This window comes from Sphingopyxis sp. H115 (assembly GCF_001468465.1).
In the GTDB taxonomy this organism is placed as follows: Bacteria; Pseudomonadota; Alphaproteobacteria; order Sphingomonadales; family Sphingomonadaceae; genus Sphingopyxis.
This window is the reverse complement of sequence record NZ_LNSA01000001.1, coordinates 110,960-168,630: the sequence shown is the minus strand read 5'-3', so window position 1 is coordinate 168,630 and position 57,671 is coordinate 110,960. Positions and strand designations below refer to the sequence as shown.

The 57,671-nt window shown below is 63.5% G+C and carries 47 protein-coding genes and 2 tRNA genes (2 of these 49 running past the window's edge); 27 read left to right on the top strand and 22 right to left on the bottom strand.

All coding sequences use genetic code 11. The features are described 5' to 3' along the window. Window positions 1-2,256: the 5' portion of an amidohydrolase family protein gene (locus ATE71_RS00805; protein WP_058801469.1), read on the bottom strand. Its footprint begins 984 nt before the window's first position; only the first 2,256 of its 3,240 coding nucleotides appear in the window; the start codon lies at window positions 2,254-2,256; the stop codon falls past the left edge of the window. Between the two features lie 141 nt (window positions 2,257-2,397). Here ATE71_RS00805 and ATE71_RS00800 point away from each other — a divergent pair, with 141 nt between their 5' ends. From ATE71_RS00800 to ATE71_RS00780, 5 genes are all read left to right on the top strand, one after another. After that, complete coding sequence (locus tag ATE71_RS00800) at window positions 2,398-3,576, top strand: CaiB/BaiF CoA transferase family protein (protein ID WP_058801468.1); 1,179 nt, start codon at window positions 2,398-2,400, stop codon at window positions 3,574-3,576. A 74-nt stretch (window positions 3,577-3,650) separates the two neighbouring features. Beyond that, window positions 3,651-4,526 carry a glutathione-dependent disulfide-bond oxidoreductase gene (gene yghU / locus ATE71_RS00795; protein WP_058801467.1) on the top strand — a complete coding sequence of 292 codons (876 nt, stop codon included), beginning with the start codon at window positions 3,651-3,653 and terminating at the stop codon, window positions 4,524-4,526. Between the two features lie 170 nt (window positions 4,527-4,696). Further along, entirely contained in the window at window positions 4,697-5,140 is a 444-nt protein-coding gene (locus ATE71_RS00790; RefSeq protein ID WP_058801466.1) for a TadE/TadG family type IV pilus assembly protein, read from the top strand. A 2-nt stretch (window positions 5,141-5,142) separates the two neighbouring features. Beyond that, a complete protein-coding gene (locus tag ATE71_RS00785; protein WP_058801465.1) occupies window positions 5,143-6,771 on the top strand; it encodes a TadG family pilus assembly protein in 1,629 nt (542 codons plus the stop codon). A gap of 120 nt (window positions 6,772-6,891) precedes the next feature. Next, window positions 6,892-7,788: a PAS domain-containing protein gene (locus ATE71_RS00780; protein ID WP_058801464.1), complete on the top strand. Its 897-nt coding sequence runs from the start codon at window positions 6,892-6,894 to the stop codon at window positions 7,786-7,788. A gap of 262 nt (window positions 7,789-8,050) precedes the next feature. Here the strand turns inward: ATE71_RS00780 and ATE71_RS00775 are convergent, their stop codons facing one another. Next, the gene (locus ATE71_RS00775) at window positions 8,051-9,130 is read right to left on the bottom strand and encodes an MBL fold metallo-hydrolase (protein WP_235587848.1); all 1,080 of its coding nucleotides are present in this window, start codon (window positions 9,128-9,130) and stop codon (window positions 8,051-8,053) included. 157 nt (window positions 9,131-9,287) lie between these two features. Between ATE71_RS00775 and ATE71_RS00770 the strand changes: the two genes are divergently transcribed. Beyond that, window positions 9,288-10,481 (top strand): acyl-CoA dehydrogenase family protein, encoded by a 1,194-nt coding sequence (locus ATE71_RS00770; RefSeq protein WP_058801463.1) that lies wholly within the window; start codon window positions 9,288-9,290, stop codon window positions 10,479-10,481. A gap of 112 nt (window positions 10,482-10,593) precedes the next feature. Further along, on the top strand, window positions 10,594-11,733 hold the full coding sequence (locus tag ATE71_RS00765) for an acyl-CoA dehydrogenase family protein (RefSeq protein WP_058801462.1): 1,140 nt from the start codon (window positions 10,594-10,596) through the stop codon (window positions 11,731-11,733). A 449-nt stretch (window positions 11,734-12,182) separates the two neighbouring features. Here ATE71_RS00765 and ATE71_RS00760 read toward each other — a convergent pair whose 3' ends face one another. Then, entirely contained in the window at window positions 12,183-12,821 is a 639-nt protein-coding gene (locus tag ATE71_RS00760) for a hypothetical protein (RefSeq protein ID WP_058801461.1), read from the bottom strand. A 77-nt stretch (window positions 12,822-12,898) separates the two neighbouring features. On the opposite strand from ATE71_RS00760, the gene ATE71_RS00755 reads away from it, so the two are divergent. Further along, window positions 12,899-14,491, top strand: coding sequence for a peptide chain release factor 3 (locus ATE71_RS00755; RefSeq protein ID WP_058801460.1), 1,593 nt, complete (start codon window positions 12,899-12,901; stop codon window positions 14,489-14,491). A gap of 11 nt (window positions 14,492-14,502) precedes the next feature. Further along, window positions 14,503-15,012, top strand: a complete 510-nt coding sequence (locus tag ATE71_RS00750; RefSeq protein WP_152998577.1) for a hypothetical protein — start codon at window positions 14,503-14,505, stop codon at window positions 15,010-15,012. Here the strand turns inward: ATE71_RS00750 and dinB are convergent. Continuing rightward, window positions 14,999-16,129 carry a DNA polymerase IV gene (gene dinB, locus ATE71_RS00745; protein ID WP_058801458.1) on the bottom strand — a complete coding sequence of 377 codons (1,131 nt, stop codon included), beginning with the start codon at window positions 16,127-16,129 and terminating at the stop codon, window positions 14,999-15,001. The genes ATE71_RS00750 and dinB overlap by 14 nt on opposite strands. Window positions 16,130-16,219: 90 nt before the next feature. On the opposite strand from dinB, the gene ATE71_RS00740 reads away from it, so the two are divergent. The 6 genes from ATE71_RS00740 to ATE71_RS00715 all read left to right on the top strand — a co-directional run bounded on the left by ATE71_RS00740 (window position 16,220) and on the right by ATE71_RS00715 (window position 23,142). After that, window positions 16,220-16,293, top strand: a tRNA-Gly gene (locus ATE71_RS00740). A 183-nt stretch (window positions 16,294-16,476) separates the two neighbouring features. Beyond that, entirely contained in the window at window positions 16,477-17,784 is a 1,308-nt protein-coding gene (locus tag ATE71_RS00735) for a tyrosine-type recombinase/integrase (RefSeq protein WP_082665000.1), read from the top strand. A gap of 398 nt (window positions 17,785-18,182) precedes the next feature. Then, window positions 18,183-20,024, top strand: a complete 1,842-nt coding sequence (locus ATE71_RS00730; RefSeq protein ID WP_058801457.1) for a hypothetical protein — start codon at window positions 18,183-18,185, stop codon at window positions 20,022-20,024. After that, on the top strand, window positions 20,021-20,911 hold the full coding sequence (locus tag ATE71_RS00725) for a sensor histidine kinase (RefSeq protein ID WP_058801456.1): 891 nt from the start codon (window positions 20,021-20,023) through the stop codon (window positions 20,909-20,911). The genes ATE71_RS00730 and ATE71_RS00725 overlap by 4 nt, the downstream gene beginning before the upstream one ends. Next, a complete protein-coding gene (locus ATE71_RS00720; RefSeq protein WP_201022897.1) occupies window positions 20,908-22,332 on the top strand; it encodes a phosphotransferase in 1,425 nt (474 codons plus the stop codon). Before ATE71_RS00725 ends, ATE71_RS00720 begins: the two co-directional genes overlap by 4 nt. Before the next feature lie 486 nt (window positions 22,333-22,818). After that, window positions 22,819-23,142 carry a DUF736 domain-containing protein gene (locus tag ATE71_RS00715; protein ID WP_058453987.1) on the top strand — a complete coding sequence of 108 codons (324 nt, stop codon included), beginning with the start codon at window positions 22,819-22,821 and terminating at the stop codon, window positions 23,140-23,142. A gap of 57 nt (window positions 23,143-23,199) precedes the next feature. Here the strand turns inward: ATE71_RS00715 and ATE71_RS00710 are convergent, their stop codons facing one another. Then, window positions 23,200-23,421, bottom strand: coding sequence for a helix-turn-helix transcriptional regulator (locus tag ATE71_RS00710; RefSeq protein ID WP_058801454.1), 222 nt, complete (start codon window positions 23,419-23,421; stop codon window positions 23,200-23,202). Between the two features lie 520 nt (window positions 23,422-23,941). Between ATE71_RS00710 and ATE71_RS00705 the strand changes: the two genes are divergently transcribed. The 4 genes from ATE71_RS00705 to ATE71_RS00690 are packed head-to-tail and all read left to right on the top strand — an operon-like array spanning window position 23,942 to window position 26,893. After that, the gene (locus ATE71_RS00705; protein ID WP_058801453.1) at window positions 23,942-24,835 is read left to right on the top strand and encodes an ArdC family protein; all 894 of its coding nucleotides are present in this window, start codon (window positions 23,942-23,944) and stop codon (window positions 24,833-24,835) included. After that, the gene (locus ATE71_RS00700; protein WP_058801452.1) at window positions 24,832-25,086 is read left to right on the top strand and encodes a sigma-70 family RNA polymerase sigma factor; all 255 of its coding nucleotides are present in this window, start codon (window positions 24,832-24,834) and stop codon (window positions 25,084-25,086) included. The genes ATE71_RS00705 and ATE71_RS00700 overlap by 4 nt, the downstream gene beginning before the upstream one ends. A gap of 56 nt (window positions 25,087-25,142) precedes the next feature. Further along, a complete protein-coding gene (locus ATE71_RS00695) occupies window positions 25,143-26,099 on the top strand; it encodes a nucleotidyltransferase domain-containing protein (RefSeq protein ID WP_152998576.1) in 957 nt (318 codons plus the stop codon). Further along, window positions 26,072-26,893, top strand: coding sequence for an NYN domain-containing protein (locus ATE71_RS00690; RefSeq protein WP_058801451.1), 822 nt, complete (start codon window positions 26,072-26,074; stop codon window positions 26,891-26,893). Before ATE71_RS00695 ends, ATE71_RS00690 begins: the two co-directional genes overlap by 28 nt. Window positions 26,894-26,899: 6 nt before the next feature. On the opposite strand, the gene ATE71_RS00685 is transcribed toward ATE71_RS00690, so the two are convergent. Next, window positions 26,900-27,103 (bottom strand): conjugal transfer protein TraD, encoded by a 204-nt coding sequence (locus ATE71_RS00685; RefSeq protein ID WP_058801450.1) that lies wholly within the window; start codon window positions 27,101-27,103, stop codon window positions 26,900-26,902. A 16-nt stretch (window positions 27,104-27,119) separates the two neighbouring features. Beyond that, the gene (locus ATE71_RS00680; RefSeq protein ID WP_152998575.1) at window positions 27,120-27,443 is read right to left on the bottom strand and encodes a conjugal transfer protein TraD; all 324 of its coding nucleotides are present in this window, start codon (window positions 27,441-27,443) and stop codon (window positions 27,120-27,122) included. A gap of 173 nt (window positions 27,444-27,616) precedes the next feature. Between ATE71_RS00680 and traA the strand changes: the two genes are divergently transcribed. After that, window positions 27,617-30,589: a Ti-type conjugative transfer relaxase TraA gene (gene traA / locus ATE71_RS00675; protein WP_058801449.1), complete on the top strand. Its 2,973-nt coding sequence runs from the start codon at window positions 27,617-27,619 to the stop codon at window positions 30,587-30,589. Between the two features lie 9 nt (window positions 30,590-30,598). After that, entirely contained in the window at window positions 30,599-31,060 is a 462-nt protein-coding gene (locus tag ATE71_RS00670; RefSeq protein WP_058801448.1) for a hypothetical protein, read from the top strand. 583 nt (window positions 31,061-31,643) lie between these two features. Here the strand turns inward: ATE71_RS00670 and ATE71_RS00665 are convergent. From ATE71_RS00665 to ATE71_RS00600, 14 genes are all read right to left on the bottom strand, one after another. Continuing rightward, complete coding sequence (locus ATE71_RS00665) at window positions 31,644-32,099, bottom strand: hypothetical protein (protein ID WP_201022896.1); 456 nt, start codon at window positions 32,097-32,099, stop codon at window positions 31,644-31,646. 74 nt (window positions 32,100-32,173) lie between these two features. Then, complete coding sequence (locus ATE71_RS00660) at window positions 32,174-33,436, bottom strand: hypothetical protein (protein ID WP_058801446.1); 1,263 nt, start codon at window positions 33,434-33,436, stop codon at window positions 32,174-32,176. A 68-nt stretch (window positions 33,437-33,504) separates the two neighbouring features. Next, complete coding sequence (locus ATE71_RS00655) at window positions 33,505-35,013, bottom strand: amidohydrolase family protein (RefSeq protein ID WP_082664999.1); 1,509 nt, start codon at window positions 35,011-35,013, stop codon at window positions 33,505-33,507. Window positions 35,014-35,054: 41 nt separating this feature from the next. Beyond that, window positions 35,055-35,669, bottom strand: a complete 615-nt coding sequence (locus ATE71_RS00650; RefSeq protein WP_058801444.1) for a uracil-DNA glycosylase family protein — start codon at window positions 35,667-35,669, stop codon at window positions 35,055-35,057. Window positions 35,670-35,701: 32 nt separating this feature from the next. After that, window positions 35,702-36,109 (bottom strand): MAPEG family protein, encoded by a 408-nt coding sequence (locus tag ATE71_RS00645; protein ID WP_058801443.1) that lies wholly within the window; start codon window positions 36,107-36,109, stop codon window positions 35,702-35,704. Between the two features lie 12 nt (window positions 36,110-36,121). Continuing rightward, a complete protein-coding gene (locus ATE71_RS23140; RefSeq protein WP_152998574.1) occupies window positions 36,122-36,412 on the bottom strand; it encodes a VOC family protein in 291 nt (96 codons plus the stop codon). A 189-nt stretch (window positions 36,413-36,601) separates the two neighbouring features. Next, window positions 36,602-37,084: a YHS domain-containing (seleno)protein gene (locus ATE71_RS00635; protein WP_058801441.1), complete on the bottom strand. Its 483-nt coding sequence runs from the start codon at window positions 37,082-37,084 to the stop codon at window positions 36,602-36,604. Between the two features lie 43 nt (window positions 37,085-37,127). Next, window positions 37,128-37,670 carry a carboxymuconolactone decarboxylase family protein gene (locus ATE71_RS00630; protein ID WP_058801627.1) on the bottom strand — a complete coding sequence of 181 codons (543 nt, stop codon included), beginning with the start codon at window positions 37,668-37,670 and terminating at the stop codon, window positions 37,128-37,130. A gap of 116 nt (window positions 37,671-37,786) precedes the next feature. Further along, window positions 37,787-38,716, bottom strand: coding sequence for an AraC family transcriptional regulator (locus ATE71_RS00625; RefSeq protein ID WP_058801440.1), 930 nt, complete (start codon window positions 38,714-38,716; stop codon window positions 37,787-37,789). Between the two features lie 682 nt (window positions 38,717-39,398). Then, window positions 39,399-41,960 (bottom strand): TonB-dependent receptor domain-containing protein, encoded by a 2,562-nt coding sequence (locus ATE71_RS00620; protein WP_058801439.1) that lies wholly within the window; start codon window positions 41,958-41,960, stop codon window positions 39,399-39,401. Between the two features lie 2 nt (window positions 41,961-41,962). Beyond that, window positions 41,963-42,904 carry a FecR family protein gene (locus ATE71_RS00615; protein ID WP_058801438.1) on the bottom strand — a complete coding sequence of 314 codons (942 nt, stop codon included), beginning with the start codon at window positions 42,902-42,904 and terminating at the stop codon, window positions 41,963-41,965. Then, the gene (locus tag ATE71_RS00610) at window positions 42,894-43,415 is read right to left on the bottom strand and encodes an RNA polymerase sigma factor (protein WP_058801626.1); all 522 of its coding nucleotides are present in this window, start codon (window positions 43,413-43,415) and stop codon (window positions 42,894-42,896) included. Before ATE71_RS00610 ends, ATE71_RS00615 begins: the two co-directional genes overlap by 11 nt. A gap of 231 nt (window positions 43,416-43,646) precedes the next feature. Further along, window positions 43,647-46,865, bottom strand: coding sequence for an autotransporter domain-containing protein (locus tag ATE71_RS00605; RefSeq protein WP_058801437.1), 3,219 nt, complete (start codon window positions 46,863-46,865; stop codon window positions 43,647-43,649). A 114-nt stretch (window positions 46,866-46,979) separates the two neighbouring features. After that, the gene (locus tag ATE71_RS00600) at window positions 46,980-49,667 is read right to left on the bottom strand and encodes a LuxR C-terminal-related transcriptional regulator (protein ID WP_160327989.1); all 2,688 of its coding nucleotides are present in this window, start codon (window positions 49,665-49,667) and stop codon (window positions 46,980-46,982) included. Between the two features lie 170 nt (window positions 49,668-49,837). Between ATE71_RS00600 and ATE71_RS00595 the strand changes: the two genes are divergently transcribed. The 4 genes from ATE71_RS00595 (at window position 49,838) to ATE71_RS00580 (ending at window position 55,972) form a co-directional block, all read left to right on the top strand. After that, entirely contained in the window at window positions 49,838-52,429 is a 2,592-nt protein-coding gene (locus tag ATE71_RS00595; RefSeq protein WP_235587847.1) for a TonB-dependent receptor, read from the top strand. Window positions 52,430-52,506: 77 nt separating this feature from the next. Next, entirely contained in the window at window positions 52,507-53,277 is a 771-nt protein-coding gene (locus ATE71_RS00590; protein ID WP_058801434.1) for a glucose 1-dehydrogenase, read from the top strand. A gap of 35 nt (window positions 53,278-53,312) precedes the next feature. Continuing rightward, window positions 53,313-54,434, top strand: coding sequence for a DUF5938 domain-containing protein (locus ATE71_RS00585; protein WP_058801433.1), 1,122 nt, complete (start codon window positions 53,313-53,315; stop codon window positions 54,432-54,434). Then, the gene (locus ATE71_RS00580) at window positions 54,434-55,972 is read left to right on the top strand and encodes an AMP-binding protein (protein ID WP_058801432.1); all 1,539 of its coding nucleotides are present in this window, start codon (window positions 54,434-54,436) and stop codon (window positions 55,970-55,972) included. The genes ATE71_RS00585 and ATE71_RS00580 overlap by 1 nt, the downstream gene beginning before the upstream one ends. Window positions 55,973-55,975: 3 nt before the next feature. Here the strand turns inward: ATE71_RS00580 and ATE71_RS00575 are convergent. After that, window positions 55,976-56,065, bottom strand: a tRNA-Ser gene (locus ATE71_RS00575). A gap of 148 nt (window positions 56,066-56,213) precedes the next feature. Here ATE71_RS00575 and ATE71_RS00570 point away from each other — a divergent pair. Next, a complete protein-coding gene (locus tag ATE71_RS00570) occupies window positions 56,214-57,275 on the top strand; it encodes a lytic transglycosylase domain-containing protein (protein ID WP_058801431.1) in 1,062 nt (353 codons plus the stop codon). A 13-nt stretch (window positions 57,276-57,288) separates the two neighbouring features. Further along, window positions 57,289-57,671 carry the 5' portion of a septal ring lytic transglycosylase RlpA family protein gene (locus ATE71_RS00565; protein ID WP_235587846.1) on the top strand. The gene runs 592 nt beyond the window's last position, so only the first 383 of its 975 coding nucleotides appear in the window; it begins with the start codon at window positions 57,289-57,291; the stop codon falls past the right edge of the window.

Here is a 57,671-nt window from a genome sequence, read left to right as displayed (position 1 = left end):
CGCGAGATTGGCGATTTCGGACCAATTCTGCTGCGGCACCAGTTCGTCGTCACCGTGCGGCCCGTGGGCGTGCGCATCGACGAAGCCGGGGACGATCGTCTTGCCCGTCGCATCGACCGTTGTAGCTCCGGCGGGCACTGCGATGGCGCCTGCCGGCCCCACCGCGGTAATGCGATCGCCCTCGATCACGATCGCCCCATTGTCGATGATGCCGCCATCCCTTGTTGCCATGGTGACGATCCTGGCACCGGTCACGACCACCGTGCCCCTGGGCTTGGCCGATGCCTGGGTCATCGCCAGCGACACGCCTTCGGTCGGCGGGGCGAATTTGGGCGTCTCGTCGTCGGCCGGCGCGTTGGCGAAAAAGCTCGCGAGGTCGGCGCTGTAGAGCGTCGAACCGCGGCTCCAATGCAGCTTGCTCCCACCGTTGGACCAATGGACATAATCGGCGCCGCTGCCGCTGACGCGCGTTACCGGGAGAGCCGCGCTCTTGGTACTCAGCGCCACATCCTGTCCCCCCGGCATCAGCGGAGCGACGTAGGCGTCGTAATTCTGGCGGAAAGCGAGGGTGCGGCCATCCGGCGAGATTTCATAATCGCTGACAAGCTCGCCGTTGGCGTGGACGCGCTTGTCCTGCCCGTGCAGATCGGTGCTGACCAGCTGGCTCTTTCCGTCGGCGCTCGCGACCATGAAGATACGTTCGTTGTCGGCGCCGAATTGCGGCTTGGCGCCATTGTCGCTGATGCGCTGCGGGTCGCCGCCCGCCGCGGCGACGCGGTAAATCCCCGGATTCGCGCCCCAGCGTTCGGACCGCAAGCCGCCGCCGCCGCGTTTTTCGAAGGCGATCATCTTGCCATCCGGCGAGAAACGCGGTTCGGCAAAATGGCCGGGCGTCGCCGTCACCTTGCGCGACGCACCGCCGCCGGCGGCGATGACGTGGACCTCGCCTAACCCGGCATCGGTCCAGCGCACGAAGGTGATTTGCCGCCCGTCCCGCGACCAGCTCGGCCATAGTTCAAAGGCGCCGTCCCTGGCGTCGGTCAAGCGCCGCGCCGTACCGCCGGTCGCCGGCTTCACCCACAATTTGCCAAGCGTTTCGAATACGACACTCCGCCCATCGGGCGACACTTCGGCCCAGCGTGGCATCTTGGTCGTAAAGCTGTCGGGCGCGACATCGACGGTGGGGTGCGTCGCGTCGATGATGACCCGGTCGTCGTCGATCGCGAACGGGATCACGCGCGACTCGCCGCCATCGCCGCTGACGCGCCGCAGCTTGCCGCCCGCCCAGAAGACGATATCCTTGCTGTCAGGGGTCCAGCTCATGTTCGGATAGACGCCGGTGACCGCCCATGTTTCCTGCACATCCTGGTCGAGCGCCTCGTAAACCTTGCGCTCGGTGCCCGACGCGAGATCCTTCACATAGAGTTTCGACTGGGTAGATTCGCGGCGGACATAGGCGAGGCGTTTGCCGTCGGGGGAAGGCGACGGCCGGACGGCGCCGCCCGGGCCGCCCGCGACCGTGGTCACTTCGCCATCATTCAGATCGTAGCGTTCGATATGGAACAGGTCGGTGTTGCTGTCCTGCGCATATTCGAAAATCGGGCCCGGCGTCACATTCCGCGTGTAATAGACGCCCTTGCCATCGGGCGCGAAGGTCGGCTCGCCCAGTTCCTTCTGGTGACGCTCGTTCGGTTTCTTGACAAGGGGGACCCCGGCGCCGCCCGAGACGTGATACATCCACACCTCGCCGGTGCCAAGCGAGCGGCCGGTCGTGAAATGCTTTTTCGCCACGATGAACTGGCCGTCCGGGCTCCAACTCGGCTGGTTCAGAAGGCGGAAATCCTCCTTGCTGATCTGGCGCTTGTCGCTGCCGTCGCGGTTCATCAGCCAGATATTATCGCCGCCGCCGGCATCGGAGACGAAGGCGATCCGCTTGCCGTCGGGCGAGAAGCGCGGCTGATGTTCATAGGCGAGCCCCTCCGCTATCCGCGTGGGCGTCCCGCCCGTGATCGGCATGGTATAGATATCGCCCAGAAGATCGAAGGCTATCGTGCGGCCATCAGGCGCCACATCGACGTTCATCCAGCTGCCCTCGTCCACCGCGATTGACACCTTGCGCGTCACCATGCCGGGCGGCGCATTGACGTCCCACTTCTCCGGCGTGGCAGCCCCCGTCGGCTCCAATGGCGCGGTCTGCGCCCAGACGGAGGTCGAACAAGCCAAAGTCGCCGCGAGAGCGAGAGCGAAGCGCGTCATGAAGCATCCCCTGTTTGAAATATTCGTATACCATATGCGTTGACGGCGTACATGCAAGCGACAGGTTTCGACGAAGAACTGGCAGCGTCGACGGGCGACTGCTAGCCCGGTCGAAAGAGCGATACCGGGAAGGGGACAAGCATGCCGTTGAGGGGAATAAAGGTAGTCGACTTTGGTCGCTATATCGCCGGCCCCTATTGCGCCGCGCTGCTCGCCGACTATGGAGCGGACGTGATCCGGATCGAGGCGCCCGGCGGCAATGACGATCGCTTTACCGTGCCGGTTGCCGAGGACGGATCGGGGGCGATGTTCATGCAGATGAACCGCGCCAAGCGCTGCCTGACGCTGAAGCCCGGCAGCCCCGAAGGCCGCGAGATCGTGCGCCGCCTCATCGAAACCGCAGACGTCGTCGTCGCCAACCTGCCGCACGATGCGCTCGTCAAACTCGGGCTCGATTACGACAGTCTTTCCGCGATCAACCCGCGCGTGATCCTCGCAACCGCGTCGGCGTTCGGCAGCGAAGGGCCGCTCGCCGGCCGCGTCGGTTTCGATGCGGTGGGGCAGGCGATGTCGGGCACGGTGCATCTCACCGGAACACCCGATCAGCCTTATCGCGCGCAGGTCAATTATGTCGACTTCGGCACCGCGCTCCATTGCGCATTCGGCGTGATGCTGGCGCTGCGCGAGCGCGAGACGACGGGCAAGGGGCAATGCGTGTCGGGGTCGCTGCTCGGTACCGCGCTTGCGTTGTCGAACGCGCTGACGATCGACCATGCGTTGAACGGCATCGACCGCCAGCCGATCGGCAATCGCAGCTTCAGCTCGGGGCCGACAGATGTGTTCCGTACGCGCGATGGTTGGATACTCACCCAGATTGTCGGCGCGCCCATCTTCGCGCGCTGGTGCAAACTGGTCGGACGGCGCGAGTTGGTGGATGACCCACTATATGCCAGCGACATTTTGCGCGGCGACAATGGCGAAGAGCTGAGCGCCATCATGCAGCGCTGGTGCATCGAGCGCACAAGCGAAGACGCGATCGCCGAGCTCGCGGAGGCGTGCGTTCCCGCCGCGCCGGTGCTGCGCGCGGGCGAGGCACTCGCGCAGCCGCAGGTCGCCGCCATGGGACTGGTGGAACCGGTCGACTATCCGGGCGCCCACGGTGTGGTCCCCGTCATCCGGGCGCCGATCCACCTGTCGGGCAGCCGCAAGGTCGGGCCGGGACGCGCGCCGCAGATCGGCGAGCATAGCGATGCCATCCTCGCCGAGCTCGGTTATAACGCCGAAGCAATCGCAGGTTTGCGCGCCGCTAAGGTAATTTGAGTGACAGAGGGTGGACAAAGGGCCATCGCTCATTAAATTACCGGTCAGTATAAAAATCAGCCGAGGAGCCTCCGATGACCGACAACAGCGAATATGTGCCGCCCAAAATCTGGACGTGGGACAAGGAAAGCGGCGGACGTTTCGCCAACATCAACCGCCCGATCGCCGGGCCGACGCATGACAAGGACCTGCCGGTCGGCAAGCACCCGCTACAGCTCTATTCCCTCGGTACGCCCAATGGCGTGAAGGTCACCGTGATGCTCGAGGAACTGCTCGCGGCGGGGCACAGCGGCGCCGAATATGACGCCTGGCTGATCAATATCGGCGAGGGCGACCAGTTTTCGAGCGGCTTCGTCGGCGCCAACCCGAACAGCAAGATTCCGGCGCTTGTCGATCGGAGCGGTCCTGACCCGATTCGCGTCTTCGAATCGGGTGCGATCCTGATCCATCTTGCCGAAAAATTCGGCGCTTTCCTGCCGACTGAACCCGCGGCGCGCGCCGAAACCTTGTCCTGGCTGATGTGGCAAGTGGGAAGCACGCCCTTCCTTGGCGGCGGTTTCGGCCATTTCTATGCCTATGCGCCCTTTAAGCAGGAATATCCGATCAACCGCTATGCCATGGAAGTGAAACGCCAGCTCGACGTGCTCGACCGCCGCCTTGCGGATAATGACTATATCGCCGGTGCCGATTATTCGATCGCCGACATGGCGATCTGGCCTTGGTATGGCGCGCTGGCCAAAGGGCTGGTCTATGACGCCGGGGAGTTCTTGCAGGTCGATGACTACAAGAATGTCCAACGTTGGACCGATCAGATCGCCGCGCGTCCGGCGGTAAAGCGCGGCCGGATGGTCAATCGCGTTACGGGCGACCCCGCAAGCCAGCTCCATGAACGGCACGATGCGTCGGACTTCGACCTCAAGACGCAGGACAAGTTGCAGGCAGCCGAATGATGCGCATTTTTCGTGCAACGGCCGCGCCGGACAATTAGGCCTCCGTTAAGCCTTGCCATCGATCGGCCGGAATCGGGCCGATCGATGCAGATGATAAACATGTAAAATATAGAAAAGCGGTGCCGGGTCTTCTCGACGCCGCTTTCATTTCATCGCGCCATGCTTGCGGCATGACAGTTTCGATCCGACTTGCGCGGCGCGTCCGCAATCCGGCCTCAAGCGGCCTTACCCTGGCGCGCGAAGAGCGCGGTGCCGCCATCGTCGAAATGGCGCTGGTGCTGCCGCTGCTCCTCGCGTTGCTGATGGGTGTCGTTGTCTACGGCCACTATTTCATGCTCGCGCACAGCGTCCAGCAGGCGGCGAACGACGGCGCACGGGCGTCGATCGTCGGGCTGGATGCCGCGGACCGCGAGGCGGTCGCGACACGGGCGGTCGGGCGGAGTCTTGGGGCTGTGACCGGAACGCACACCGTTGCCGTTTCGGAAACTTCGGAAGCGATCACCGTCGCCGTCACCTTCACCGTTCCCGAAGACAGCTTGCTGCAATCGGCCTTCGTGCCGTCGCCGGGCAACATCATCCGCGCCCGCGCGACTTTCGAACTCTCGGTAGACTGAACATGGCAAAGCCTGTCCTTCTTCGCCGACTGATCGGGGATCTCCATGCGGGTGTCAGCGTCTCGGTCGCGTTCGGCATGACGATGCTGATCGGATCGGCGGCGCTCGCGGTCGATGTCGGTTCGCTCTATCTCGACCGCCGGAAACTACAGGGCATTGCCGATGCTGCGGCCCTGGCGGCAGCCGCGCGGCCCGGCGAGGAGCGCGCCGCTGCCGCGCGCATAATCGCAGCTAATTGCGATTGCGGCATCCAGATCGCCACGCTGGCACCCGGCACCTATGTCGCCGACCCCGGGATCGCGGCCGAACAACGTTTCGCCGAGGGCGGCGCTTCGCCGAACGCCGTGCGGATCGTCGTGATGCGCGACCGCCCGCTCTTCTTCGGCAGCTTCTTGACGGGACGGCGCGACACGGTCATTCGCGCTACCGCGACCGGTGCGCGGCGCGGCTACGCCGCATTTTCCCTCGGTTCGCGGGTCGCCGCGGTCAACGGCGGACTGCCCAACGCGCTGCTGTCGGGGCTGACGGGCAGCCAGCTCAGCCTTTCACTGATGGACTATAATGCACTCGCGAGCACCGACATCGATCTGCTCGCTTTTTCCGATGCACTCCGGGCCGAAATTGGCGCCGACGTGCTGACCTTCGGCCAAACGCTCGATACGCAGGTGACGTTGCCGCAAGTCGTCTCGGCACTCGCGCGCGCCTCGGACGGCCAGACGGCGTCGGCGCTCGAACATATCGCCGACCGCGCGCTGCCGCGTGCTCTGCTGCCCTCTCGGGCGATCGATCTCGGGCCACGATCGTCGAGCGTTCGCGTCGACGCGGCAAACCCGGTCAAAGTGAATGCGCTCAGCTTGCTGCGCACGATGTTGCTGCTTGGCAACGCCAACCGGCAGGTCGACCTGTCGCTCGCGAGCAATCTTCCCGGCGGACCGGGGATCGACGTCGCACTGATGATCGGCGAACCACCCGCCGATTCGCCGCTGATCGCGGTCACCGATACCAACGACGTGGTCATTCGTACCGCGCAAGTGCGGCTGAAAATAGACACGCGTGTCGCGACGCCGCTGGCGAGCGTCCACGTCCCGCTGCTTGCCGAACTGGGATCGGCTTCGGCGCGGATCACTGACATCGACTGCGCCCCGAACAGTAGCGCCGCGGTGACGCTGGGCGTGGTGACGTCGCCGGCGATGGTGGCAATCGGGACCGTCGACGATGACGATTTCGCCGACATGCAGCGCCCGCTCGACCCGATGCCCGCGCGCCTCGTCAAGCTGCCGCTGGTCAGCATCGATGCGCGGGCGGAAATGACGCTGTCGGATACGGCCGAAAATCCGGTCGCATTTTCGCGCCGCGAGATTGACGACGGGACGGTGAAAACGGTGTCGAGCGGCGGGCTGGTCGCGGGCGCCGCTCAGTCGCTGTCAGACGACATGGACCTCGACGTCAATGTCCTGGGGCTTGGTCTCAACCTCGGCGCGCTGACGACAGTGGTGGGTGACACGGTGGCGCTCGCCGCGCCCGTCCTCGATGGCGTTGTTGCCGATCTTACCGGCCTGCTCGGCCTGCATTTGGGGCAGGCCGATACTCGGATCAACGCGCTGCGTTGTGGTCGCGCCCGGCTAGTGTGATCGCGCGCGGGGCGGTGCCATTCCGGACAGGATTGCGCGCCGTTTCGTCCGGTTCCGACCGAAACCCGTGCCAATCGGCCTATAAGAAGCTTGGAAACCGGGCGGATTTTGGAGGGGCGTGTGGCAACAAAACCCGAAACACAGCGTGTCTCGGCGGCGGATTTTATTCGCGGCTTCGCCAATTGGCGTTTGCAGTCGGCGCGCAAACCCGTCGTCGTAACGCACCATGGCAAGGACGCGCATGTGCTGATCTCGCTTGACGAATATCGACGGCTCGGTGCGGGCGCCGATGCCGCGATGCGGGCGACCGACAGCGTGCAGCGCTCGCTCGCCGATCTGGCTGAATCGATCCGCGACGCGGTGATCCTGATCGACCGGCAATGGCGGATTGCAGCGGTCAATCCAGCAGCCACCGATATGCTAGAGGCGTCGGGCGCCGACCTGATCGGCGCGTCGCTGACCGCGGCGATGCCCCGGATCGAGGGCAGTTTGCTCTCGCATTATATCATCCGGTTGATCGACCATCGCGAACGCTTTTCGGGCGAGATTCCCGACGCCCTGCGGCCCCGCCAATGGCTGCGCGCCGACCTAGTCCCCGTCCCGATCGGTGGCGCGCTGATCCTGCGCGACGTCAGCGGTGTGATGGAGGAATTTGCCGGGAACGACGCGCGGCAAGCCTTGCTCGTCGCGATCGAGGCCCAGGGGGGCATCGGCCACGCGCGCATTTCGGTGCGCGAAGCGATCGAGACCGCGAATGCGACGCTCACCGGCCTGATCGGTGTCGAGCCCACGGCGATCCGGCGGGTGCGCTTTTCGGCGCTGCTGGCGATCAGCTATCGTGCCGCCTTTGCTGAGGCGCTCGAATCGCTGTTTCGAACGGGAGAGCCCAAGCGCCTTGCATCGCAGATCGTCACGCGTGACGGCGACGCAATCGACGTTGACCTGACGATCGCCGAAATCCGCGGACCCTATGCCGTCGATGGTGCTGTCGTGCTCGTGACCCGGCGTCCTGCCTAGGGTCAGGACCCATTAACTCCCTGTTCGAGGCGTCGAAATGGCAAAGATATCGGGCCCAGGCGGGCGAAACGGGTAGCATCGCTACCCGCAAGCCTGCGCGGGCCTGAGATCGAAGCCATTTCGGCGTCCCTTCGGGATTTGACCGATTTCGTCCATGGCCGCGTCAGAAAGCCTTGAAATATATTTATATTTCTTTGCTTTTCTTCCTCGCCCTGAACGAAATCGCTTCAAACCTCGAACGGCGAATTAATGGGTCCTGACCCTAGAACCAGCTGCCACGTTCGATCGCCTTGCTGCCGGCGGGCAGCGAGAAATATTGCCCGTCCTCGCCGACGATGACAGGCCCGTCGAACCGGTCTTTGGCGCCGTCCAGAAATGCCGCGTTCAGGTAAGGCGAGGGCATCGACGGGACGACGTGGCTCAGCACCAGCATTTGGACCCCGGCGACTCGCGCGCTGTCCGCAGCCTGCGACGGGCTGGCATGGTAATCGAGGATGTCGCGCATGATCTGCGCGGTTTGTTTCCGCCCCGCCTTGTCGAGATTTGCCGCGAGTGTCCGCACCATCGCCGGGTTCAGCGCCTCGTGGATCAGCAGGTCGGCGCCCTTCGACGCCGCCTCCAGCGACTTCGACGGCCCGGTGTCGCCGCTGATGACAAGGCTGCGTCCCTTGTAATCGAAACGATAGCCGACCGAGGGCTCCACCGGACGATGATCGACGGCAAAGGCGGTCACGCGCAGACCGTCCGCGTCATAGACGACGGTCGGTGCGGTTGGCGTGGGAAAGGGCATGGCGGTGGCGCCGGCGGCCGCTGGGGGCGTGATCGCCTGACCATGGTGCGCGGTGCGATAACCGTTATCGAGCGCATAAGCGGCGTTGAACCCCGCGATGACCTTTTCGACGCCCGTCGGGCCATAGACGGGCAGGGGGGCCGTGTTGCCGCTCGCGGTCCAGCGCAGCAGCATCATCGGTCCCATCCCGTCAATATGGTCCGAATGAAAATGGGTCAGGAACATCGCCTTGATGCGGCCGTTGGGCAGGCCCATCAGCGCAATGTTGCGTGCTGCGCCCTCGCCTGCGTCGACGACGAACATCGCCTTGCCGGCGATAACAACCGTGCAGGCCGCGGCGCGCTCGTGGTTGGGGAGGGGGGAGCCGGTGCCGCACAGGCCGGCATGCAGGCCATCGGGCAAGTCAGTGAACGTATCGCGGCCGATATTGCGTTCGGCAGCGCGTTCGAACAGCCACATGCCTATGGGACGTTGGAACAGCCATGCAGCAAGCGCGGCGGCGCCGATGATCGCCGCAGCCCATAGCGCGGCACGCCTCGCCTTGGTCATCATTCATCCCCCATCCTTATCCGCGCGCCCTGCGCGCGCTGGACAAGCTGCTTTCTTACGCGCAATCATGGCGGCAGGGAAAGTTGTCAATTGCAACTTGCCGTTTACGTAAAGGTGAGCGCACATTATAAGCGGGCCATTGCCCAATGGGAGATTCGATATGGACATGGAGTTCAGCCCCGAGGATCTGGCTTTTCAGCAGGAAGTGCGCCAGTTCATCGCCGACAATTACCCCGCGGAGCTTCGCGGCAAACAGGATGAGGGCGAGGAGCTGTCCAAGGAGGATTTCCTCGCCTGGCACAAGATCCTCCATAAAAAGGGCTGGATCGCCCCCGCGTGGCCGGTCGAATATGGCGGCACCGGCTGGACACCGACGCAGCGTTTCATCTGGTCCGAAGAGACCGCGCGCGCCGATTGCATCCGCCTGATGCCTTTCGGCCTCGCGATGGTGGGCCCCGTCATCTACACCTTTGGCACGCCCGAGCAGAAAGCCTATTTCCTTCCCCGCATCCTGTCCGGTGAGGATTGGTGGTGCCAGGGCTATTCGGAACCGGGTTCGGGTTCGGATCTTGCCAGCCTGCGCACCACGGCCGTTTCGGATGGCGACGATTATATCGTCAACGGGCAGAAAACCTGGACGACGCTCGCGCAGCACGCCGACTGGGGTTTCTTCCTCGTCCGCACCGACAAGGATGCGAAGCAGCAGGAAGGCATTTCCTTCCTGCTCATCGACATGAAATCGCCCGGCATCACCGTGCGCCCGATCATTACGCTGGGCGGCGAGCATGAAGTCAACGAAGTGTGGCTGGAGGACGTCCGCGTTCCCAAGTCGCAGCGCGTCTATGAGGAAAACAAGGGCTGGACCTGCGCCAAATTCCTGCTGGCGCACGAACGCACCGGCATCGCCGGGGTCGCCGCGTCGAAGCGCGGGATCGAGAAGGTGAAGGCGATCGCGCGCACCGAACTCGATGGCGACAAGCCTTTGCTCGCCAACCCGTTCTTCAAGCGCAAGGTTGCCGAGTTGGAGGTCGACCTGACCGCGCTCGAATTTACCGAGCTGCGCAGCCTCGCGGGCGCGAATGCCGGGAAGGGGCCGGGCCCCGAATCGAGTCTGCTCAAGATCAAGGGATCGGAAATCCAGCAGCGCTTGACCGAACTGACGCTCGAAGCGGTCGGCCATTATGGCGCCCCCTATTTCCGCGGTTTCGGAGAGGGCGATAACGAGCATCCCATCGGGCCTGACTACGCCCATCGCGCCGCGCCGACCTATTTCAACATGCGCAAGACGACGATCTATGGCGGGTCGAACGAGATCCAGCGCAACATCATCGCGAAGATGGTGCTCGGCCTCTAATCGGAAAACAGACGTAATCCCGGCGGAGGCCGGGATCTCGACCTTACGCGATGATGCGACGGTGAGATCCCGGCCTCCGCCGGGATGACGATCAAGTTCAGGAATTACGATAATGGATTTCACCTACACCGAAACGCAGGACATGATCCGCGACACGCTGGCCCGTTTCCTGGCCGACACCTATGATTTCGAGACGCGCCAGAAATTTATCAATGGCGATACCGGCCGCGATCCCGCGATCTGGACTGCGCTGGCGCAGGAGTTGGGGATGCTCGGTGCGGCCTTTGCCGAGGAGCATGGCGGCTTGGGCGGCGGCGCTCTGGAAAATGCGATCGTCATGGAGGAATTGGGCAAGGTTATCGGGATCGAGCCGTATCTTCCGACCGTCGTCATCGCGGGCGGCGCGCTCAAAGCCGTCGGCGGCGCGCAGGCCGATGCGATAATTCCCGAAATCATCGCGGGCAATGCGATCATTGCCTTTGCCTACGCCGAACCGCAGGGGCGCTACGATCTCGCTAACCTCAAGACGAATGCGAAGAAGGACGGCGCGGGCTATGTCCTCAACGGCCACAAGAGCGTCGTCTATGCCGCACCCTGGGCGACGCACCTGCTCGTCACCGCGCGCACCGGCGGCGGCCAGCGCGATACCGACGGCGTGTCGTTGTTCCTGATCGACGCGAAGCTGCCGGGCATCGTCCGCCGCGACTATCCGACCGTCGATGGCAGTCGCGCGTCCGAAGTCTATTTCGAAAATGTCGCGGTTCCAGGCGATGCGCTGCTCGGCAGCGAGGGCGCGGCGCTGCCGCTGATCGAACAGATCGTCGACGAAGCGACCGTGGCGACCTGCGCCGAAGCGACAGGCGTGATGCAGAAACTGCACGAAGGCACGCTGGAATATACGCAGCAGCGCAAGCAGTTCGGCGTGCCGATCGCCAAGTTCCAGGTGCTCCAGCACCGCATGGTCGACATGTTCATGGAGGTCGAGCAGGCGCGGTCGATGACGATCATGGGCACGCTGAAGCTGGGCCTGCCCGCGAACGAACGCATGGCGGCGGTGTCGGCCGCCAAGGCGAAGGTCGGGCGCGGCGCCAATTTCGTCGGCCAGAATGCCATCCAGACGCACGGCGGCATCGGGATCACGCAGGAACTGGCGATCGGCCATTATTTCAAGCGCGCCACGATGATCGAGGGCCAGTTCGGCAGCGTCGATCATCATATGGATCGGTATGAGCGGATCGTGCTGGCGGACTGACGCGGCGCGATCGGGTGGCGTGCTGGATCGCCTTGCGACCCGGTATCCGCTGAAGACAGTACACGACCGTTAGTTGCCATTCCCTTTCTTCGTCATTCCCGCGAAAGCGGGAACCCAGCGAGCCAGCGTAGCCACTGGGTTCCCGCTTTCGCGGGAATGACGAGGGTGAGAAGGAACGTCGGCTTCTCACCCCGAAGCCGATACCGTCTTCACATAGGCCTTTCCTACATTATCCAGCTGCGTCAGCTTTCATCTGGTAGTTTAAGCGGCAGCCTCATTGGGTGGTCACGGGAGGCGTGTCGGGCGTAGCCGGAGCAGCGAAAGCGCCAAATCGAGCGGCGCACAAGGCTGATTTTTCCTGACCTTTGGATCGCGATGCGGTCCTAACGTCACAGCGATCCTGGATAAAATCCCGCTGGTGCATGTCGGCTCCCCAGCCCCCAGCCGTGCTATTCCTCCGCCAGTCGCACGAAGCGCATCGACCCTTCGGCGCGGTGGAGCGTCAGGACGTGGTCGGTCCTTTCGGCGCAGGCGTCGGCAAAATCGACCACGCCGATATCATTGGGCTCGATGATCACGCGCAGCTTGCCGCCGTCGGCGTCGCTCAGTTCGTAGCGCGGAGCGGTGATGCCGTAGATGGGCTCGCGCAGTTCGACCCAGCGCGGGATGCGCTTGTCGCCATCGGGCGTCGTCCAGCCATCATCCTGCGTATAGCCCTCGACCGGCTCACTGCTGTCGAAGCCGATCACGAAATCGACGCCGGCGACGCCGCGGCCGTTGGGCCAGGTGACCAGCAGGGTGGGAACGGCGCCATCGATTTCGAGCAGCGGCCCCTTTTTCATCGCGGGCGGTACCGGCCTAGGATCGGTGGTCAGGCAAATCATTTCGCCGCGCGCTTGCCAGCGTCCCTCGGCGCGTTCGTCGAGCGCGCCCGCGGCGAACATATATTGGAAGCGGCCGTCGTTCCGGATGAGCAGGCCGCCACCGACGTCGGGCCCTTCGGCTAGGCTGTATTCGCCAACGAATGGGGAATTCTGTGCGGCGGCAGGGACCGCGGTCAGCGTGAGGGCGATGAAGAGCGTTCGCATGACCCGACCATGCGTCTGCGAGCGCCCCGGCGCCAGCCCCTTTCCACTTGCCCCGCCACCTGCTAGGCGCCCGCGCAATGTCCAAGCATCCCGACCGCCGCACCTTTGCCATCATCTCGCACCCCGACGCGGGCAAGACGACGCTAACCGAGAAATTGCTCGTCGCTGGCGGCGCGATCCATATGGCGGGTGAGGTGAAGGCGCGCGGGGCGGCGCGGCGGGCGCGGTCTGACTGGATGAAGATCGAGCAGCAGCGCGGCATTTCGGTGACGTCGTCGGTGATGACGTTCGAACATGCGGGGCTGGTGTTCAACCTGCTCGACACGCCGGGGCACGAGGATTTCAGCGAGGATACCTATCGTACGCTGACTGCCGTCGACAGCGCGGTAATGGTGATCGACGCCGCGAAGGGCATCGAGCCGCAGACGCTGAAGCTGTTCGAGGTATGCCGGCTGCGGTCCGTGCCGATCATCACCTTTGTCAACAAGGTCGATCGCGAGGGCCTGCCGCCCTTCGAGCTGCTCGACGAGGTCGCCGACCGGCTCGCGCTCGACGTCTGCCCGATGAACTGGCCCGCGGGCATGGGCGGACAGTTCGAGGGGATTTATGACCTGGTAGATCCCGCCATCATGAAGCCCGGCGGCGATGCCTCGCGCATGTATGAGGGCGACCGCTTCAGCGTGTCAGGGATGGACGACGACGCGCTCGCGGCGCAGCTCAGCGGCGACGCGCTTTCGCTTCTCAAGGAAGAAACCGAACTCGCCTCGGCCTGCTACGCGCCCTTTGATGCAGCTTCTTATCGCAACGGCGACCTGACGCCGGTCTATTTCGGTTCGGCACTGAAGGAGTTCGGCGTCGTGGACCTGCTGAACGCGCTGGCGAGCCATGCACCCGGCCCCCAACCCCAGCCGGCCGAACCCGCAGCCGTCCAGCCGGATGACGAGGCCGTGACCGGCTTCGTGTTCAAGGTGCAGGCGAACATGAACCCCGCGCACCGCGACCGAATCGCCTTCATGCGCCTTTGTTCGGGCAAGTTCGAACGCGGGATGCGGCTGATGCAGGGCGGAACGGGCAAGGCGATCGCGATCAGCCGCCCGATGCTGTTCCTCGCGCAGGACCGCGAAATGGCGGAGGAGGCTTATCCCGGCGACATCATCGGCATCCCGAACCATGGTACGCTGCGCGTCGGCGATACGCTGTCGGAGCGTACCGACGTGACGATCACCGGTCTGCCGAACTTCGCGCCCGAAATCCTGCGGCGTGTCGCGCTGGTCGATCCGACGAAGACCAAGCAGCTCAGGAAAGCGCTCGACGACATGGCCGAGGAGGGGATCATCCAGGTCTTCTATCCCGAAATCGGGTCGAACATGATCGTCGGCGTCGTCGGCCAGCTGCAGCTGGAAGTGCTGATCAGCCGGCTAGAGGCCGAATATAAGGTCGAAGCGAAGCTGGAGGCATCGCCATGGGATACTGCGCGCTGGATCGCGAGCGACGATCCGACCGCGCTGAAAGCCTTTCAGGCCGACCATCGCGGCGCATCGGCGACCGACCGCGACGGTGCGCCAGTGTTCATGGCGAAGGACGCCTGGGAAGTCGGCTATGTGACCCAGCGCCACCCCGCGATCCGCTTTACCGCGACGAAGGAACGGGTGTTCGCCAACGCGGGTTGATCGATCGGGCCATGTCCGTCACCATGCTGCGACTGTCGGCAGCGGTGGGGGTATCGATGCACAGAGGGATTTTTACGTTTGCGCTGGCGGCGCTGGGCGCGCCAGCGGGGCCCCAGGCGCCGGTCGAATTGCCGATCGCGCCGGGCTTCTGGACCAACGACGACCAGGCGTGCGCCACGGCGCGTTATGGTTATATTTTCGACGGCACGCGCTGGGGTTCGGTCTATTATTACGGGCCGACCGGCAATCTGGGACCGGCGGCCGAATTGCAGCCGATCACACAGACGCACGCCGTCGAGGACGGCTTTACCCAGATGCAGTTCGGTGGTTTCGACGGTGTGGGCTATTTTCGGCTGAAGGCGATGGGCGAAGGCCGCGCGCTCTATCGCGTCGGCGCGCCGTTTCGTGAGGAAATACAGGTTTCGGACGAGGCGCTCATTCGCTGCTCCTATCAGGCGATGTCGCCGAAAATGAAGGCCGCGATGCGGCGCTTCGCGCCCGCGCTCGCTAAATTAGGCTGAGCAGGTCGGCGGGCGCCGGGGCCGTGCCGTCCGTCTCTTCCTCCTCGCCCTCGAATTTGCTCAGGGTGATGCCGAGCAGGCGGATACCCTGTTCGGTCGGGAGCAGCGGGGCAAGGATCGCTTCGCCCGCCGCGAGCAGCGAATTGCCGTCGGCGATGGGGAAGGGGACAGTCCTTGCACGGGTGATCGTCTGAAAATCGGCGTAGCGCAGCTTTAGCGTCACGGTGCGGCCGCGCGCGCCCTTTTTCGCCGCGCGGTCCCACACCACAGTACAGACATGCGCGAGCGCCTCGCGGATTTCCGTGTCGCCGATCAAATCGTTGAAGAAAGTGCGCTCGCCGCCCAGCGATTTGAGCGGGCGGTTCGACTTGACGCGGCGATGGTCGATCCCCCGCGCGAGATTGTAGAGCCATTCGGCGCTGTTGCCAAAATGCGTCGCGAGCCACATTGCGTCCTTCGCCGCGAGGTCGGCGCCCGAAAAGACGCCGAGCCCCTCCATCTTTGCCGCGGTGACCGGGCCGATGCCGTGAAAACGGCGGATCGACAGCGTCTGCACGAACGCAGCACCCTTGCCCGGTGGGATGACGGTCAGCCCGTCGGGCTTGTTCTGGTCCGACGCGAGCTTGGCGATGAACTTGTTATAGGAAACCCCGGCCGAAGCGGTGAGGCCGGTTTCTTCGCGGACGCGCCGGCGGATCAGCCGCGCAGCGGCGGTCGCACTGCCGAGCGCTGCCTTATCGGCGCTGACATCGAGATAGGCTTCGTCGAGCGACAGCGGTTCGACCTCGTCGGCATAGTCGCGGAAGATTGCACGGATCCGGTGCGAAACCTCGCGATAGACCTCGAAGCGGGGCGGTACGAAGATGAGGGCTGGGCATTGGCGCTTTGCGGTAATGCTGGGCATTGCTGAGCGTACGCCGAACTTGCGCGCCTCGTAACTCGCCGCCGCGACAACACCGCGCCGCGACGAGCCGCCGACCGCGACCGGCTGTCCCCGCAGCGCCGGATCGTCGCGCTGCTCGACCGAGGCGTAAAACGCATCCATGTCGACATGGATGATCTTGCGAACCGGGGTGGCCGCACCGTCGCCGGGGTCCTGATCATTGCCGTCGTGCACGAAGTATCTTTTAGCATGTTGCCAACATGTTCTCAATGCCGCGCTTGACGCGAGCCGATCAAACTGGCAATCGCCGCCGGCCTTGGCAACGCGGGTATAGCATAGTGGTAATGCTCTAGCCTTCCAAGCTAGCTAGGCGGGTTCGATTCCCGCTACCCGCTCCAGAAGGCTGTTTCAGGCCGTCTCACACCATTTACAAAAGCAGAAAAATGGCGGTAATCTGCCATTTATCGGCTCGTTGCGTGTCATGGTATCTCATGGCAGCGCCTCGAAAAAGGGGCCCCTATCGGGGACGATTTTGCCGATTGCTCGCTCCAATTCGGAGCCGGCCAAATGGAGAGATCGTGATGCCGCTAACCGATTCTGCCGTTCGCCATGCTCAGTCGCGGGACAAGCCTTACAAGATGGCCGACAGCGAAGGACTCTATATCCATGTCATGCCGAACGGCAGCAAGCATTGGAAAATGAAATACCGATTCGACGGGCTCGAGAAGAAGATGAGCTTCGGACCATATCCTCGCGTCTCCCTTCGCGATGCACGCATTCAGCGCGACGAGGCGCGCAACATGATTACCAAGGGCATCGACCCATCCTATGAGAAGAAGCGCAACAAGCTGCGTGCCCACGTCAGCGTTGAAAATACCTTCTCCGGCATCTCCCGCGAATATTGCGACAAGCGCCGCCGCGATGGCGACAAAGCCTGGGCACCGTCGACTGCAAAGCGATGCGAGTATCTGCTCAGCCTTCTCGATAACAGCATCGGGAAAATGCCCATCCAGGAGATTGAGCCGATCGATGTCTTGGCGGCTGTCCGGAAGATCGAGGCGCAGGGCAAACTCGAAAGTGCGCGACGCACGATGCAATTAGCGGGGTCGGTCTTCCGCTACGCCGTCGCGACGGCGCGCTTGCGATCCGATCCTACGCGGGATTTGCGCGGCGCGCTCATCAATCCGACCGTTACTCATTATGGCGCCATCACCGATGCAAGCCAGGTTGGCCCGTTGCTGCGTGCAATCGATGCTTACAAAAGCCAGGGAATGACGGACTGGGCGTTGAAGCTGGCGCCGCACGTCTTCGTCCGCCCGGGGGAACTTCGAACGGCCCAGTGGGAAGAATTCGATCTTGAAGCACGCGTTTGGACCATACCCGCCGAGAAGATGAAAATGCGCAAGCCGCATCACGTGCCGCTGTCCCGACAATCAGTGGCCCTGATTGAGCAAATCCGTGAAATCACCCAACCTTGGAGTTACATTTTCCCATCCTTGTGGTCGAGAAAACGTCCGATGTCAGATAACACCCTGAACGCCGCGCTACGGCGGATGGGATATACCAGCAGCGAGATGACCGCCCACGGCTTTCGGGCGATGGCCAGCACCCTGCTAAATGAATCCGGTAAATGGTCTTATGACGCGATAGAACGGGCGTTGGCGCACGGTGATAACAACCGCGTGAGGGCCGCCTACCACCGCGGCGCGCATTGGGACGAGCGGGTAGCAATGGCTCAATGGTGGTCTGATTATCTGGACGAGTTGAGGGCGGGAAGCGGCGCTGGGGCTCGGGCATCCATTAACGCCGCCGAGGTTCGTCCAGACCCCAGTTCGGTGCTGATCCGGCCGGAGAATGGTTGGCGTCGTGCCTCACGACGTCGGCAATGAACGATCTCCCTTTTTGAGGCGTTCAGCACTTGCCGATTGCTGACTGGCAGGTCTTGGGAGGGCGGAACGCTATAGTTGCCATTTCCCCTGGCATCCTTGTGAGGGGCGCGGACGACAAAGCGGACGTTCCGCAGTCCATATTGCACCCCGGTAAGCTGCCGATCGTTCACATATTCGAATCGGCTCGCCGACTGTAATGGGAGCCGGGAATCGTTCAAATCTGCGTTTCTCTTGAATGCCGCCTCTTGGTCGACTTTTCCTTAAATAGCAAAGCGTGGACGCGCCGGTGGGCAATGATCAGCATTGGCGTCGAGCTACGCCATTGGCAGCTTGGCCCGATGATAGTGACGGAGTAAAGAACTGGGATCGATCGCCCATGGTCGGTCGAAGGGGACACCATGTATATTGAACGCATCCAGATCGAAGAAGGCTTCCTGAACGGATTCGATGTCTGGTGGCGGGCGGGTCTTAACGTCCTGATAGGCGCGCGCGGTACTGGCAAGACTTCAATCATCGAGCTGATTCGGTTTTGTCTGGATGTGCCGGGCTACACCCCCGAATCCACGCGCCGTAGCCGCGACCATGCACTGTCGGTGCTCGGGTCTGGGCAAATCACCCTGACATTGGTTGATGGCGCACGGCGCGTGACGGTTTCGCGTGCGGCTAGTGATCCCGCGCCGCGGGCCTCAGGGCCCTATCTGCCGCCAATCATTCTCTCGCAGACCGAGATTGAGACGGTCGGACTTCAACCTGGCGGCCGTCTCCGCTTGCTCGACGGTTTTCTGGGTGACCAGCGTGCACTGGCGGCCGCCGAAACCGAGGCAATCTCTGCCGTTCGCTCGTTGACGGCAGAAGCCAACACGATCCAGCAGGATATCGAGCAGCTCCGCCGCCAGATCGCGGAGCTTGCCTCAATCCAGGAACAGTTGGTGCAGCTGGCGCCGCAGGAGCAGCAGGTCGCCGCCCTATCTGCGGACGCGGCGACGCGCACGGAACAGCTCAACGTGCTTACCGGCACCATCACCGTCAAAAGCGTGGCGACGACCGTTATGCAGAGATTTCAGGCGGGCGTCTCGCAGTGGCGTGCGTCGCTGACAGCGGCGCAGAGCAGCTTTATGCCGGATGAGGCCTGGCCGCCTGCCGCAGGCGGCGATCCGCTAGGACAAATCCGCAGCCGGATTGCGACCGCGCATGCTCAGGTGAACCAAGTGCTTCACGAGCTTGCCCAGATCGAGGCGGAGTGCGCTCGGCTGACCGGCGGCTATCATCAAGAGAAGATCGCGTTCGAGGATAATGCCAGACAATTGCGCCGCGAGATTGACGGGCTCCAGTCCGGGGCCGGCGAGATCATCCGCCGTGGGCAGTTGCTGCGCGAGCGTAAGGCGCAGCTTGAATCGCTTCAGGCAGTTCTGTTAACACGACAGGCCACGATGGCGCAGGCGATCCAGCGGCGTTCCGTGGCGTTCGACAAGCTCGAGGCGATCCGCACGGAACGGTTTGAGGCGCGGGCGCAGATCGCAAATAACCTTAACCAGGTGCTCGGACCGCGCATACGGATCGATGTGGTGCGTGGCGGCCAGACCGATGGCTTCGCGGCTGCGATCACCGAGGCTTTGCGCGGGAGTGGCCTCAAATATACCGACATCGTTGGCGCGCTCGCGCAGCGGATCAGTCCGCGAGAGTTGCTCGAGGCAGTTGAGAGCGACAATTATCCTCTCGTAGCGGCTTGCGGAAACACGACGCCGGATCGCGCGGCCAAAGCCGTGATCGCAATGAAAGAGGCGGACCTCGCAGCAATAGCTACTGTTGCGGTCGAAGACTATGTCACCTTTTCGCTTCTCGACGGTTCCGACCACAAGGATATCGCTGACCTGTCGACCGGCCAGCGCTGCACGGTTATCCTGCCGCTGGTGTTGAGGCATACCGATCGCCTGCTGATTGTCGATCAGCCGGAAGATCACATCGACAATGCCTTCATCGTCGACACGCTGATCCGCTCAATCCTGGCGCGTGCGAGCGATGGTCAGATCCTGTTCTCGACGCACAACGCGAACATTCCGGTGCTCGGTAACGCCGACTTTGTTGTCCAGCTTGGCTCCGACGGCAAACGCGGGTTTCCGCTCGCCGCGGCGCCGCTTGGAACAGACCAAATCGTCAACGCGATTACCCTAGTGATGGAGGGCGGCGCGGAAGCGTTCCAGCGTCGCGCGACGTTTTACGGAACGCGACCGCAGGGATGACGCGCGACGAAGCTCTTGATGGACTGTCGGCAACCTCGGCACACAGCCGCGGACAGGCAGCGCGTGCATTGGCTAATCTCGGCAAGGCGGGCGATCTCGCTCGCATCCGCAAGGCGCTCAAGACTGAAACGGTCGCTTACGTTCATTACGCACTTCAGGACACGATTAAACGGCTGACCCGCCGGGTCGAACCTCAGGTCGCAAATGGTGACGAGACCGCAGCTGTACCAGAAGAGGTGCGGCAACAGATCTATGGCCAAGCCGTCGAATGGGTGACAGGATTTCTGCTCCACGAGATCGCCTCCCCTATCGGGTTGGCGCGGCTTAGCGGAAAGCTAGAACTGGGCAACGAGTGGGAAGGCTCGGCTACACGTCGGCATCTCGAGACGGTTCACCGGATCTTTGACGCGATCGAAATGCTCAAAAGCGCGGCGGGCGTCGCTCGCCCGCAGGAGTTCGATCTTGCGGCGATGATCGATGAGTTGATCGAAACCGAAACACCTCAAGCTATGCCGTGGATCTCGGCGATCGGCCAGAAGCCCTTCCTAATCAAAGGTGACCCCGCGTTGATCCGGATGGTGATTGGAAACGGCCTGCGCAATGCGGTCGAGGCGGTTGAAGCTGTCGGCACCGAGCCGCAGCCGCATTCGGTGACGATCAACTGGGGCGAGGCCGACGTCGATTACTGGGTCTCGGTGCTGGATCGAGGAACTGGTATTGTCGGCCCAACGGAGACCGCATTCGAAGTCGGCAATTCGACGAAAAAGAACCACAGTGGCTTTGGCCTCGCCATCGCGCGTCAAGCAGTCGAGACAATGATCGGCGTGCTAACGCTCGAGCCGGCTCGCGACGGGGGCGCGGTCTATTTGGCGCGCTGGCAGAAATGACTGCGCATTTCCTAATTGTCGAGGATGACTATGAATTTGCGAGCGCGCTGGACGCCATGATCGTTGACATGCCGGGTCAGGCGCATGTGACAATTGCCAGAAGCCGTGAGGCCGCCTGCGCAGCATTGGACGAGCAGTTTTTCGACTTTGCTGTGCTCGACCTCAAGATTCCAACGCAAGATGACGGACTTGATGCTGAGCCCGAACACGGCAAATATGTGTTTCATCACGCGCGGAACACGGCGCCCGGCACGAAATTGCTGGTCCTGACCGGCTCCCCGTCTGACGACTTCATCGCCGACATGCTGGCACAGAAGCACGATGCCGATATCTGGGCTGAGGGTGCGCCGGTCAGCACGGTCGAATTCTTGCGCAAAATCGATATTGATAAGGCTCCCGAGCTCATAGCAAAGGTGAAGTTGGCGGTCCTCGCGCTGGATGATATCGAGCTCACGCTCAATCAGGTCAATCTGCAGATCGCGGAGGACCGGCTGCTTCGCATCTTCGCTAAGCGCCTTGGCGCAAGGCGGTGCGTCGTCGCGCCGATCGGAGAGGGCAAGTCAGGCGCGAAGCCGCTCAGGCTCCAGCTGTTCGACGGCAATGGCACGCCGATCCGCCAGTCTTTCGCCAAGCTCGGGCCGATCGCCAAAATCCAAGATGAGGCCGCCCGGCACGACAAGCATGTCGTGCTGCTCGATGGCGCGGCCACACCTCGCAAACTTTCGATGCTGGAATTTGGCGCATCGACGACCGCTGGTATCTTCTACCAGCTTGCCGACGGCTATACAGAGTCAATGTTTGACGTGCTCGGTACGGATCCGGCAAGAGCAGCGGCGATCCTCGGTGGAGTAGAGCAGTGTGTCGCTCAGTGGACCCAAGGCACGGTAGAGGCCGGCCATAGCATTGCCGAGATCAGGGGCTGCTGGGTCGAGGATCAGAAGGCGGCAGCACTTCACGCGGACTATGGGCTAGACTGGGCTGCCGAGTTCGAAGCGCGAGTTGTGCAAGCCCGCTGGCGATGCGTTCATGGAGACTTGCATGGCGGAAATATCCTGATATCGGCCGAAGATGGCTCGGTGCTGATCGACTATGGCGACGTGCAGCACAGCGCGGTGAGCTATGATCCGGTGTCGCTCGAGTTGAGTGTGGTGCTGCAGGATAATCCCACGCTGTCAGATGCGTGGCCCGATGAATCGGCGTGCCGCAACTGGCATAGCATTGACGCCTATGTCGCCGAATCGCCAGTTGAGCCATTCATTCGGTCCTGTCGGCATTGGGCCGAAGCGACAGCCGCCGGAAAGCGCGAAGTCGCAGCGTCAGCCTATGCCTATCTCCTGCGGCAGCTAAAATATGGTGACACTAACAAACCGCGCATTCTCGCGCTGATGGAGAGCGTGCGGGCCTACATGGACGCGACGTGACGTTCGCGCACACTGGCGCGCAAATCACATTGGCGCCGACTCAATTCCAATCGTTCAGAGACACGCAACCGGCTGTCGAACCCGTCACAATCCTGCCGACGAACCAAATTACTTGATGGGCTGGCCGCGCCCCGGGGCGATGGTCGGCTTAAAGTCGCACGTGATCATCTTGATCGGCCAAGCCACTCGTTTATTGCCGGTTGATCGTTTCTGGCGATGTCGGCGGGCGTTCTCCGGTAGCCTCTGAACCACCCCGGCGACGGGCGAGTTGACCTGTCCCAGCGCGGCGTCCCGCGAAAACGCGGCGGCGTGATTATTTCCCCGCGCGCTTCGCGCGCTCCTCGCGGCCGCTTCGCTTCAAATATTCGCGCCGCCGCGCTCCTCCGCTTTGCTGCGGCGCTACGGGTTCGCGGCACACCTCATGCGCCGGTCCCTGGTCCGCCATGCCGCAGGGATGGTCCCGCGGTACATTCAAGGAGACGACCAATGGCAGCTATCGGCTTTGTGAACGGCACCATCGAAACGGGTTTCGTGGGCCAGCTGAAAACCCTCTCGATCCGCGCGGCGATCGAGATTCGGACCAACCGTTCGAAGAGCGGCGACGTCCAGCCCGACTACCGGGTCTGGTCCGAAGGCGTCGAAATCGGTGCCGGCTGGATCCGCGTCGGACAGCAATCGGGCGAACCCTATGTATCGCTGAGCCTCGCCGCTCCCGAGTTCGGACCGCGGCGGCTCTATGCCAACCTCGGCCGCGCCGCCGGCCAGGATGGCGAGGACGGTTACGCCCTTATCTGGAACCCCGCCGATTGAGGCGGGCTTCCACCCTGCGCCGCGGACGCGGCGCGGGGCATTGGCGTGACTTGCCGTTCAATTTTCGTTCGGTGGGAGGTCGTCGAGCGTGAAGCTCATCGGGTTGCGCAGCCAGATGTTGAGATGAGACTCGCGCCAGCCGCAGCAGCGAACGGCGAGCTTGTACTGCGGCGGGAAGGTACCCGCCTGGATTTTCCGGTAGAGCGTCGCCCGGCTGAGGCCGGTGCGGTCGAGAACATCATTCAGGCGAAGATAGCGATCGGAAGGCTGAGACGTCATAATTGTTCACTCCATCATGTGACGGTGGATGAAGCCCCTGCGACAGAGATCAGGCAGTTATCTTGTTGATTCAAGTCATCCGGGGAGGCGATCGGTCTCAGCTGCGCTCAGTATCTATGATCCTGCTGGAAGGAGCTGTCAGGAGTACGCAGGAGTACGATCAATAAATTATCCCCAATCTGGTTCTTTTGCTGTCGATCAGAGAATTGAGACTGTCTGAGACAGTCGCGTCGCGATGGACCGCGCCGACTCGGCGCGGGCGTTTTTCGATTCATTGAATTGATGGTTGCAGCGGTCGCCGCTCGCGCGGCGGCGTAATCGGTCCCGACGCGGCGGGGACGGAGGTGGGCGTCACTCGCCTCTAGCCCCGCCCGGCCGGGCCGCAACCCTGCGGGTCCTCCTCTTCGTTCCGGTCCTGCGGATGCAGCCCGCCCGATGTTGCGGGCCTGCCGGCTCCTTCCTGCCGCCCACCTCCGCCCCCTTCCGGGCCGGGGTGCGGTTGGCGGGAAGGAGAAGGGATATGCGTAAAGAAAGGACCGAGCGGGCGAGCCTCTATTCCGAGGTCACGAACAGGATCATCGCCGAACTAGAAGAGGGGCGGCTGCCATGGGTGCAGCCGTGGGACAGTGCGGCGTGTGGATGCACGATGCCGCAGAATGCGGGGACGGCCCGCAGATATAGCGGGATCAATGTGCTGATCCTGTGGGCCGAGGTCATGACGAAAGGCTACGCGTCGCAGCGCTGGTTGACCTACCGGCAGGCCGAGGCGGCGGGCGGCAACGTCCGGCGCGGCGAGAAGGGCACGGTCATTTGCTACGCCGACCGGTTCACGCCAAAGGCCGAAGCTGAGGCAGCGCGCGGTGAGGATCGCGAGGCGCGGCAGGTGGCGTTCCTGAAGCGCTTTGTCGTGTTCAATGTCGACCAGTGCGAGGGGCTACCCGAGGATTATGTCGCGCCAATAGTCAGCCCCGATCCAGTGCTCGCCATTGCCGAGGCCGATGCGCTGATTGTGACGTCTGGTGCGCGCTTCAACATCGGTGGCGCGGAGGCATTCTACAGCCCGTCCCATGATTTTGTGCAGGTGCCGCCGCAGGCGGCCTTTCCCGAGCCGGTGAACTGGTATCGCACCGCGCTACATGAGCTTGGCCATTGGACTGGGCATGCAAGCCGTCTCGACCGCGACCAGAAAGGCGGGTTCGGATCGGAGGCATACGCCAAGGAAGAGCTGGTCGCCGAAATGGCGTCGGCGTTCACCTGCGCTTCGCTCGGCATCGCGCCGACTGTTCGGCATGCTGATTATATCGCGTCGTGGCTGTCGGTGCTGCGAGGCGATGAGAAAGCAGTCTTCCGTGCAGCCAGTCAGGCGAGCAAGGCGAGCGAATATCTGCTCGCCCCTGTGGGAGGCGAGCAATGAGGCGCCGTGATCTTTCGACGGTCACTGTCGAGGACGCCGAACGCCGCATGGTGATCGCGCTAAGCAAGATGACCGCGCGGCAGGGCGACATCTTCATGTCGAAGCGGTTCGACGATACAACCCATGATGAACTCGCGGCGCGCTACGGGATCAGTGTCGATCAGGTCAGCGCCGACTTCGTTCGCGCCTTTGGTCTCTGGTCGCGATGCCTCCATGCGCGCTTCCCGCATCTGGTCTGGCCATGGCTCTAGCTGCGTTGGACTGGATGGCGCTTGCCATCCGGTCCAACGCCTTTCAGGGTGAACCTATGCGAACCGGCCTCGACCATCTTCCCGTATCCAAGCAGCGTGAACTTTCCGATGTCGTGCGCATATTGTTCGAGGAGTTCGAGACCGCGCATGCGCGCGGGAATTCGGACTGGAACCGCAAGGGCCGCATTTTCAAGATCGTCCTTTATGGGAGCTATGCGCGCGGCGATTGGGTCGACGATCCGGTCGGCGGCTATCAGTCTGACTATGATATCCTCGTCGTGGTCAACAATGAGCGGCTGACCGAGTTCGAACATTGGTCGGCGGCCGAAGATCGGTTGATGCGCGAGGTGACGATCAATCACACACTGACCGCGCCGGTGAGCTTCATCGTTCATTCGCTCAAGGACGTGAACGCGCAGTTGGAGCGCGGGCGGCCGTTCTTCATCGATATCGTCGAGCAGGGCATCGGCCTCTATGAAGCCGAGGGGTATGAGTTCGCGCAGCCGCGCAATCTGCCCCTCGACGAAGCGCGCATCGAGGCGCAGAAGAACTTTGACAGCTGGTTTCCGAAAATCGGCGCGGCCCGACGTGGCGCGCTCCACTACATTGATGATGACCAGCCGCTAGATGCCGCCTTCACATTTCATCAGGCGACCGAGCGCGCGTATCATTGCGCTCTCTTGGTCACGACGCTCTATTCGCCAAAATCCCATCGCCTCAACTTTCTCCGCTCGCAGTGCGAACAGATCGCGCCCGCCCTCGTCGAAGCTTGGCCGCGCGACGACAAGTTCAGCCGCCGCTGCTTCGAGCTTTTGCGGCTCGCTTATGTGAATGCGCGCTACTCGCCGCACTACAAGATCAGCGCCGAGGAAATGACCTGGATCGGCGAGCGCGTCGCGGTGCTCGAAGGCCTCGTCGAAAAAAGTTTGCCGCGATCATATCGCGGCCTTGGACGTATCCAGTGTCTCCGGCGGGAATGTATCGGATGGAAATTGAGAATGTGCAGCGCGTGACGCCGGATCGCAAGATCGCGCTGCTGATCGATGCCGACAATGTATCGCACGGCAAGATCGCGGCCATGCTTGCGGAGCTTTCAAAATACGGGACAGCCAACATCCGGCGAGCTTATGGCAATTGGGCCAGCCCGACCCTCAAGGGCTGGAAGGACAAGCTTCACGATTTTGCCATTCGTCCAATCCAGCAATTCAACTATTCGACCGGCAAAAATGCGACCGACATCGCGCTCGTGATCGACGCGATGGAACTGCTCTATACTCAGAAACTCGACGCCTTCTGCCTTGCTTCGAGTGACGCCGACTTCACGCCGCTGGTCATGCAGCTTCGCGCCAATGGTCACGAAGTTTACGGCTTTGGCGAACGAAAAACACCGAGCCCCTTCGTCAACGCCTGCACGACATTTCTATATCTCGACAATCTCGACGGGGCTGAACCGACCGCGTCGACACCGGAATCGCCGGAAGTAAAATCGACAAAGGCGAAGGCGGCGCCGAAGTCCGCTCCGTCTGCCAAGCCGGCAGGCAAGCTGCTCGCACAAGACACGAAACTTGTGACCATCCTGCGCGGTGCAGTTGAGGCTGCGGCGCGCGATGACGGATGGGCGGCAATGTCCGCGGCCGGGAGCGCGGCGAAGCGTCAAGCGCCGATCGATCCGCGCAACTATGGCGTCAAGAACTTCCCGGCGCTGTTCGAGGCGATCGGCTTGTTCGAGATCGTCAAGGGCGAGGGCGGCCACAGCTATGTCGCGGACAAGCGGAACAAGTACCGCACGCCCAAGCCCACCTCCTGATTACTTCTAATCTTCCGCGAATGCGCGCCGCCCCCTGCGGCGCCATAGCAGCAGTTGCTGCTCACGAGCTTCGCCGCGCAGCGCCGCCGCGGCATCGACCAGCAAACCAAGTATCACGGCGCGATCATCGCCCGTCAGCTCGACCAGATCGGCCTTCGTGACGAGCCCGCCAAGCTCGATCAGTTGACGCGTGCGCTCACGGCGTTTCACCTGCCAAGCCCGCGTGTCATGCCGTGCCCGCTTCGCCTGAAGCCGGTTGCGGGCTTGCACCGATCGCCGATGCGCCGCCCGCGTTCCGGCTAGCGCCTTTGCGAACGCGGGCGCCATCGCCGCGAAAGAAGGCAGCGCCGCTTTTGCGCCACGCCTCCTTCCGCGCGGCGTCCGATCCGGCGGCTTCGATCAGCGCGCCAGCAAGCTGCTCCATCGACAGCGCGTCGGCACCTATAGCAATCACCAGCTCGCCGAGCTGGCCTTGCTTCTTGGTCTTCAGCGCCTTGGCCTTGTCGGTGAGCGCCCGGAGTTCGGCATCGAAATCTCTCGGTTTGCGCATCGTCGGTCCTTCCATATTCATGCGGTCGGACGGACCAGCTATGCCGAGTCTTACGGCCCCGCAAGGTGCTGGAATTCCTTGAGATGACCTGATCCCGAGCGCGATGAATTCGTGTGAGGGCGCGCTTATACGTCGTGCCGACGTGCTCGTTTTGCTGTAAATGGATAGCCCTCATGGCGATCTACCATTTCTCGGCAAAAGTCATTTCGCGTACGGTCGGCAGCAGCGCGGTCGCCGCCGCGGCCTATCGTTCGGCCGATCGCCTGCACGACGAGCGGCTTGGACGTAGCCATGACTTCTCGAACAAAGCGGGCGTCGTTCATAGTGAGGTGATGCTACCCGAGGGCGCGTCCGGGGAATGGCGTGACCGCGAAAAGCTCTGGAATGATGTCGAGGCGTCGGAGGTCCGCAAGGACGCGCAGCTGGCGCGCGAGGTAGAGTTCGCGATCCCCCGCGAGATGACCGAGGGACAGGGCATCGAGCTCGCCCGCGACTTCGTCCAGCGCGAGTTCGTCGACCGCGGCATGATCGCGGACCTTAATGTCCACTGGGATATCGGCGCCGACGGCCTAGCGAAGCCGCACGCGCATGTGATGCTGACGATGCGCGAAATTCGGATTGGCGAGGACGGCAGCGCTGAGTTCGGTGCGAAGGTTCGCGATTGGAACCGGGCCGAGCTTCTGACGCATTGGCGTGAAGCCTGGGCGGACCATGTCAACGAGCGTCTTGCATCGCTCGACATCGACGCGCGTGTCGATCACCGCACGTTGGAAGCGCAGGGTATCGACCTCGAACCGCAGCACAAGATCGGACCCGCTGCATCGCGCATGGCGGCCGAAGGGCTTGAAGCGGATCGCCTCGCCGAGCACATCGAAATCGCGCGCTCGAACGGCGACAAGATCATCGCCAATCCGGGCATTGCGCTCGACGCCATCACCCACCGCCAGGCGACCTTCACGAACAGAGACCTCGCCATGTTCGTGCACCGTCACAGCGACGGGAAAGAGCAGTTCGACGCCGTGATGGCGGCGGTCAAATCGTCGCCCGACCTCGTTGCGATCGGACGCGATGGGCGCCGCGAGGACCGGTTCACCTCGCGATCGATGATCGAGACCGAACAGCGCCTCGAACGCGCGACGTCGACGCTCGACGCGCGGCGCCATCATGGTGTTGGCGATCGTCACCGCGAGCTTGCCTTGTCCCGCGCGCTGGAGCGCGGTCTCAATCTCTCTGCCGAACAGCGCGGCGCCCTCGAACATGTCACCAGCTCGCGCGGCGTCAGCAACGTCATCGGCTATGCCGGGACGGGGAAGAGCGCCATGCTCGGCGTTGCCCGCGAGGCGTGGGCGGCGGCGGGCTATCAGGTTCAGGGCGCAGCACTGTCCGGCATCGCGGCCGAAGGGCTCGAGCAGGGCGCGGGAATTGGCTCTCGGACGCTCGCCAGCCTCGAGCATCAATGGGCGAATGATCGCGAGCGGCTGACCGACAAACATATCCTTGTGATCGACGAAGCCGGCATGGTCGGCACACGCCAGCTCGAACGTGTCGTGTCCGAAGCCGAGCGACAGGGCGCGAAAGTCGTTCTCGTCGGCGATCCGCAGCAGCTGCAGGCGATCGAGGCGGGCGCCGCTTTCCGCGCGGCGGCCGAGCGCCACGGCGCCGTCGAAATCATGGATATCCGCCGCCAACAGGAAGACTGGCAGCGCGCGGCGACGCGCGAGCTCGCTACCGGGCGGACCGGCGAGGCGATCGGGCGCTACGCCGACGCCGGGTTTGTCCATGCCGCCGATACGCGCGAGGCAGCGCGGAGTGCCCTCGTCGATGCCTGGGATCGGGACCGGCAGGCGCATCCGAATGCGAGCCGCATCATTCTGACCCACACCAATGACGAAGTGCGCGAGCTCAACGAGGCGGTTCGCGAGCGGATGAAGGCCGGCGGAGCTCTTGGCAATGAGGTTGTGCTGACGGTCGAGCGCGGCCAGCGGAGCTTCGCGGCGGGTGACCGCATCATGTTCCTGAAGAACGAGCGCGACCTTGGGGTCAAGAACGGCTCGCTCGGAACGGTGCAGAGCGCGAGTCCGATGCGCATGGCGGTAATGCTCGACGACGGCCGCAGCGTCGCCTTTGACGTCAAGGATTATGCCCATGTCGATCATGGCTATGCGGCGACAATCCACAAGGCGCAGGGGATGACCGTCGACCGGGTACAGGTGCTCGCGACGCCGGGGGTAGACAGCCACTCGACCTATGTCGCGCTGTCCAGGCATCGCGAGCGCGTCGATCTCTACTATGGGCGCGACGATTTTGCGAACCAGAACAAACTCGTGCGCGCGGCATCGCGTGAACGCGGGAAGGATATGGCGAGCGATTATCGGATACCCGAAACGGCGAAGTCGGCCGAGCCGAAACGCAGCATGTTCGACGGGCTGAAGCTCTCGGTGTCGCGCGAAGCGCTGACGGAGCCGGCGCCCAGGATCAGGCGGGCGGCCGGCTTGGCGGAGGTGCGCGTGAACGCACGAGCGCTAGATCCCGCGCCCATGCGCGCCGAGCTTGACAAGGCAGTCGAGCGTTTTGCGCGGGCAACGAAGGAGATCGTCGACGTACGCCGCGCCGGAGGCAAGGAACTGCCGCACGAGATCGACAGCTACCGCAAGGCGTTCCGCGAGCTTGACGCGTTGCGTCCCGGTGGCGCGCGCGATCTGCGCGAGGCGTTCGGCAAGAGCGACAGGCTGGTCCAGAATGCGGCCGAAGGACGAACCGCAGGCGCGATCGAGGCGATGGACCGTCAGGACGCGGCCCGGGCCGCCGAGCGCGTCGCGGCAGAGCGCGCGGCTCGCGATGGGGTGCAGCAGGCTGCCGCAGCGAAGCGGCTCGCTGCCGAGCTCGAGAAGCGCGCCGAATTGTTCGTTGCGACTTGGAAGAAGGAGACTATGCGCGCACGCGAAGCGCCAACCTATGACGCGCGCGACAAGGCCCGCGCCAGTCTCACCGACATGGCGAAGAGCCTGCACCGTGACCCGCAGCTCGAGTCGCTGCTCCAGAACCGGCGCATAGAACTGGGCCTGACGCCTTCTGCGACGGCATCGCTGTCTCACGAACTACAGCAACATCTCGGCCGCTCACGCGGGATCGGGATATCTATGTAGGCCGGTGCCATGACGGAAAAACGCTCTCGCTCGACCCCGGCCTCCAACAATGCCGCCGAAGCCTTCGACAAGCTGCGCGACGAAATTTCGCTCCTGCATGCCGCAATCGAAGGTCTCACGGCAGCGAAGGAGTGGATGCCGGACTATTCCTCCACGCTTCGTGATGTGGCGGCTCGCCTCGACCGTATCGATCAGCAGATCGCAAGTATCAACGACAAGCCGGCCATGCGCCTCACACCGCTGACCCTTGCCGCCGAAAGCCATGAAGCCGCGCGATCCCTCGGTGCCGAGGATCGCAAATCCGTTGGGCAAGCCCGCGAGGAGCTGGCGCGGTCGCTTGGCCGCGTCGAGGGTATGTTCAAGCAGCGGCGGTCGACCGCCGATCAGGATTGGTGGGTGACATGGGCGGGGACAGGTGGAGTGCTTTGTGGGGCACTTCTTGCGCTGCTTGGCGTGGCGGCTTGGATGTAGCCCGGCATCGATTGAGCCGTGGCGGCTTTGCGCCCTAATGTCGGTCGTAGCGGGTTGCCTGACAATCGTCTGAAAGCAGACATGCCCGCCCATTGGTCTCAAAGGCCGGGTCCGGTAGTAGTCAATCATACCCAAGACTTGCTCGACGGCGGTACTCCGGCCGGAGTCCGACACTCACGCATTCCCAAAACGTCCGTCGCAACGCGGCTGCACATGTGCCGCTACCCGGAATGGGTGCTGCTGGAGAGAGTGGCGTCTCGTCCACCTTACACAGTGAACTGAGCGGCGAAGGCGACCTTGATTTCCCCCGTTGGCGCTGGGGAAATCGAGAATCGAAACGTTGAGCGATTGCCATTCGTTCCGCCAAGCTGCGCTGCGTCTCCCGCTTTTGCCAGTTCGATCCCCAGAACTGAGCGATCAACACGTGATGCGGGAGAAGCTGTCTCCCCTGAGATGCGGTCGAACGTAGCCGTCCTTATGATGACACGTCCTCGTACGGCACTGCGCTCGCATGAAGGTACAGCAGCAAGCTAGCCGTGATTGCATGACGTGTTGAATAGAGGGGGACTCCGCGTATCGATGTTCAAGCGAGGGGGCCGCGGCGCTCCAGTTGACGAGGGACAGCGAGGGACCATTTCGTGAAGGGTACTCCATCGTGAATGACTTCTCCAAGATGGTTCGCACCGAGCCGTTCGGGAACGCGCCGCGAGCGGGAATGCGGTAGCAGGAAGGTGACTTCCCTGACGTCACGATGGACCGAGAGCCATGCGATCGCCTTATCGAAGATCAAGCCGCCGAAAGAGAAATACTCGGGCCGCAGGACCAAACCGAAGTCCCAGTCGTTGCCCTCTTTCTGAAATCCGCCCCATCCGGCATAGGTCTTGTCGATCAGGATTGCCCAGTGCCCCAGACCATGACGGGCCCAGCACTGCTCCTTTGCCTTTACAAAGGTCTCGATCCGGTTGTGATCCCAACCCGTACCAAGTAGCGGGAGATGGCGGGCAATTCGGCAATCCGACATATGATCGAGCAGGATCATCGGATCGATCTCCACGAGACGAGTAAACTGAACAGCCGACGAAGGGTGTCGGTCTGGCGGCTTTGGCAACACATTCATTCCGCGATACCCGTCGGGCTACCGACGCAGTGGTCTACATCGAGCAGACAAAGCGCCTCGAGTGGAACCGCCCCACTACCGCTTCCCTCGATTGATCGGATGATTGCAATGGGATCGCTCAGATCGACCCGTGCAAAGCCTCGACTCTGCTTGATCAATTCGGCCAACTTTGCCTGCGTCGAACCGACACCATCGAGATTCTCCGCAACCACGCGCCAGAAGTGCACGCCAACGACGTAGAAATGCTGCCGCTGGCTGCCGTCACCCGCGTCATATCGTCGTTGGGCTTCCAGCAGCGGGGGCGCTTCCGGATAGTGCGCGTACTGGCGATCGATCCACGCAAAATCGGCGGCGTCGAGCCGCTGCCTCGCGCTTTCGAGGGCGAAGTAGCTTGCGAGACTTTCGTTGACCCACGCCGGCCAGTCGGCTCCGAGCCGACCGCTCACACTGTGAAACGCCTCATGCGCCGCTCCAGTCCAGATGATTGACCTCAATCGAGCCGGCGTTTGATCCTCTGGGTCTTCCGAAACGACCAGCTGGCTCACGAAAGTGTCAAAGCCGGCGCTGGCGTAGAAACCGGATGGCTGGTCTGGTGCTGGTGGCAGCCAGACCCAGTCGTAAACAATGCCGCGGCTTGCAGGGATGCCAAGCGCGTCTCCCCAGTGCACCATCGTCTCGGCCAGGGCATGCGGGAACTCATCAATGCCGGGCAGCTCTGGCCGCTCGCCGTGGATCCTGATCGTCATGGCGACATGCTGCGCGACAAGACTCGGCCTTGCTCCGATCGCTGCATAGAGCGGCGGCTGATTAGCCGATGGCAAAACCAGCGGCGTGCTGTCGCGGCAATCGTCGCTCGCGCAGATCCGCACCGCGATACCGGTGGATTCATCACTCCGGCGGAGCAACGCTGATGCTTCGGAGATCAACCAGAAGCCTTGCCGCGGGTCATGCCCGGTTTGCGGCACGGTGGCATCGGCCGGCGAAGCGTTGAGATCGACAGTCCTGACGTCCCACTCGACCTGCTGGCACCCTTGCGGGATTTGCCAGCCGGATTGCAGCGTCTCGGCCGGTCGTCCGTCCGAGCACCGGACTTCATTGAACGCCCCGGCATTCCCGTGGCGCGCCGGCCAGACGGTGGTGTCTCCCGCCTGCAAACGCATCGATCCGCGCAGAACAAGCGGCGCGTCGGCATCCACGGTGATGACGTATTCCGCAATCGACGCGTCGGCTTGCGTGGGTACGGAGCCAAGGCCGGCCATCGCGAAGAGACACCAGCGATGCAGCGCGCGCGTCGCGGCGGGTGCCGGTTGTCGGCCTGTGCACGCAATCACGGTGCCACGCCTCCCAGTGCTTCGCCCAGCTGCTGCGGTGTGATCGGGTACCCTTGCGCGGCGAAGCCTTCAAGGATGTTGCTGAAAGTGCGCTCGTTGTCGTGGTCCAGGGCGAGGGCGCGCAGTCCCGTGTCGCCGCGCAACTGATCGGCATCGAACAGCTTGCCGCGCATGATCACCGCTTCGGGAAGCCGCAAGCAATTGATGTCCATCAGCGGGTTGCAACGATAGAGCACAAGATCGGCCGCGCACCCTTCGGCAAGGCATCCTGCTTCGCCCGCATGGCCGAGGATTTCGGCGGGCGTTGCGGTTGCCGCCTTGATCGCCTTGAAAGGTGAAGCCAGCGCGACCGCCAGCAATTCGAGCTCGTCCAGTAGCGAGGCGCCGGGGACATTGGTGAATATCCCCGCATCGCTGCCCGCCACGATTGGCACACCCTCCTCATCGAGAATGCGGGTAAACTGGATGTAGAATTCGTGCTTCTTGCGCTCGGGAAGCGCCTGTTCGCTCGCCCAGCGGGCAATTGACGGAGCGGCGACGACCTGTGCCAGCGGCGGTAAGGTTTCCACTCCGCTGCGATAGGCGTAGGCACCACCGGACTGTGCAACTTCGACAAGATTGAGATGAGCGATCAGCGTCGGTGTGACCGGCACCTTGCTTGTGGCAATCTGCCGCGCGAGCATTCTTGCGGCTGCATAATCGAGTGCGCCTTCGAGGCCGTGCCAGGCGATCGCCTCGACATGCTCGATAGTCTCGAAGCCGTCGCCCACGACCTCAGCAAGGTTCAGCGCAAAGCGTGGGCGGCCGGTCTCGTCGAAGCTTCTGCCTCCCTCCGGCACGTGACCCGTCACCACCATACCCAGTCGGTGGGCCTCCTCCCGCGCGGCGTGATATGCTTCGGCAGACAGGTTCGAATAGACCTTAAGGCGGCGGAAACCCAAGGCATGTTGCTGCTGGACGGCGGCGTGGGCGTCTTCGCCGGTCTCAACAATCTGATGATAGATCTGACTGTCCGGCCCCTTGCTGTTGAGGATCGGACCGGCCGTGAGGAGGTGCGGCCCGCACAAAGCACCAGCTTCCAGCTGTTCGGCCAGGCGCAGGTGAAACGGCATCCCCGACATGTTCCGGACGGTCGTGACCCCGTGCATCAGATTGGCGGCGAGTTCGGTCTGATCCCAGATGTGGACATGCATGTCATGCAATCCGGGGATCACCGTCAGACCGGTACCGTCGAAGACCATCTCCGGCGTTGCGGGATCGGGTTCGCCTTGCGGCAAAATTCCGACAATCCGGCCATCCGCGATGAAGATCGACACGTTTTCCGTCATGTCGGGCCGCTCACCGCGAAAATCGATGGCTGTGACATTGCGGATCACAAGTGACGCGACCGGTGGGGCGCAGCGCATTTGGGCTGGCGCGTCAGTCTGCGGGGATTCGTTGGCGAAGGTCTTGGACCCGGCGAAGAGAGCAACAATCGCCAATGCAAGGCAAATTCGAACACTCATTATGGAACTCCGAACCCGGGTTCGTCAGGATCGCAAATACGTTACAGTGGATCTTGAACCGACGGCCGCATGGCCGCGAGAATCCCGGCGACGCGCTCACGCAGGTGCGGCACAAGATCCGCTTCAAACCAGGGGTTTCTGGATAACCACATGCGATTGCGCGGGCTTGGATGCGGCAGCACCACCATGGCAGGAAAGGTCTTTTTCCAGCGGCAGACCAAACCCGTCAACGCACCCTTCTCGTCAGGGTAATGCCATGCGGCGGCATATTGTCCCACTATGATCGTGAGCTCGAGGCTTTGCATCGGCCCAAGCAACCGGTTCCGCCAAAGTTGCGCGCAGACGGATGGTGGTGGCAAATCACCAGATTGGCCTGTGCCCGGGTAGCAGAACGCCATCGGCACGATGGCGAAAATGCCGGGATCGTAGAACGTTGCGCGGTCCACACCGAGCCAGCCTCGCAGGCGGTCGCCCGAAGGATCGTCGAAGGGAACGCCCTTTTCATGGGTAAGGCGACCCGGCGCCTGGCCGGCAATCAGGATCCGTGCGTCCCGCTGCCATTGGAGTATGGGACGCGGACCCAACGACAGATCCTGACATTGCGCACAGTTGCGAATGGCATCGAGCAACAAGCTGTCGTTAAAACCTGCCGTCATGGTTTCGCGTCCCTGTCCGGAAGCTTCCCGGATCAACCCAGCTGCAAGCCGATGGCAAGGATCGCCGCCCAGGATACCAGGTAGGTCGGCGTGCGAAGGTAAGGTACGCCAAGCGCATAGACGATGTAATGTACCACCCTCGCGTAGTAGAAGACCATGGCGCATTGGCCGACGAATGCTGCGTCGATCCGGTCGGGCAGCATTCCTGCGGCGACCACCACAGCCACGAAGGCGGGCAGGGTTTCAACCATGTTGAGATGGGCGCGCTTGGCCCTCTGTGCCCAGAGTGGCGGAACCGGCTCCTGTGCGGGGTAACCTTCAGGATAGTTCTTGAGAAAATCCCCGATCCCCCACACGAACAAGCGCGAGACGATATAGGGAACCCACATCAGGACCGTGAAGACACCCGACAGGGCGAGAAAGTGATAGGCCTGTTCCATGTCATAGCCCCTTTAAGCTGCAAAGCCGTTGTGGATCGCTTCGAGCTTGTGCCCGAAAGGATCGCGCACGAAGGCCGCATAGACATCGCTGGCGGGATAATCCGGACGCGGTCCCGGTTCCCCGGCGCAAGCACCGCCGCCCTGTATTGCAGTCGCATGGAAGGCGTCGACGACGGCCTGGCTCTCAGCCCGGAATGCGACGTGGGTGCCATTACCTTGCGTATCCCGTCGGCCGGAACCATCAGCAGGAACTGGACAGCACCGTTGCCGTATGCCGCGAACGCGTCGTTCGCGGCGAGACAATCGAGCCCAAGAGTCGCCATGGCGGTATCGTAGAACTTGCGGGCGTCGTCGATGGACGGAACGCCGAGGCTGATGTGGTCAAGAATGTTCATGGGAATTCGCCTTTCGAAATGAGGGGGAGGACGACGACCGACAGCCGTGGAGGGGGTCGGGACCGGCATTGCGGCCGCCGTCATCCGGCGCGCGGCGTCAGAGCGACGCGGCGGCCAAGCTGCGGATCTGCTTCCAGTTGGCTTCGGCCTTCTTGATGGTACCGGCCTGGTCCTTCTGGAACGCCTTCAGAATGTCCTCGTTCAGGAAGACATAGAGCTTGCCGTTGACGACAGCCGCGTAGCGCGGGTCGCCATCGAACTTCTTGCCGACCGAAACCCCGAAGGTGCAGTAACCGCCATTCTGCGGCGAGAACCGGCCGGGGTCAGCCTGGAAGGTCTCGAGGTTTTCCTGCGACGTGAAGTAGTAGGCGACGCCGTCATGAACCGCAGTGAACTTGGCGGTGCCTTCGATGCGGTTGCCCAGCGTCACGAAGGCGACAGGGTCGACGCCATGCAGGCCAAGCGGCGCGCCGGCGGCGGTCAGGCCGTTGGAAACATTGTTTTCTTCGACAGCGAGCGCGGGCGAAGCGAACGATACGAGTTGGGCAGCGATCAGCGCAGCCATAAGCGGCTTCTTCATAGGTATTCTCCAGATTGTTGGTTGAGGTGTGTTTGGTGGCCGCTCAGGCGGCCTTGGTCGAGACAACCGGGAAATCGATGTCGGTTGCAGCGATATGGTTGAAGTAATTGGTGAAGATGTTCATCGCGGTTGCAGCGATAAGTTCGACGAGGTGACCGGCGTCGAATCCTGCGGCGTAGAAGGCTTCGATCTCGGCATCCGAAATCACGCCCTTGCGGCTGACGATAGTGCGAACCATCGCAATGATCGCCCCGTTGCCGCCGGAAAGTTCGCCGCCAGCAATGACCTGCTGCATGTCAGCCTGGCCGAGACCCGCCATCTTGCCAAGCGCGGTATGGGCCGATGCGCAATAGTCGCAGCTGTTCTCGCCTGCGGCGGCGAGCGCGATCAGCTCACGCTCGCCGGCCGTGAAACGGCCCTTGCCGAGCGCATTGCTCAGGCCGAGGTAGGCCTCGAGCGCGGCCGGCGACTGCGCCATGGTCCGCATGATGTTGGGCACGCCGCCCATCTTGGCGCGGATGGCGCTGAAGAGCGGCGCCACAGCTTCGTCGGTGGTTTCGAGGGGTACTGCAGAAATCCGTTGCATGTCTGTCTCCTTGTCTACGTTCATGACACAGGAGCGATGCTGGATACTGGACGATAGAGCAATCCACCCGCCAATTATTGGGATTTCATGCAAACCCAAAAGGACAATGTGCAAATTTATGCGGCAAGACGGTGACGAAACGCACTCGGGGTCTCGCCGAACATGTTGGCGAATGCGCGGGTGAAGGCTGCCGGAGACTGGTAGCCGATTCGGCTCGCAACTTCCTGCACCGAAACGCGGCTATCGCGCAGCAGGGCGCAGGCCTTCTGCAGCCGCCATTCGGCCAGATATGTGAGCGGTCCGCACCCGACCAGTTCCTGAAAGCGCGCGGCGAAGCGACTGCGCGACATGGCGGCCTCACCGGCCAGCGTCTCGACTGTCCATTGCATCGCGACATCTCGGTGCATGGCCTGGATCGCCCGCGAGATCTTGGGGTCGGCGAGTGCTTCCATCAGACCGCTGAGTTGCTCGGACTGGGCAGAACAAGCCCGGACAGTCTCGATGAAGATGATCTCGGACATGCGCCGCACGACCGCGAGCGAACCGGGTTGTTCGCCCGTCATTTGTCGCGCCATCAGCCGAAGCGCCTCATCCAGCCAGAACGAGACGCTGCGCATGCCGGCACTGAGGTGAAGGAGTTTCGGAAGCGATCTGAGCAACGGGTGGCGGCTACCCTCGGCGAAGGTGAAATGCCCGCACATCAACTGTGTCGCAGCACGCTCGCAACCGTCACCGACGATGAAGGTCCCGGTCCCCGGATATCCGGAGTCCTGCATAACGGTTTCGAGCGATACAGGCTTGCGCTCCGGCGTGTCGGACAGGGAATGAGCCGCGCCGGCAGGAACCAGAACCAGATCGCCCTGACGCAGCAGAATGGGCTCATCTTCGCCTGCGCGGACATAGCATTCGCCCTGCACTGCAAAGTGAAACCGGATGGCCGAGGCATAATCGGGCACTCCAATCGCCCAGGGAGTGTTGAAGCATGTCCTGAAATAGAATTGCCCTTGCAGGGCCATGGAGTCGAGAATGTCGCTCAAAAGATCCATCGGTCGCGCTCTCCTGACCTTGAACGGCAATGACCGGGCGGGCCCTTGCAGCCCGCCCCGCCTTGATGACTACAAGTTCAGCAGCGGGCTTGCCAGAACCTGTTAGCGGTCCCAATTGGTTCCAATCGAACCGAAATCGCTGTAGCGCTATTCGATCCGGGTGCGCACATCGTTACCGAACCCGTCTTCAAGGCTGCCGCCAGCACGCCTGCCGTCTGGTGAATGACCTAGAATTCGCAGAACCGAGATGGGGATAAGCACTGACTGGCCAATTTGACTCAGCGTATTCGCAGGTTCTTGCAAATGCGGACATCCACGGTAGCCGGCTTGAACAACGGGGTTTGATTGGATGCTGCCGCCGAACCCGTGCTTTGCGAATGTCCGCTAAGCCAAAGCGATTTTCCGAAACCAGACAGTCTCCTCCCGGCCATCCTGACCAAACTCGGTCGGGAAGAAAATGCGCTTGCCCATGATTAATCAGTGGTGTTTAACACGTCTCAGCAACCGGATTGGGAACCAAACCGGTCCCGAAAATCGGCCTTGGGGCTACGATCGGGGCTCCATTTTAGTCGGAATCGGATAATTTTTTTCCGTTTCAATTCATAGCTTTAGAGACGGGTTTCCCGCTACCCGCTCCAATTCTCCGTCGATCGATGGCACCGAAATCGCAGCCGGCGGCGCGCTAATAGGCTACGTCGACCGCGACGCGAAGGGTAAGGGGGCGCAAGGGAGTTAAGAAGCCCTCATTGCCCTCGACGAACGGCGTTCCGAGAGAGAAGCGGTTGCCCCGCGAGTCGAACAGGTTGGTCAGCGTCAGCGACAGGCCGCGGCGTTCGTTGCCGACGCGCATTGCGAGGCCGGTGTCGACATAGTCGCCCTGACTTTCGCCCAGCACGGGACCGATGCCGAGGCGCGACGGGCCGATATAGCTCGCCCAGCCGTTGACGCGAAAATCCTCGTCGCCGATCACCGTCGCATAATTGACCGAACCGCGGACGGCATGTTTCGCGACGTTGGGAATGCGGCCGAGGCGGGTCGGCGCGGCGTCGTAGACCGGCAGGATCTGCGGAGCGAAATCGTCGACACGGCTGTGGTTGTAGACCGCACCGAGTTCGAAGGTCAGCGCGTCGGTCGGTCGCATCGCGATCGTGCCGGACAGGCTGGTGATCCGCCCATCGCCGATATTGGCTGTGGTCGGAAAGCCATTGCTGTCGATAAAATCCGCCTGGATGTTGCGCCAGCGGCTGTAGGAGAGCGCAAGGCTGGCATCGAGCAGGCTGTGCCCCTTGTCGCCGAACCGTACCCCGGCCTCCCACGTCCGGACCTGGTCGTTGAGGAAGCGGCGGACGAAATTGCCATCGACCGCGAGCCCGCCGGGGCGGAAGCCCTCCTGATAGCGGGCGTAGAGCCGGACATTTTCGAGCGGCGTTGCGAGCAGCGAGAAGGAGGGGAGCAGGTCGGTTTCGTTGCGCGACGCCGTCGTCGCGCGCTGCGCCGGATCGAGCGCAAGGAAAAAGCCTTCGGCGGTGCCGCCGAGCCGCGCGTGCGACATGCGAAGCCCGCCCGTCGCGACGAGGTTGGGCATGACTTCGACCGTCGCCTCGGCATAGCCGGTGACTTCGGTGATCCGGTTGGTCACGCCCGGCAGGATCGCGCTGATCCCCCTCAGACTCACCTCGGTCTGCGTCAATTCGGCAGGCGGCGCCGCCTCGGTTCGCGCGGGCAGGTTGGCGCTGAAGCCTGCCGACCCGAAGCCGGCGATCCCGAAATCGCGCGTCTGGCGTGCACGATTGTCGATGAAACTGACACCGACGACCCAGCCAAGTCCGTCGTGATAGGGTCGCGACAGTCGGTTTTCGCTGACAAACATGCGCGTTGCATTGCGCTGGTCGAGCACGCGCGGGCGGTTGCTGATCAGGCTGACATCATAGGGTGAGAAGAGGCGTTCGATATCGACCGCGCCCGCCTGCACGCCGTCGGGGAGGGTGGCGTCGAAGCGTTCGAACAGCCGGTGTTGGACATAGGCGTTCGACGACTGGAAACGCAGGTCGCCCCAGTCCTTCATCACGACGACGGTGCCGAGCGCATAGCGCGCCTTCGCATTTTGCTGGACGAGCGAATTGCGCTCGAGCGGCGGCGCGTCTTTGTCGGCATATTGCGCGTCGTTCGATTTGATAACCTGATAGATTCCGCCCAGATCGATCGTCCAGCCGTCGCCAGCCTCGAAGCGGAAGGTGCCGCGACCGCCGCGAACGTGGACGCGATTGACGTCATTCTGTCCGAGCATCGGATTGTCGATATAGCCGCCGTCGGTCAGCATATAGCCGACGAGGCGCAGTGCATGGCCGTTGTCGCCGATGGGCAGGTTCGCGATCGCGGCGATGTCACCGCCGGGGTCGCCATGCTGCGTCACCGAGACTCCGGCGATCGCCTGTATCGACATTGCGCGCGGATCGGGCGCCTTCGGCACGACGCGGATAATCCCGCCGAGCGAGCCGGCGCCGTAGAGCGTGCCCTGCGGCCCTTCGAGGATTTCGACATTGTCGACGTCGTAGAGCCGGAGGTCCGGATCGGGCGCATTGTAGCTGAGGCGAATATCACCGAGATATTGGCCCACGGTGGATTGCGTCGGGCCGGTGAAGCTCGAATCGGCGATGCCGCGAATGAACAGCTTGTTGCGCCCCGAACCCAGATGGGTCGAGGATACCGTCGCGGTGCGCGACAGAATCGAGTCCATCCCGCGTTCGCCACCAAACGCCAAATCGCCGCCATCCAGCTGGGTGGCGACGCCCGCGAAGTGCGAATAGGGAAGGTCGGTCTTCGACGCGGTGACGATAATTTCGTCGTGCGCCGCCGCGACCATGTCGTTCGATGGCTCGCGCGCCCGCGGCTGCGGCGCCTGCCGCGGCGGTGGCATCGCGCGATGGGCGACGCGAGGCGGCGGTGGACGGCGTTCGATTCGCCAGCTCGTCGCGCTGACACGCACGGCGCGGGCGTCGGAACCCGCCAGCAGGCGACGGATCGCTTCGTCGACGCTCATCCGGCCGCGAACCGGCTTGACGCGCGCTCGCCATAATTTTGCATCGACGACGCTGATGCTGACCCCGGCCTGCCGGCTGACGAGGGGCAGTACGCTCGAAAGATTGCCCTTCGGAATATCGAAAGCGCGTTCTTCGCCCGCCATCGCCTGCACCGGCAGGCCCAGCAGCATCGCCGCAGCGACAAGGGAAAGGCGCGACGTCATGGTCAGCGGGTCAAAATCCAGCCGTCGCCTTGCCGTTCGGCGCGGGTTCCAGAAAGCGCGGCGAGGTCGGCGATCGTGCGGGCGCGGTCGTTGTCGACGATCAATGCACCGCGGAACGATACGCCCGACGCGTCGGGCGCGACGCTGACCTGCATGCCCGCGGTGCGTTTGAGGTCCTCGGCGACCACCGGCAGCGGCGTTCCGTTATAGACCAGCAAGCCGGTCCGCCACCCGCCGACGCTGGCGATGTCGACGTCCCTGACGGCGGGTGCCCCGCTGTCGCCGTCGTGCGCCTCGATTCCCTTGCCCGCCACGACGCGGACATTGTCGCGATCGGGGTTATAGAGGACGACGCCTTCGGACACCGCGACGCTCGTCTGGCGCGCGCGCCGCACGACGTTGAACGCGGTGCCAAGATCGACGATCCGGTCGCTGCCCGTTTCGACGACGAAGGGATCGCCTTCGCGGTGGACGACGTGGAACATTGCCTCGCCCGATTCGAGCCGGGCGAACCTCGGGCGATCCGTGTCGATCTCCACCACCGAGCCGCCGTTGATCTCGATCTTCGACCCGTCGGCAAGCGTGACGGTCCGATGTTCGCCCGCCGCGGTTTCGATCCGGTTCGGGTCGCCGAAGAGATTCAGGCCCGAAAAGCCGATCACGCCGACAAAGGCGGCCGCGACCGCACCGCCGAACCAGGCGCGGCGCGACGGGCGGCGCGGTTGTTCGCTCTGCATCGGCATCGCGGACCTCGCCGGCGTCCGAGGCAGCGCTTCGAGATCCTGATCGAGGCTCGCCACCGCATCGTAGATCGCGACATGGCCGGGATCCTCGGCCAGCCAGTCGGCAAAGCTGTCCCAATCGGCGAAGGCGGGGTCGCGCTGCCGGATCAGCCAGTCGATCGCGCGCGCCTCTGCGGCGGGGTTGTTCGCGTCAGCCTGCATCGAACTGCCTCCGCATCGCGGCGAGCGTGGCATAGACTTTACGCAGATCGGCCTCGACGGTGCTCAGGCTGACCCCCATTTCACTCGCGATATCGCGCTGGTGGATGCCGTCGACACGGAAACGGCGAAATATGCGGGCCGGACGGTCGCCGGTGGCGGCGATCGCGGTTTCGACGAGCGCCAGTTGTTCGCGCGAGATCAGCGATGCCTCGGTCGAAGGGCTTTGCTGGGCCGAGACTTCACCCCACGCCTGATCGCGCAATTCGCTCTGCCGCGCCGACCGGTAGCGATCGAGCATCAGATTGTTCGCGGCGCGCATGACGTAGGACAGCGGTTCGGCGACCGGCCCCATGCGCCGGTCGGTCAGGCGCATCCACAGATCCTGGAACAGGTCCTCGGCCGCGTCGCCGGCACCGCGCACCTCGAGGAAACGGATGATCCGGTCCCGATTGCCGAGCAAGACGCCTTCGATGCCTTGGGCGGCGTCGGTTCGATCGTGCGAACTGGTCATGGATTGCTTGCTTTGGAACGCCATCTTTTGCCGGTCGGCGCCATCCCGCTGTGCGCCATACGTCCCCCTGACGACGCCGTCATATAGCGCCAATGCCCCGCCGCGCAACCGCGGTGAAGGGGAGGAGGAGATGGCGAGTGCAAACATCGGTTTCTTCGTTCGTTCCTGAGCAAGGGGGAAGCGGGGGTAGGGGAGGTCGCTTCCCCCTTGCATGCGGGTCGGGCCGGGGGGCTAGAGGCCGACCCGCAAACTGGCACGGAACGCCCAGCCGACATGGCTCTGCTGTTCTTCTGCGGAGACTTCACCGGCGACTTGGAAAGCTGAGTTGCCGGCGATACCGCGGAAACGGCCGACCCAGCCGCTGGTGCGATCATCGGGCGTGAGGGTGAACGGCGTGCCGTCCTTGAACGAGGCGGTTGTCGCGCCCAGCGTGCCGCTCACGATCTGGCGGCGGCCGCCTTCGATCTCGAAGCGCGTCCAGCCATCATATTCGTCGGCTCCGCCAAATTCCATCCCGACAGCAACCGTACCCGACACCGCGAGTTCATCGCTGTCGCGGCTGAGCACATTGAGGTCGAGCGCGTCGCCGCCTCCGGTTTCCTGATAGCCGTCTTCCTTCAGCTTATAATAATCGACCGCGACCATCGGGCGGATCGTCAACCCGCCGGCGTGCGCGTCGTAGGCAAGCGAGCCCGAGGCCGACCACAAGGTGCCGTCCCACTTGCCCTTCATCGTCTTTTCGATGTCCTCGGCGCCGGCTTCCGCGCGGAAGATGCGCGTGCCCTTGAAGCTGATCGGCGCGCCCGAAACGCGTGCGTTCGCCATGAAACCGTCCGAACGCAGGCGCCAGTGTAGCGCGCCTTCGAACTGGCTGCTGCTCACTTCGTTGGCGTTGCTGCCATTGCCGTCCTTGCCGCTGAGATAGGCTATCGAGCCACCGAAATTGCCGAGATCGCTCTCGATTTCGGCACCGAGCGAAATGCCCCAACCGCTGACGTCGTAGCTCGCCGTTTCGCCGACGCTCTTCGATGTGCCCCAGACGGCTTGGTTGACCCAATAGCCCCATTTGCCCTCGTCCTGGAACGGCGCGTTGGGGTCTTGCAGATAGCGCGACAGGGCGCGCGAGCCCGAGGTCACGGTTTCGAAAACGCCGCCTTCATGTTCAGGCAGCATCTGCCCGAGCTGCGCCTTGAACTGTTCGCCGTCGCGAATGCCGAGGAACACATCTTCGATCTGCTCGTCGGCGACGACCGCGTCGATGACGGCGTTAAAGGCGCCCGATTCGGAGCGGTTGAGCCCGAGTTCGCTTGTGCTCTTACGCGACACATCGACGATGAGCTGCGTTGCGTTCGACGACAGCGTGCCCTTGTAGAGGAAGGGCAGCAGCGCCTGCGACGCCGTGAGGTTGTTCGCGCCAGTGAGCGAGCCGGCACTCAGTACGACATGCTGGCCCTCGGCCTCTTCGATGCTCGACAGCTTGAGCAGCAGATTGGATTCGGCGCCAAAGCTGGCGTTGCCGCTGACCTGAAGCGCGGTGCCCGCGTCGCCGCTGTCGAGCATGACGCCAAGCGTGCCCTTGTCGGTGACCGCCAGCGACGCGACGGTCGCCGCGCCGCCGATGTCGAAGATGCCGCCGGCGACCGTCACGGCGGTGCCCTGCGAATTGCGCAAGCTGCCGGAGAAGACCGACGTGCCAGCGATGCTGAGCGTGTCGCTGCCGCCGCCGAAATCGATCACGCCGCCGAATTTCGAGGTGCCGGCGAGTGTCACGCTGTCGCTGCCCGCGCCGAACAGCGCCGTGCCATCATAGGTGGCGTCGCCCGACAGGGCGAGCTTGTTATCGCCCGCGCCGAAGAAGCTGTCGCCCTTTACCGAACCGTCGGCGATGTCGAAGGTGTCGCTGCCGCCGCCGAAGCGGACGTCGCCGACGATGCTGGGAGCGGTGACGCCCGATGCCACGGCGGTCTGCTTGACCGTCGTGCCGGCACTATTCGCCGACAGGTCGATCGCAATATTGCGATCCGACGTGGCAGCCGCGCCCGTCGCGCTGATCGTGCCGCTGTTCTCGACCGTCGTCACCGTTCCCGACAGATCGACGATGGCGCGTGCCGTGCCATTGTCGCCACCCGTTTTCGCAATGATCGAGCCGCTGTTGCGGATCATCCCGACGTCGCCACCGGCGTCGATCAGTACCGCGGTCGCGATCGACCCCGCCGCGTTGCCCCCGGTGATCGCCTCGACCTTGCCCGCGTTGCGGATTTCGGGGGTCGTCGCGCCATTACCGAAGCGGATAGCGGTTGCCGCGCTGTCCTTCGACTGCGCCGATACGGTGCCCGTGCTGCCGATACCGAGCCCGCCGGCGATCGTCACCGCGCCGCCGAGGCCACCGACTTGGATCGCATTGCCATCCTTGCCGGCGTAGACGCCGTTCCCAAGGACCGATCCGTCGATGATCATGCCGAAACCGGTTCCGGTGCCTGCGACTGGGCCGATCGTCACGGCCTGCGTCGCCGAGCCGATGCGGATCGCGGCGGCCGAGCCGAAGGAGCGAACCGAAGCGACCCCTTCCTTCGAATCCTCGATGCCGTCCTTGTCTTCGTCGTTATCGGTCGTGCTGCTATCCTTGGGCGGCACGGCGAGGACGATGCCGCCGCCGACATTGCCCTCGATCGACAACGCCGGACCGCCGATTAGCAGGTCGTCGGCGTCGAGCTTCGATGGGTCGGCGGGCGGGGTGACGGTGCGATAGCCGGTCGCAGTGAGGTTGCCCTGAACGACGAGCGCGCCCGAGATGTTGCCCGAAAGCCGCGCAGCCATCGCATCGACGCCGGTTCCGCTGATCTCGCCGGCAAGGCGGACGTTGCCGGTGACGTCCTGAAGTCCGATGCCGAGCGCGCGGTCGCCGAGGACCTGCACCGTGCCATTGTTGACGAAATTGCCCGTCAGCGGGCCGCCAAGGCGGATACCCGCCGAATCATTGCCCTTGACCGTGATGACGCCACCATTCGTGATATTGCCGGTAAAGGCGCCGCCGGTCGCGATGCCGACGCGATTGCTGCCCACCGCGAAGGGACCGTCGAGGTCGCCGTCCTTGTCGATGTCGGTCGGCGCATAGGTTTCGCCGAGGTTGATCTTGCCGCCGGTCGCTACCGTGATGCCGCTCGCCACCCCGTCGTTCGCGAAGATACCCGTCGCGCCGTCGATATTGATGAACTCGATCGTGCCTTCGTTGACCACCTTGTGGTTGCTGTCGATCGTGATCGCGGGGCCCGAGGTGGTGGGCTTGATCGAACCCGAGGCGGCAAGGCGCGCATCGTCCGCGTCCGTACCGCCCTTGACCGTCGAGGTGCGAATCGGCGCGGTAAGGGCGTTGCCGATCACGGTTTCGGCCGCGGCGGGCGCCGCCAACATGGCGGCCAGGCTGGTGGACGCTAGCAAAATCTTACGCATCGGGTTCCTCTTGTGATCTGGGGCCGGATTTTTTCCGGCGACAATCACAAGACGGAGGCGGTGCGGCGCAGCCTTGGAAAAAATTTCCCGTTCGGGTGGGTTAGCGTCAGGACGCTAGTGCCGCGCCGGCATCTCGATCAGCTTCAGGCCCAGCGTCGCCGCATTTTGAACGGCTTCCTCGCGACTGTTTGCGCGCAGTTTGCGCATGACATTCTTGAGGTGCCATTTCACCGTTTCGGGCGCCAGTTGCAGCGTCCTTGCGATTTCCTTGTTCGATTCGCCTGCGTTCAGCGCGCTCAATATTTCGATCTCGCGCTCGGTGAGGAACGAAAAGGCCTCGCCCGGTGCGACAGCGTGGCCCCCCTCGAGCGCCGGGTTCCGGCGCGACGGTTCGGCGAGTTTCAGGAGCGCGAGGAAAGATCCCGACGAATAGGCCTCGCCACAGAAATTCTGGATCGCGCGAACACCGGTGACGTCGAGGATGTCGACGATCGTTCGACGAAATCCGACGCTGGCGGCGTGGTTGAGGAAGCGCACGATCTCGAGCTCAACCATTTTGTCGCAACGGCCGCTGAGCTGGGGCAGGATGTTGAGTAGCGTCGCGGTCGCGCGCAGTTCGGCGTCGTCGGCGTTGGACGCGAGGCGCAACAGCCGTTCGGCGACCGTCGTCAGGCGCGGGCGGTCGCCATTGGCGATTGCCTCGTAGGCCCGCATTTCGGAAAGGAGGGCAAAGGCGCGCGCCGGTGCAGACAGCGGATCGAGCACCGCGGCCGCTTCCTCGCCGATGGCGACGATCGATTCGGCGTCGATCGTCTGCGGAAGGCGGAGCCGCGCGCGCTCGACTAGGCACATGGCTTTCATCGGAAGCCAGTCGCGGGCGAACGCAAGCGATTCGGCGCGGTCGATGAGCGAGGCGGCCGTATGCGCCTGTCCCAGACTGGCCGCGGCACGGATCGCAACGAGGAAGGCCGGGATCGCTGCGTCCTGAAACGCGGTGCCTTCCAGCGTGGGCAGGGCGTTAGCCGCCAGCCCAGCGGCCGCGGCCATGTCGTCGCGTTCATAATGACAGCGGGCCAACGCGGAATCGATCAGCGCCGATGCAAAGCCGCCGGCTGAGGCGAGCTGCCGGGCGTCGTCAAGCAGCCGTTCGGCATCGTCGAGCTGTCCCTGCGCGCGCGATAGCGAGGCGCGGGCACATATTGCGAGTGCCAACGGCAAGTCGAGCGAGCAGTCGGTATCGTGCGGCGTCAGCGGGCGAAGCGCATCGTGAACGAGACCGAACAACCCCCGTTTCAGCGCACCGTGTGCAACGAGGTTACGTATCATGGCGACCGCGAAGTCGGAAAGCCCTTCCGGTGCCGCGAGCAGTTGGTCGCACATCTCGACGATTTCGGGGAATTGGTCGCCCGCATAGGCACGGTGGACCAGGTCGATCGCCCGCGCCTCTGGATCGGCCGCATTGGCGTCGAGCGCGGCAATCGCCGCCTGCGCCGCCGGATGCCCGGTTAGGGCGAACAGCCAGGCGCGAGCGTGGCGCAGCGCCGGAACCGCCGCGACCTCGGCGGGCGGCAACCGCTCGATCCATCCAGACAGCGCCGAAAGATCGCCCTTTCGCAGCATCAGCATGGCGATTTCGGCCAGCAGCGCTGCGGCCTGTCGGGCGTCGCCCGCAAGCATCGCCTGCTCGGCGGCGGGTTCTTGCATGCGCTGCGCCGCGAAATAGCGCGCCGCGGCGCGGTGCAGCTCGACGCGCGTATCGGGCTTGGGCGCGCCCGGATATCGCGCAAGCGTCGCGCGAAACGCCGGGTGGATGCGGTACCAGCCGCCGCGTCCCGCGAGCGGTTCGAAGAAAAGCCCGCGCGCTGCAAAGTCGTACAGCATGGCCGCACCATCCTCTTCGCCGCCGAGCAGCCGCGCGAGCTCGGCGCCGAGGTGCGGGACCGCCGCGCAGCGTTGCGCGAAGCGTCGCTCCGCGTCGGTCAGGCTGCCGATCACGGGAGCAAGATGGAGATCGATCTGCGGTGGGAGCGCGTCGCCGCCGCCGTGGCGCGCCGTCAGCCGCAACCCCGCCGGCCAGCCCTGCAGCATTGCATTGATCGCGGCCGCCTCTTGCACGGTTGGCGTCTTGCCGGTGGCGCGCAGGAAGGATCGTACCTCTTCGTCGGTCAGGCCGAGGTCCGCCGCGCTCACGGCGAGCGCCATGCCGCGCCGCTCGACATCGCCGGTGTCGATCGTGGGAACGGCCCGGCTCGACAGGACCAGCCGCAACCGGGCAGGGGGATGACGGAGCAGTCCGTTCAATACATCGATCACGCGCGCATCGGTCAGCCGGTCGACATCGTCGAGGACGAGCAGGAGCGGCCGGTCCGCACCGTCGATGAAATCGGCGAGCGCGGCCGACAGGATGGCCGCGGGCATCGAGGCCGCCGAAATGTCGCGCGAACCATCGCCGGTGGACGCGCCGCTTGCCAGTCGCACGGCTTCGAACAGATGGCCGATTGCGGCCGGTTCATTATCTTCGCGCTCGAAAGAGACCCAGCCTGCGAACCAGCCCGCAGCACGCGCCGCAGCGAACAGCGTTGCCGAAAAGGCCGTCTTGCCGTAGCCTGCGGGTGCGCGCACGAGACATATTTCATTATCTGCGAGGGCCGCGAGCGTCGCTTGCCAGCGCGCGATCCCGACCAGGTCGGCGGGAAAGCGCGGCGGCGTGAATTTGCTCCGGGCGAAGGCCCGCGTGTTGCCCGTCGTCGTGGCGCGATCCTGAGTGCTTGCCTCGATCCCCAAACCCGGCTGGATGGTCATATCTTCGCCCTCCATCTGTCCGTCATGGCTATAGCCATGGAAGCCCCGCGGCAAGCGTCCCCCCCACCGGTCCCCCCGCCGCGCTGCCTGTGCATCGTCTTCCGAACGCCATAGCCTCTCTCCTTGTCGAAGGGCCCACACAGAATGGGCTCAAACGTGGGAGAAGAGGCGTGACGAAGAAAGCGATTCTGGCCTGTTGCCTGTCCACCACCATGTTGTTCGGATGGCAGGGCGCCGCATTTGCGCAGAGTGTCGAACCGGCACCCGAAGCCGACAGCGGCGGCATTGCCGAAATCGTCGTCACCGCGCAGAAACGCGCGCAGAATTTGCAGGATGTTCCCGCCGCCGTATCGGCGATCGGCGGCGATGCACTCGCGGCACGGGGTATCAACGAAACCTCCGACCTGATGGGCGCGGTGCCGAGTCTCCAGATATCGACCCCCTATGGCAAGACGCAGCCCAACTTCTCGCTGCGCGGTATTTCGGTCGCGAACGAATTTTCGGCGTCCACCGCGTCGCCGGTCGGGGTCTATGTCGACGAAGTCTATCAAAGCTTCCGCGCCAGCCACGGTGGGCAGCTATACGATATCGACCGCGTCGAGGTGCTGCGCGGCCCGCAAGGCACGCTGTACGGCCGCAACACCACCGGCGGCGCAATTAGCTTCTTCACCCGCAAGCCGGAACTGGGCGCGGACGAAGGCTATTTTACCATCGGTTACGCCAATTACGACACCAAGACGGTCGAGGGCGGGTTCGAAAAGACGCTGATCCCCGACGTCCTCGGCGTTCGCGTCGCGGGGACGGTCGCGAAGGGCGACGGCTGGCAATATAATCCCGCGCAGGGCCGCGACGCCGCCACGACCGACTCGATGGCCGGCCGCATTTCGCTCCGCTGGAAGCCGACCGACGCGCTCGACATCAATCTGAAGGTCTATGCGGCGAAGGACGATCCATGGACCGCCAATGCCTATTCGATCGGCCAGTTCGCGAACGGCGAGGATATCGTCGGCTATTCGCGCTTCAATCCCGCCCAGAACGGCGGCCGCGCGCTGGGCAAGAATGAGGTATCCGCCGATCAGGGCGGCAAGTCGCTTTCGTCGTCGAAAGGCGTCGCGCTCAACATCGCGCTGGAGCTCAACGACTATTTCACGCTGACCTCGATCACCGGCTACGACACGGGGAAATATAGCATCTCGCCAAACGACTGCGACGGCTCGCCGCTCAACGTCTGTTCGATCCGGTTCAACAGCCGCAGCAAGAATTTCAACCAGGACCTGCGGCTGAACTATTCCGACGACAATATCGATTTCGTCGGCGGGCTCTATTATGGCAAGGACACGATCAAGACTCGCAACGAGCCAGACTTTTTCGGCGAATTGCGGCCACTGCTCCTGGGGCTGGGTGTTCCCGGCAGCTACAATAATGCCCCGATTGGGACCCCCGATTCGATCCGTGTGCTGCCGGCCTTCGCGCTCGATCCGACGCTGACGCCCGGATCGGCGGGCTTCTGCGATCCTGTCGTCGTCAATCCGAACGGCTTTTTCGATGCGCGGACGCTGGTCGCGTACCAGACCGATGCCGCGATCAACAACAGCGGCAATTTCCCGGCAGGCGGCGCCTATTATCAGGGATGCCTCGCCGCCGGCGCAGGGCCGTTCGGCCCGATCATGGGCGAGCAAAGGTTCGACATTCAGCGCCCGTCGAAGGCAATCTACGGCGACCTTACGTGGAAGGCGACCGACAAGCTCACTTTGGCTGTCGGACTCCGCTATACGATGGACAAGGTGAAGTTCCGCAACGGCAGTACGATCATCTACGCGCTCGACGGCGTCACGCCGGTGGTCAATTTGATCCCCTACGCCTTCCCCTATGACCCGAGCCTGCCGACGATGAACCTCCAGGAAAAGGCGAACCGCCTGACCGGCCGGGCGAATGTCAGCTATCAGTTCACCGACGATATCATGGGCTATGTCCAGTACAGCCGCGGCTATCGCAGCGGCAGCTATAACGGCCTTGCCTATCAGGGCACGAACCAGGTCTATTATATCAAGCCCGAAAAGGTGAACGCCTACGAAGGCGGCCTGAAAACCCAGTTCCTCGACCGCCGCGTCCAGCTCAACCTCGCGGGCTTCTATTATGACTATTCGAACCAGCAGACGACGCAGGTCGTCGGCGCCACCACTTTCACGCGCAGCGCCAACGGCCGCGTGTGGGGCGGCGAGGCCGAGCTGACCGTCGCGCCGGTCGACGGGCTGCAACTCAATGCCGCATTCGGGTATCTCAACAGCAAATATAAGGGCAACGTCGTCGACCCGAACGATCCGGCGACGCAGTTCACGCGTAACGTCAACGGTAACCCCTTTCCCAATGCGCCGAAGGTCACGTTCAACGCCGGGTTCGACTGGGACATCTTCGACCATGGCGACAGCGAGCTGACGCTGCGCGGCGACGCCAGTTACATGGGCAAATATTATTTCGATGCGTTCGGCGACTATGGGCTCGACCCGTGCGACAAGCCCGGCGCGCCCGGCGCCGTCCGCCCGGCGGGCGTCGCCTTCACCTGCGGCAATCCGGGTTACTGGCTGCTCAACAGCCGCCTGACCTATAAGGCCAACGACACTCTATCGGTCAGCGCATGGGTCAAGAACCTGACCAACAAATATTATTACACCTACGGCCTCAACATCGACGTCTTCGGGCTCGACTATCTGAACCGCGGGACACCGCGCACTTACGGCGTCGAAGCGACGTTCAGCTTCTGAGCCTCCGCAGCGGGCAAAAACGGGCAGCCTTTCGCTCCCGTCCTTCCCGATCCCGACATTTGACTGAGGAGTGTCGTATGATGCGATTTACCGGCAAGAGCGTATTGGTCACAGGGGCGGCAAGGGGGATCGGCCTCGCCGCCGCGCAAGAGTTTGCGCGCGAAGGCGCATCGGTAACGATCACCGATATCGACGCCGACGAAGCCGAAGCCGCCGCCGCAGCGATCCGCGCCGAAGGGCTGAAAGCCGAAGCGCGGCGGCAGGATGTCGCGGACGAAGCCGCGTGGGAAGTGCTGATCGCCGATGTGGTGGCGCGCGAGGGCAGGCTCGACATCCTCGTCAACAATGCCGGCATGGGCTTCCTGAAATCGGTCGTCGATACAGACCTTGCCGAATGGCAACGGCTTATGGCGGTCAATCTGGAGAGCGTTTTCCTCGGCGTTCGCGCCGGCATCGTGGCGATGAAGGAACGGGGCGGGACGATCGTCAACGTCGCGTCGATCGCCGCGAACGTCGCCGAGCCGCTCTTCCCCGCCTACAACGCGAGCAAGGCGGGGGTCGCGATGCTGACCAAGGCGGTCGCGGTCGATTGTGCGCGCAAGGGCTGGCCGGTGCGGATCAACTCGCTGCACCCCGGCTATTGCGAGACCAAGCTGGTCGCCGATGCGGTCGGCGCGCTGGGTGACGAAGCGGCGGGTTTTGCTGCCGCGACCGCCGCCGCCATTCCATTGGGCCGAATGGCGACGACGCGCGAGATCGCGCGTCCGCTGCTGTTCCTCGCGAGCGACGACGCCGCGTACATGTGCGGCAGCGAGTTGATAGTCGACGGCGGGTACACCGCGGTCTGACCGAACACACATCATCCAGAGAGGGATTGGGTATCATGAGCAAGAAACCGGTCATCGTCTATGGCGCCTCGGGCTACACCGGCCGCCTCGTCTGCGAATATCTGCGCGAGTTGGGCATTCCCTTCATCGCCGCCGGACGCGATAAGAAACGCGTGCAGGAGGTAATGGATAAGGTCCCCGGCATTGAGACCGCCGACTATGAGGTCGCCGAAGTCGAACATAGCGTCGAGGCGCTGACCAAGCTGTTCAAGGGCGCGAAGGTCGTTTGCAACATGGTCGGCCCCTTCATCAAATATGGTCCCGAAACGGTCGAGGCGTGTTTGGCCGCCGGCGTCCATTATCTCGACACCACCGGCGAGCAGGACTGGATGCTGTCGGTTCAAGAAAAATGGGGCGAGGGCTTTGCGAAGAAGGGGTTGCTGCTGTCGCCGTGCGTCGCGCAGATGTACACGACGGGTGAGATTGCGGCGAACATCGCGCTCGAACAGGCGCCGGGGCTCGACACGCTCGACATGCTCGTTTTGTGGAAGGGTTTCCCGACCTATGCTTCGGTCCAGACCATCTTCACGATCCTGAAGGCCGACTGGTATTTCCTCGAGAACAACCAATATGTCCAGTGGCCGACGATGACCGCGACCGAATGCCACGTGCCCGGCCAGCACGCGACCGCGCTGACGCTGCCGTGGGGCGGGACGTCACATCCGATATGGTTCAAGCAGGATTCGCGCGTGTCGACGGTGAAAGTCTATGGCGGCGTCTTCGCGCGTGAAGTGATGGACAATGTCGTCAGCATGACGAAGATGATCGATACCGACATCAAGCCTTTGCCCTTCGCCGAGCAGGAGGAGGCGCTATCGAAAATGGCAGAGACCGTGCAGGGCGACATGCCGCCGCGCGAAAATCCGCGGCTCAACACTAGCATCGATTCGGTCCACGCATCGGGACCGCTCGGCCGCGCGCATGTGCTGATCCACGGCAATTGCAATTACAAGCAGACCGGTTTGATGCAGGCGTGGTGCGCGATGAACCTGCTCCAGCAGCCGCCGCGCCGGACCGGCTTCGCCTCCGCCTGTCAGGCGTTTGGGCATCAAGAACTGCTCGGCGTGCTGCGCCAGTTCGGGCTGGTGCTGAAACCGATCGTCACGGTCCACGACTGATGCGGCTGGTCGACTGGCTCGACAAGGGGGCGTCGCTTGGAGCCGACGCGCCATGCCTGACGATGGAAGGCAAGAGCCTGTCCTACGCCGAGGTACAGTTGCTGACCCACCGGGTCGCACGCGGGCTGAACGGCGCTGGGATTACACCCAGCAAGCATGTCGCGATCCTGTCGGGCAACGATCCCATCGCTTTCGCCTGCGTCTTCGCCATCTCACGCGCCGCCGCCGTGTGGTGCCCGATCAACCCGCGCAACGAAGCTGCCGAGAACGCCTATGTGCTCGACAATTTCGACTGCGCGGCGCTGTTCTTCCATTCGAAATTCGCCGACCTCGTCGATGCGCTGCGAGGGGAGTTGTCGAAGCTGGAACTGCTCGTCTGCCTCGATTCCGAACAGCCCTTCGCCCCATCGCTCGACGCATGGCTGGCGGGCGTTGCCGAGGCCCCGTTCGCGGCGACACCCGTCAGCGACCTCGCGATGCTGCCGGGAACCGGCGGCACGACAGGGCATCCCAAGGGAGTGATGCTGACCAATCGCAACCTGGAGGCGATGACCGCGCTGACCCTGATGGGCTATCCGTTCGAAGGGCGCCCGGTCTATCTCGCGATGGCGCCGCTCACTCACGCGGCGGGGGTGCTGGCGTTTCCGGTCATGGCGCATGGCGGCGAGATCGTGATCATGCCGTACCCCGATATCGGCGAATTTCTGACATTGGCGTCACGGCACCGCGCGACGCACAGCTTCCTGCCGCCGACGCTGATCTACGTGTTGCTCGATCATCCGGCGCTGCCTGCGACCGACCTGTCGGCGATGCAGTGCTTCTGGTATGGCGCAGCGCCGATTTCGGCGGCGCGGCTGGAAGAGGCGATCGGCAAGCTCGGCCCGGTGATGGCACAGCTCTTCGGCCAGACCGAGGCGCCGATGATGATCTCGATGATGGCGCCGAAGGATCATTTCAATCCTGACGGGACGATCGCGCGCCAGCGCCTGTCGTCGGCGGGGAGGCCCGGCCCGCTCGTCCGCGTCGCGATCGTCGACAGCGAGGGCAGGGAATTGCCGCAGGGCGAGCGCGGCGAAATCGTCGTCAAGGGCTCGCTGGTCATGGACGGCTATTACAGGAACCCCGAAGCGACCGCTGAGGCGACGGTGAACGGATGGCACCGCACCGGCGACATCGGCTATCTCGACCCCGACAATTTCCTCTTCATCGTCGACCGCGCCAAGGACATGATCATCACCGGCGGCTTCAACGTCTATTCGGCCGAGGTCGAACAGGCGCTGCTCGCCTTGCCCGCGGTGCAGGACGGCGCGGTGTTCGGCCTGCCCGACGAAAAATGGGGCGAACGCGTGTGCGCGGTGGTGCAGTTGAGGGCAGGGCATACAGCCGACCCCGACGAGTTGATCGCCGCGGTCAAGGCTGCGATCGGCAGCGTCAAGGCGCCGAAAGAGCTCGAAATCTGGGATGACCTGCCGCGGTCAAAGGTAGGGAAGGTGCTGAAGAAAGATATAAGGGCGGCGAAGCTTGCTGGGGTGCGTTAAACTTGGCGGACAGGGTGGGATTCGAACCCACGGTGAGCTTGCACCCACGGCGGTTTTCAAGACCGCTGCCTTAAACCACTCGGCCACCTGTCCTATGCCCGCCGCCATAGCGCGCACCGGCGCGGCGGCAAGCAAAAGATGACGGCATTCCGTCCACCGCGCGTATGACTCGGCCCGTCTCGCGCCGGGGTGGCCAAGCCGCTCGCATCTGTGCGAGACACGCCCTATGGGTGGGGACATCATGCACGCTATTGCTTTCGGAACCAGACGCCTTTTCGCCGTTGCCGCCGCCTTCCTGTCGGCGTGGCTGCTCACCGCGTCTGCGCCGCTGCACGCGCAGAGCGGCGACGGCAGCTTCGACGCCTATGTCCAGTCGCTATGGCCGAAGGCGCAGGTGCGCGGAGTATCGCGCGCGACGTTCGACCGGGTGACGGCGGGGCTGAGCTATAATACGCGCGTCGTCGCGCTCGACCGCGACAATCTCGGCTCGCCGCCGAGCCCGAATACGCCAATCCCGGCCTTTGGCCCGTACCGGATCAAGCATGTCGATGCCGCGCGCATCGGCGGCGGGCGCCGCGTCCACGACCGGCTGCTGCCACTGCTGTCGCGCATCGAGCAACGCACCGGCGTTCCGACGAGCATTATGATCGCAATTTACGGCCATGAAACCGCTTATGGGCAGGTGACGGGCAATTTCGACTTGCCCGAAGCGCTCGCGACGCTCGCCTATGAAGGGCGGCGCCGGTCGCTGTTCGAGCCCGAGCTGATCGCAACGATGGTGATGGTCGAACGCGGTGTGCCGCGCAGCGCCCTAAAAGGAAGCTGGGCGGGGGCGTTCGGTTATCCGCAATTCCTGCCTTCGGTCTATCTGCGCGTTGCCGAAGACGGCGACGGTGATGGGGTCGCGCGCATCTGGTCGAGCGAAGCCGACGCGATCGAATCGATCGGATCCTATCTGCGCAACGCCGGCTGGCGCGCCGGCCAGCCGTGGGGTGTCGCGGTGACGGTTCCCGCAGGCTTTGACCGCGGCGCGGTTGCCAACCGGCTGACCCCGACGCGCTGCCCGCGCGTTTTCGAACGGCACAGCCGCTGGCGCTCGATGGCTGAGTGGCGCGCGGCGGGCATCCAGCCGGTGAACGGCCGCTGGCCCGACGGCAAGATCCAGGCGACCTTGCTCGAACCCGATGGCCCGGGGCGGACCGCTTATTTGCTCACTGGTAATTATCGTGCGATATTGGACTATAATTGTTCCAATTTTTACGCACTATCTGTGGGGTTGCTGGCGGATGAAATCGATGGTTAGGGGCGGGGGTCTGTTGGCCGGGGCGGTGTTGACGCTTGCAGGCTGCGGCGGTTTCGACGGCAAGCGCGAAGGCGGGCCGGCCGCCGGTCCTGCCCCGGTATCGAGCGTTTCGGGCGTGGTCGACGGGCCGGTCAAGATCGGCGATCCCTACAAGGTCGGCGACACGACTTATACCCCCGCCGACGTCGCCGATTATGACGAGGTCGGCTACGCGAGCTGGTATGGCGAAGAGCTTGCCGGGCGGCCGACCGCGAATGGCGAGACTTTCGATCCCGCCGGGATCAGTGCTGCCCACAAGACGCTCCCGCTGCCGAGCTATGTCGAAGTGACCGCGCTCGATACCGGACGGACAATCCTGGTGCGCGTCAACGATCGCGGGCCGATGGTGAACGACCG

What these genes read in the sequence shown, in the direction of transcription:
- ATE71_RS00710 (WP_058801454.1), bottom strand. Translation starts at nt 23,421, where the DNA reads ATGACGTCTCAGCCTTCCGATCGCTATCTTCGCCTGAATGATGTTCTC.
- ATE71_RS00785 (WP_058801465.1), top strand. Translation starts at nt 5,143, where the DNA reads ATGGCAAAGCCTGTCCTTCTTCGCCGACTGATCGGGGATCTCCATGCG.
- ATE71_RS00610 (WP_058801626.1), bottom strand. Translation starts at nt 43,415, where the DNA reads ATGACCAGTTCGCACGATCGAACCGACGCCGCCCAAGGCATCGAAGGC.
- ATE71_RS00715 (WP_058453987.1), top strand. Translation starts at nt 22,819, where the DNA reads ATGGCAGCTATCGGCTTTGTGAACGGCACCATCGAAACGGGTTTCGTG.
- ATE71_RS00680 (WP_152998575.1), bottom strand. Translation starts at nt 27,443, where the DNA reads ATGCGCAAACCGAGAGATTTCGATGCCGAACTCCGGGCGCTCACCGAC.
- traA (WP_058801449.1), top strand. Translation starts at nt 27,617, where the DNA reads ATGGCGATCTACCATTTCTCGGCAAAAGTCATTTCGCGTACGGTCGGC.
- ATE71_RS00645 (WP_058801443.1), bottom strand. Translation starts at nt 36,109, where the DNA reads ATGGAACAGGCCTATCACTTTCTCGCCCTGTCGGGTGTCTTCACGGTC.
- ATE71_RS00650 (WP_058801444.1), bottom strand. Translation starts at nt 35,669, where the DNA reads ATGACGGCAGGTTTTAACGACAGCTTGTTGCTCGATGCCATTCGCAAC.
- ATE71_RS00765 (WP_058801462.1), top strand. Translation starts at nt 10,594, where the DNA reads ATGGATTTCACCTACACCGAAACGCAGGACATGATCCGCGACACGCTG.
- ATE71_RS00725 (WP_058801456.1), top strand. Translation starts at nt 20,021, where the DNA reads ATGACGCGCGACGAAGCTCTTGATGGACTGTCGGCAACCTCGGCACAC.
- ATE71_RS00635 (WP_058801441.1), bottom strand. Translation starts at nt 37,084, where the DNA reads ATGAAGAAGCCGCTTATGGCTGCGCTGATCGCTGCCCAACTCGTATCG.
- ATE71_RS00720 (WP_201022897.1), top strand. Translation starts at nt 20,908, where the DNA reads ATGACTGCGCATTTCCTAATTGTCGAGGATGACTATGAATTTGCGAGC.
- ATE71_RS00770 (WP_058801463.1), top strand. Translation starts at nt 9,288, where the DNA reads ATGGACATGGAGTTCAGCCCCGAGGATCTGGCTTTTCAGCAGGAAGTG.
- yghU (WP_058801467.1), top strand. Translation starts at nt 3,651, where the DNA reads ATGACCGACAACAGCGAATATGTGCCGCCCAAAATCTGGACGTGGGAC.
- ATE71_RS00665 (WP_201022896.1), bottom strand. Translation starts at nt 32,099, where the DNA reads ATGATCCTGCTCGATCATATGTCGGATTGCCGAATTGCCCGCCATCTC.
- ATE71_RS00790 (WP_058801466.1), top strand. Translation starts at nt 4,697, where the DNA reads ATGACAGTTTCGATCCGACTTGCGCGGCGCGTCCGCAATCCGGCCTCA.
- ATE71_RS00750 (WP_152998577.1), top strand. Translation starts at nt 14,503, where the DNA reads ATGTCCGTCACCATGCTGCGACTGTCGGCAGCGGTGGGGGTATCGATG.
- ATE71_RS00600 (WP_160327989.1), bottom strand. Translation starts at nt 49,667, where the DNA reads ATGACCATCCAGCCGGGTTTGGGGATCGAGGCAAGCACTCAGGATCGC.
- ATE71_RS00615 (WP_058801438.1), bottom strand. Translation starts at nt 42,904, where the DNA reads ATGCAGGCTGACGCGAACAACCCCGCCGCAGAGGCGCGCGCGATCGAC.
- ATE71_RS00705 (WP_058801453.1), top strand. Translation starts at nt 23,942, where the DNA reads ATGCGTAAAGAAAGGACCGAGCGGGCGAGCCTCTATTCCGAGGTCACG.
- ATE71_RS00755 (WP_058801460.1), top strand. Translation starts at nt 12,899, where the DNA reads ATGTCCAAGCATCCCGACCGCCGCACCTTTGCCATCATCTCGCACCCC.
- ATE71_RS00590 (WP_058801434.1), top strand. Translation starts at nt 52,507, where the DNA reads ATGATGCGATTTACCGGCAAGAGCGTATTGGTCACAGGGGCGGCAAGG.
- ATE71_RS00735 (WP_082665000.1), top strand. Translation starts at nt 16,477, where the DNA reads ATGCCGCTAACCGATTCTGCCGTTCGCCATGCTCAGTCGCGGGACAAG.
- ATE71_RS00760 (WP_058801461.1), bottom strand. Translation starts at nt 12,821, where the DNA reads ATGCGAACGCTCTTCATCGCCCTCACGCTGACCGCGGTCCCTGCCGCC.
- ATE71_RS00570 (WP_058801431.1), top strand. Translation starts at nt 56,214, where the DNA reads ATGCACGCTATTGCTTTCGGAACCAGACGCCTTTTCGCCGTTGCCGCC.
- ATE71_RS00660 (WP_058801446.1), bottom strand. Translation starts at nt 33,436, where the DNA reads ATGGCCGGCCTTGGCTCCGTACCCACGCAAGCCGACGCGTCGATTGCG.
- ATE71_RS00695 (WP_152998576.1), top strand. Translation starts at nt 25,143, where the DNA reads ATGCGAACCGGCCTCGACCATCTTCCCGTATCCAAGCAGCGTGAACTT.
- ATE71_RS00800 (WP_058801468.1), top strand. Translation starts at nt 2,398, where the DNA reads ATGCCGTTGAGGGGAATAAAGGTAGTCGACTTTGGTCGCTATATCGCC.
- ATE71_RS00700 (WP_058801452.1), top strand. Translation starts at nt 24,832, where the DNA reads ATGAGGCGCCGTGATCTTTCGACGGTCACTGTCGAGGACGCCGAACGC.
- ATE71_RS00775 (WP_235587848.1), bottom strand. Translation starts at nt 9,130, where the DNA reads ATGATGACCAAGGCGAGGCGTGCCGCGCTATGGGCTGCGGCGATCATC.
- ATE71_RS00670 (WP_058801448.1), top strand. Translation starts at nt 30,599, where the DNA reads ATGACGGAAAAACGCTCTCGCTCGACCCCGGCCTCCAACAATGCCGCC.
- ATE71_RS00585 (WP_058801433.1), top strand. Translation starts at nt 53,313, where the DNA reads ATGAGCAAGAAACCGGTCATCGTCTATGGCGCCTCGGGCTACACCGGC.
- ATE71_RS00690 (WP_058801451.1), top strand. Translation starts at nt 26,072, where the DNA reads ATGGAAATTGAGAATGTGCAGCGCGTGACGCCGGATCGCAAGATCGCG.
- ATE71_RS00655 (WP_082664999.1), bottom strand. Translation starts at nt 35,013, where the DNA reads ATGAGTGTTCGAATTTGCCTTGCATTGGCGATTGTTGCTCTCTTCGCC.
- ATE71_RS00625 (WP_058801440.1), bottom strand. Translation starts at nt 38,716, where the DNA reads ATGGATCTTTTGAGCGACATTCTCGACTCCATGGCCCTGCAAGGGCAA.
- ATE71_RS00580 (WP_058801432.1), top strand. Translation starts at nt 54,434, where the DNA reads ATGCGGCTGGTCGACTGGCTCGACAAGGGGGCGTCGCTTGGAGCCGAC.
- ATE71_RS00730 (WP_058801457.1), top strand. Translation starts at nt 18,183, where the DNA reads ATGTATATTGAACGCATCCAGATCGAAGAAGGCTTCCTGAACGGATTC.
- ATE71_RS00630 (WP_058801627.1), bottom strand. Translation starts at nt 37,670, where the DNA reads ATGCAACGGATTTCTGCAGTACCCCTCGAAACCACCGACGAAGCTGTG.
- ATE71_RS00605 (WP_058801437.1), bottom strand. Translation starts at nt 46,865, where the DNA reads ATGCGTAAGATTTTGCTAGCGTCCACCAGCCTGGCCGCCATGTTGGCG.
- ATE71_RS00620 (WP_058801439.1), bottom strand. Translation starts at nt 41,960, where the DNA reads ATGACGTCGCGCCTTTCCCTTGTCGCTGCGGCGATGCTGCTGGGCCTG.